At 36.1% G+C, this 57,671-nt stretch carries 48 protein-coding genes and 6 tRNA genes (1 of these 54 running past the window's edge); 21 read left to right on the forward strand and 33 right to left on the reverse strand.

Annotated features, from left to right (window positions below; genetic code table 11):
• Window positions 1-132: 132 nt before the first annotated feature.
• The 18 genes from H6W52_RS13140 to H6W52_RS13225 form a co-directional block, all read right to left on the reverse strand.
• Window positions 133-747, reverse strand: coding sequence for a hypothetical protein (locus H6W52_RS13140; RefSeq protein ID WP_116096367.1), 615 nt, complete (start codon window positions 745-747; stop codon window positions 133-135).
• Between the two features lie 9 nt (window positions 748-756).
• Window positions 757-1,413 (reverse strand): hypothetical protein, encoded by a 657-nt coding sequence (locus H6W52_RS13145; protein WP_116096365.1) that lies wholly within the window; start codon window positions 1,411-1,413, stop codon window positions 757-759.
• 5 nt (window positions 1,414-1,418) lie between these two features.
• Window positions 1,419-2,153 carry a protein phosphatase 2C domain-containing protein gene (locus tag H6W52_RS13150; RefSeq protein ID WP_116096363.1) on the reverse strand — a complete coding sequence of 245 codons (735 nt, stop codon included), beginning with the start codon at window positions 2,151-2,153 and terminating at the stop codon, window positions 1,419-1,421.
• Window positions 2,154-2,189: 36 nt separating this feature from the next.
• On the reverse strand, window positions 2,190-2,585 hold the full coding sequence (locus tag H6W52_RS13155) for an immunity 22 family protein (RefSeq protein ID WP_116096361.1): 396 nt from the start codon (window positions 2,583-2,585) through the stop codon (window positions 2,190-2,192).
• Between the two features lie 49 nt (window positions 2,586-2,634).
• A complete protein-coding gene (locus H6W52_RS13160; protein WP_116096359.1) occupies window positions 2,635-3,384 on the reverse strand; it encodes a DUF6000 family protein in 750 nt (249 codons plus the stop codon).
• 20 nt (window positions 3,385-3,404) lie between these two features.
• Window positions 3,405-3,848, reverse strand: a complete 444-nt coding sequence (locus H6W52_RS13165; RefSeq protein WP_185216747.1) for a hypothetical protein — start codon at window positions 3,846-3,848, stop codon at window positions 3,405-3,407.
• A gap of 246 nt (window positions 3,849-4,094) precedes the next feature.
• Window positions 4,095-4,502 (reverse strand): hypothetical protein, encoded by a 408-nt coding sequence (locus H6W52_RS13170; protein ID WP_116096355.1) that lies wholly within the window; start codon window positions 4,500-4,502, stop codon window positions 4,095-4,097.
• 104 nt (window positions 4,503-4,606) lie between these two features.
• Window positions 4,607-5,275, reverse strand: a complete 669-nt coding sequence (locus H6W52_RS13175; RefSeq protein ID WP_116096353.1) for a hypothetical protein — start codon at window positions 5,273-5,275, stop codon at window positions 4,607-4,609.
• A gap of 1 nt (window position 5,276) precedes the next feature.
• Window positions 5,277-5,750 (reverse strand): hypothetical protein, encoded by a 474-nt coding sequence (locus H6W52_RS13180; protein ID WP_116096351.1) that lies wholly within the window; start codon window positions 5,748-5,750, stop codon window positions 5,277-5,279.
• Between the two features lie 17 nt (window positions 5,751-5,767).
• Window positions 5,768-6,406, reverse strand: a complete 639-nt coding sequence (locus H6W52_RS13185) for a zeta toxin family protein (protein WP_116096349.1) — start codon at window positions 6,404-6,406, stop codon at window positions 5,768-5,770.
• Window positions 6,406-6,651 carry a hypothetical protein gene (locus H6W52_RS13190; protein ID WP_116096347.1) on the reverse strand — a complete coding sequence of 82 codons (246 nt, stop codon included), beginning with the start codon at window positions 6,649-6,651 and terminating at the stop codon, window positions 6,406-6,408. Before H6W52_RS13190 ends, H6W52_RS13185 begins: the two co-directional genes overlap by 1 nt.
• Window positions 6,652-6,670: 19 nt before the next feature.
• Complete coding sequence (locus H6W52_RS13195) at window positions 6,671-8,386, reverse strand: ATP-binding protein (RefSeq protein ID WP_185216749.1); 1,716 nt, start codon at window positions 8,384-8,386, stop codon at window positions 6,671-6,673.
• 6 nt (window positions 8,387-8,392) lie between these two features.
• Window positions 8,393-9,505 (reverse strand): histidine kinase, encoded by a 1,113-nt coding sequence (locus tag H6W52_RS13200; RefSeq protein ID WP_087706811.1) that lies wholly within the window; start codon window positions 9,503-9,505, stop codon window positions 8,393-8,395.
• A 115-nt stretch (window positions 9,506-9,620) separates the two neighbouring features.
• Entirely contained in the window at window positions 9,621-10,706 is a 1,086-nt protein-coding gene (locus tag H6W52_RS13205) for a porin (RefSeq protein ID WP_116096345.1), read from the reverse strand.
• Between the two features lie 11 nt (window positions 10,707-10,717).
• A complete protein-coding gene (kdpC, locus tag H6W52_RS13210) occupies window positions 10,718-11,266 on the reverse strand; it encodes a K(+)-transporting ATPase subunit C (RefSeq protein ID WP_116096343.1) in 549 nt (182 codons plus the stop codon).
• Between the two features lie 94 nt (window positions 11,267-11,360).
• Window positions 11,361-13,400, reverse strand: a complete 2,040-nt coding sequence (kdpB, locus tag H6W52_RS13215; protein ID WP_116096341.1) for a potassium-transporting ATPase subunit KdpB — start codon at window positions 13,398-13,400, stop codon at window positions 11,361-11,363.
• A 306-nt stretch (window positions 13,401-13,706) separates the two neighbouring features.
• The gene (gene kdpA / locus H6W52_RS13220; RefSeq protein WP_116096339.1) at window positions 13,707-15,401 is read right to left on the reverse strand and encodes a potassium-transporting ATPase subunit KdpA; all 1,695 of its coding nucleotides are present in this window, start codon (window positions 15,399-15,401) and stop codon (window positions 13,707-13,709) included.
• Between the two features lie 685 nt (window positions 15,402-16,086).
• A complete protein-coding gene (locus H6W52_RS13225; RefSeq protein ID WP_116096337.1) occupies window positions 16,087-17,412 on the reverse strand; it encodes a sigma-54-dependent transcriptional regulator in 1,326 nt (441 codons plus the stop codon).
• Between the two features lie 146 nt (window positions 17,413-17,558).
• Between H6W52_RS13225 and H6W52_RS13230 the strand changes: the two genes are divergently transcribed.
• Complete coding sequence (locus H6W52_RS13230) at window positions 17,559-20,426, forward strand: M16 family metallopeptidase (RefSeq protein WP_116096335.1); 2,868 nt, start codon at window positions 17,559-17,561, stop codon at window positions 20,424-20,426.
• Between the two features lie 30 nt (window positions 20,427-20,456).
• Here the strand turns inward: H6W52_RS13230 and H6W52_RS13235 are convergent, their stop codons facing one another.
• From H6W52_RS13235 to H6W52_RS13245, 3 genes are all read right to left on the reverse strand, one after another.
• Complete coding sequence (locus H6W52_RS13235) at window positions 20,457-21,536, reverse strand: GNAT family N-acetyltransferase (protein ID WP_116096333.1); 1,080 nt, start codon at window positions 21,534-21,536, stop codon at window positions 20,457-20,459.
• Window positions 21,533-22,519 carry a polysaccharide deacetylase family protein gene (locus H6W52_RS13240; RefSeq protein WP_116096331.1) on the reverse strand — a complete coding sequence of 329 codons (987 nt, stop codon included), beginning with the start codon at window positions 22,517-22,519 and terminating at the stop codon, window positions 21,533-21,535. The genes H6W52_RS13235 and H6W52_RS13240 overlap by 4 nt, the downstream gene beginning before the upstream one ends.
• A 78-nt stretch (window positions 22,520-22,597) precedes the next feature.
• On the reverse strand, window positions 22,598-24,736 hold the full coding sequence (locus tag H6W52_RS13245) for a S46 family peptidase (protein ID WP_116096329.1): 2,139 nt from the start codon (window positions 24,734-24,736) through the stop codon (window positions 22,598-22,600).
• 315 nt (window positions 24,737-25,051) lie between these two features.
• On the opposite strand from H6W52_RS13245, the gene H6W52_RS13250 reads away from it, so the two are divergent.
• Complete coding sequence (locus H6W52_RS13250; protein WP_116096327.1) at window positions 25,052-25,534, forward strand: copper resistance protein NlpE; 483 nt, start codon at window positions 25,052-25,054, stop codon at window positions 25,532-25,534.
• Between the two features lie 56 nt (window positions 25,535-25,590).
• Here the strand turns inward: H6W52_RS13250 and H6W52_RS13255 are convergent, their stop codons facing one another.
• Entirely contained in the window at window positions 25,591-26,238 is a 648-nt protein-coding gene (locus H6W52_RS13255) for an MgtC/SapB family protein (RefSeq protein ID WP_116096325.1), read from the reverse strand.
• A gap of 85 nt (window positions 26,239-26,323) precedes the next feature.
• On the opposite strand from H6W52_RS13255, the gene H6W52_RS13260 reads away from it, so the two are divergent.
• Complete coding sequence (locus tag H6W52_RS13260; RefSeq protein WP_116096323.1) at window positions 26,324-27,025, forward strand: hypothetical protein; 702 nt, start codon at window positions 26,324-26,326, stop codon at window positions 27,023-27,025.
• Window positions 27,026-27,077: 52 nt separating this feature from the next.
• Here H6W52_RS13260 and ligA read toward each other — a convergent pair whose 3' ends face one another.
• Window positions 27,078-29,081 carry an NAD-dependent DNA ligase LigA gene (gene ligA, locus H6W52_RS13265; RefSeq protein ID WP_116096321.1) on the reverse strand — a complete coding sequence of 668 codons (2,004 nt, stop codon included), beginning with the start codon at window positions 29,079-29,081 and terminating at the stop codon, window positions 27,078-27,080.
• 242 nt (window positions 29,082-29,323) lie between these two features.
• On the opposite strand from ligA, the gene H6W52_RS13270 reads away from it, so the two are divergent.
• The 8 genes from H6W52_RS13270 (at window position 29,324) to H6W52_RS13305 (ending at window position 43,901) form a co-directional block, all read left to right on the forward strand.
• Complete coding sequence (locus tag H6W52_RS13270) at window positions 29,324-32,431, forward strand: TonB-dependent receptor (RefSeq protein WP_116096319.1); 3,108 nt, start codon at window positions 29,324-29,326, stop codon at window positions 32,429-32,431.
• 371 nt (window positions 32,432-32,802) lie between these two features.
• Window positions 32,803-33,546 carry a glycerophosphodiester phosphodiesterase family protein gene (locus tag H6W52_RS13275; protein WP_116096317.1) on the forward strand — a complete coding sequence of 248 codons (744 nt, stop codon included), beginning with the start codon at window positions 32,803-32,805 and terminating at the stop codon, window positions 33,544-33,546.
• Window positions 33,547-33,858: 312 nt separating this feature from the next.
• Entirely contained in the window at window positions 33,859-36,822 is a 2,964-nt protein-coding gene (locus H6W52_RS13280; RefSeq protein WP_116096315.1) for a SusC/RagA family TonB-linked outer membrane protein, read from the forward strand.
• 10 nt (window positions 36,823-36,832) lie between these two features.
• Window positions 36,833-38,284 carry a SusD/RagB family nutrient-binding outer membrane lipoprotein gene (locus tag H6W52_RS13285; protein ID WP_116096313.1) on the forward strand — a complete coding sequence of 484 codons (1,452 nt, stop codon included), beginning with the start codon at window positions 36,833-36,835 and terminating at the stop codon, window positions 38,282-38,284.
• A gap of 88 nt (window positions 38,285-38,372) precedes the next feature.
• Window positions 38,373-39,956, forward strand: a complete 1,584-nt coding sequence (locus H6W52_RS13290; RefSeq protein WP_116096311.1) for a calcineurin-like phosphoesterase C-terminal domain-containing protein — start codon at window positions 38,373-38,375, stop codon at window positions 39,954-39,956.
• 157 nt (window positions 39,957-40,113) lie between these two features.
• A complete protein-coding gene (locus tag H6W52_RS13295; RefSeq protein ID WP_116096309.1) occupies window positions 40,114-40,827 on the forward strand; it encodes a 3-ketoacyl-ACP reductase in 714 nt (237 codons plus the stop codon).
• Window positions 40,828-42,158: 1,331 nt separating this feature from the next.
• Window positions 42,159-42,986 carry a 50S ribosomal protein L11 methyltransferase gene (gene prmA, locus H6W52_RS13300; RefSeq protein WP_116096307.1) on the forward strand — a complete coding sequence of 276 codons (828 nt, stop codon included), beginning with the start codon at window positions 42,159-42,161 and terminating at the stop codon, window positions 42,984-42,986.
• A 72-nt stretch (window positions 42,987-43,058) separates the two neighbouring features.
• Complete coding sequence (locus H6W52_RS13305) at window positions 43,059-43,901, forward strand: SH3 domain-containing protein (RefSeq protein WP_116096305.1); 843 nt, start codon at window positions 43,059-43,061, stop codon at window positions 43,899-43,901.
• Window positions 43,902-44,057: 156 nt separating this feature from the next.
• On the opposite strand, the gene H6W52_RS13310 is transcribed toward H6W52_RS13305, so the two are convergent.
• Genes H6W52_RS13310 through H6W52_RS13320 form a run of 3 tightly spaced genes read right to left on the reverse strand, consistent with a single transcriptional unit; the run spans window position 44,058 to window position 45,052 of the window.
• Window positions 44,058-44,387 carry a helix-turn-helix domain-containing protein gene (locus H6W52_RS13310; RefSeq protein WP_116096303.1) on the reverse strand — a complete coding sequence of 110 codons (330 nt, stop codon included), beginning with the start codon at window positions 44,385-44,387 and terminating at the stop codon, window positions 44,058-44,060.
• Window positions 44,359-44,610: a hypothetical protein gene (locus tag H6W52_RS13315; protein WP_116096301.1), complete on the reverse strand. Its 252-nt coding sequence runs from the start codon at window positions 44,608-44,610 to the stop codon at window positions 44,359-44,361. Before H6W52_RS13315 ends, H6W52_RS13310 begins: the two co-directional genes overlap by 29 nt.
• Complete coding sequence (locus H6W52_RS13320; RefSeq protein ID WP_087706857.1) at window positions 44,591-45,052, reverse strand: transposase; 462 nt, start codon at window positions 45,050-45,052, stop codon at window positions 44,591-44,593. Before H6W52_RS13320 ends, H6W52_RS13315 begins: the two co-directional genes overlap by 20 nt.
• 503 nt (window positions 45,053-45,555) lie before the next feature.
• On the opposite strand from H6W52_RS13320, the gene H6W52_RS13325 reads away from it, so the two are divergent.
• The 4 genes from H6W52_RS13325 (at window position 45,556) to H6W52_RS13340 (ending at window position 51,860) form a co-directional block, all read left to right on the forward strand.
• Window positions 45,556-47,733 carry a beta strand repeat-containing protein gene (locus H6W52_RS13325; RefSeq protein ID WP_087706859.1) on the forward strand — a complete coding sequence of 726 codons (2,178 nt, stop codon included), beginning with the start codon at window positions 45,556-45,558 and terminating at the stop codon, window positions 47,731-47,733.
• A gap of 117 nt (window positions 47,734-47,850) precedes the next feature.
• On the forward strand, window positions 47,851-48,846 hold the full coding sequence (locus H6W52_RS13330) for a T9SS type A sorting domain-containing protein (protein ID WP_116098905.1): 996 nt from the start codon (window positions 47,851-47,853) through the stop codon (window positions 48,844-48,846).
• Window positions 48,847-48,865: 19 nt separating this feature from the next.
• Window positions 48,866-49,750, forward strand: coding sequence for a hypothetical protein (locus H6W52_RS13335; RefSeq protein WP_123891989.1), 885 nt, complete (start codon window positions 48,866-48,868; stop codon window positions 49,748-49,750).
• A 400-nt stretch (window positions 49,751-50,150) separates the two neighbouring features.
• Window positions 50,151-51,860 (forward strand): helix-turn-helix transcriptional regulator, encoded by a 1,710-nt coding sequence (locus H6W52_RS13340; RefSeq protein WP_185216751.1) that lies wholly within the window; start codon window positions 50,151-50,153, stop codon window positions 51,858-51,860.
• A gap of 55 nt (window positions 51,861-51,915) precedes the next feature.
• Here H6W52_RS13340 and H6W52_RS13345 read toward each other — a convergent pair.
• The 4 genes from H6W52_RS13345 to H6W52_RS13360 all read right to left on the reverse strand — a co-directional run bounded on the left by H6W52_RS13345 (window position 51,916) and on the right by H6W52_RS13360 (window position 52,426).
• Window positions 51,916-51,985, reverse strand: a tRNA-Thr gene (locus H6W52_RS13345).
• The gene (locus H6W52_RS13350) at window positions 51,968-52,222 is read right to left on the reverse strand and encodes a GIY-YIG nuclease family protein (protein WP_116098954.1); all 255 of its coding nucleotides are present in this window, start codon (window positions 52,220-52,222) and stop codon (window positions 51,968-51,970) included. Before H6W52_RS13350 ends, H6W52_RS13345 begins: the two co-directional genes overlap by 18 nt.
• A 47-nt stretch (window positions 52,223-52,269) precedes the next feature.
• A tRNA-Arg gene (locus H6W52_RS13355) sits at window positions 52,270-52,343 on the reverse strand.
• Between the two features lie 8 nt (window positions 52,344-52,351).
• Window positions 52,352-52,426 (reverse strand) — tRNA-Pro (locus H6W52_RS13360).
• 168 nt (window positions 52,427-52,594) lie between these two features.
• Between H6W52_RS13360 and H6W52_RS13365 the strand changes: the two genes are divergently transcribed.
• Together H6W52_RS13365 and H6W52_RS13370 are read left to right on the forward strand one after the other, a co-directional pair.
• Window positions 52,595-52,960 (forward strand): hypothetical protein, encoded by a 366-nt coding sequence (locus H6W52_RS13365; protein WP_116098955.1) that lies wholly within the window; start codon window positions 52,595-52,597, stop codon window positions 52,958-52,960.
• A 57-nt stretch (window positions 52,961-53,017) separates the two neighbouring features.
• Window positions 53,018-53,401, forward strand: a complete 384-nt coding sequence (locus H6W52_RS13370; protein WP_116098956.1) for a hypothetical protein — start codon at window positions 53,018-53,020, stop codon at window positions 53,399-53,401.
• Window positions 53,402-53,478: 77 nt separating this feature from the next.
• Here H6W52_RS13370 and H6W52_RS13375 read toward each other — a convergent pair.
• The 3 genes from H6W52_RS13375 to H6W52_RS13385 form a co-directional block, all read right to left on the reverse strand.
• Window positions 53,479-53,552, reverse strand: a tRNA-Arg gene (locus H6W52_RS13375).
• A gap of 50 nt (window positions 53,553-53,602) precedes the next feature.
• A tRNA-Pro gene (locus H6W52_RS13380) sits at window positions 53,603-53,677 on the reverse strand.
• 18 nt (window positions 53,678-53,695) lie between these two features.
• Window positions 53,696-53,780: transfer RNA gene (locus H6W52_RS13385), tRNA-Ser, on the reverse strand.
• Window positions 53,781-53,916: 136 nt separating this feature from the next.
• Here H6W52_RS13385 and H6W52_RS13390 point away from each other — a divergent pair.
• The 4 genes from H6W52_RS13390 to H6W52_RS13405 all read left to right on the forward strand — a co-directional run.
• A complete protein-coding gene (locus tag H6W52_RS13390; protein ID WP_116098957.1) occupies window positions 53,917-54,945 on the forward strand; it encodes an N-acetylmuramoyl-L-alanine amidase in 1,029 nt (342 codons plus the stop codon).
• Between the two features lie 71 nt (window positions 54,946-55,016).
• Window positions 55,017-56,417, forward strand: a complete 1,401-nt coding sequence (aspA, locus tag H6W52_RS13395) for an aspartate ammonia-lyase (RefSeq protein ID WP_116098958.1) — start codon at window positions 55,017-55,019, stop codon at window positions 56,415-56,417.
• An 82-nt stretch (window positions 56,418-56,499) separates the two neighbouring features.
• Complete coding sequence (locus H6W52_RS13400) at window positions 56,500-57,354, forward strand: glycosyltransferase family 2 protein (RefSeq protein WP_116098959.1); 855 nt, start codon at window positions 56,500-56,502, stop codon at window positions 57,352-57,354.
• Window positions 57,355-57,603: 249 nt separating this feature from the next.
• Window positions 57,604-57,671: the beginning of a hypothetical protein gene (locus tag H6W52_RS13405; protein WP_116098960.1), read on the forward strand. 1,000 nt of this gene lie beyond the right edge of the window; 68 of the gene's 1,068 nt are visible here — the first part of the coding sequence; the start codon lies at window positions 57,604-57,606; the stop codon falls past the right edge of the window.

Here is a 57,671-nt window from a genome sequence, read left to right on the forward strand (position 1 = left end):
AATTTTTTGAGCTTTGAGGGCTCAAAATTTTTCAGAATAACTTTTCTACTTACACAGTTAGTAGGACACTACCAATTACACATAAAATTTTTGTGTCTTTATTTTAACAAACAATGTTTTATTGGATAAAATTTACCGTAGTTTTTCGATTTCATTCTTCATTTTACTTTCCCAGCCTTTTCCATTCCTTTTTTCTAAATACGGCTTTACTGTTTCGATATATTTTTCCTGAGCTTTAGTATCAATTTCGTCTATAATGCAACCTGTATTTTGGTTTCGGACTCCATATTTTTGTTGAATGCTGTCAATTTTTACATCCATTTTACGGTCATTGTTTGGTAATTCAAATCCTCCGGTAAATCTAAAAGTAACCTGATCATTTTTAATATCTTCTTTTGCCTGTTGAATGTATTCATTTTCACTTTTCGTAATCACTTTTCGGGTATTAAAGAAAGTGCTTAAATTATAATAACCTATCCATAAAAGCATTATTCCGCACAAAATGGTGAAAGTCAGAAGAAATCTGTTTTTAGGGCTTAAATTCTTAATTCTGACATGGCTTATCAACCATGAAATAAGAACAAAAAAAGCAATAATAAAAAGAAGGTAATGAGGCTGACTTTCCGAAATAACGGTCAGGAAATCAAACTTCATCGGATAAAGGATAAGATAATTTCCTAAAGTATGAACGACGATAAGCAGGAATAAAACAGCTATAGTAATACGAAGTAACTTTTTAGAAATCATCTTATTAAGTTATGATAAAGCAAATGTAAGGAAAGCGGTAAACATAATTCCGCTGATCAGTAAGATAAAAATGGCTGATTTTTTTATATCGTCCAGTGTTCTACCTTCTTTTAAAATCAGTTTTCGGAAATCTCCTGAAATTAAGGTGAGTAAAGCTGTGGTAAAAAGTAATCCCAATGCTGTACAGACTCCCGTACCAAAAGGTTTTCCCTCTTTATTCCCCCAAAAAAACGGAATAAAATCATACAAAAAAAGCGGATACCAAATTATTGTAAAAATGATTTTCACAAAAGGTTTTAATGGAAATCCGCCCTGTTTTTGCTGCTGAACGATCGTTAAATCTTTTTCGGTTGAAGGAAAATTAGTTTTCTCCAAAAATCCGGTCTTTTTAATTTCGCTGATTACAAATTTAGGATCTGTCATTGTCCAGAACACAACGTGCTGATTGTAGTTTTCAACTCTGTGCAGAATTTTGATACCTTTTCCAATGAAGGGAACCGAAGAATAGTGTTTTATCGAAATAATATCCTGCGGCTGAAAGATAAGATTTCCTACCAGTGAGGCATTTATTTTCAGGGTATTTTCGTCTACGTATAAATTTGCAAAAGGGTAGGTTGCATTGGCTCTGCCGATTCTGGCACCGCCTGTAAGGGTGAATGTTTTCATTTGTGTTATTTTATAATTCTTATGATGGCAAGATCATCAGTTGGTTTCATCCCGTAATGATGTTCCAGTTTTTTTAATTTCAGAGAAAGCATTTCTTCAGATTCAACATTGCTTTTATCATAGAGAAGATAGTCTGCCGTATTGATTTTTTCGCTGTGATCTGTCTTTTTAATAGGGATGAAAGATGAAATTCCATCTGTAGCAATAGAAACATCTTCAAGCTTACTGAATCGTATTTTCTGCGTCTGATTAAAGTAAAATTCTTCGAAATTTTCTTTTAAATGATACGCAAGATAATGCGGTTTGTTGTCCCTTTCAAATTCTGTGGCTTTTCCATTTACGGAAATAAAACCATCTCCGATGCACATGATAATTCCTTCGTCTTTTTTGGTGTCGTAAAGAAGAATAATCAATGTCGTAAGAAGTTCTTTTTCATCAAGCAGTAAATAATTTTTGACGGTTGTAATTTCTTTAAACAGCTCTTGTAAAACAGCTTTTAAATCTTCTTCAGGATCAGAATTTTTCTCTGTTTCGTATAATTCTTTATAACCTTTTTCAATGCATATTTTACGCAGGATCTTCCCAAATAGTGCAGAAGCAAACTGACTTTCCATAGCAGTTGAACATCCATCCATTACAGCACAAAGAATCTTATTGCTCCCTATTTTCTTTGTGATGAGAAAATCTTCGCAATGATTAATGTGGTAATCGCCAATCTGAAGAACAGAATAAATGTTCATTAATAATTTGAAAAAGGTTATAAGTTTTTAAATATTTTACGCAGAATATTCAATTCCTCCGATGTAAACCAAAGAGAAAAAATCTGTTTCTACGGAAGTCGGTTTCGGAATCTGTTTATTCAGGAAAATAATGGAATTGATATCAAAATCAAGATTCAGTCCGTTGAGCCTGTTGATTAAAATTGGGAGCCACTGTTCGGCAAAAGAATAATCTGCAAATTTTTCGTAAATGGTTCCGTTTCCGTTTTCATAGCCGTATTCTACAAAATCGTGATCCAGCCAAATCGTATCCTGAGATTCTGCAAATTTTGAAATAAAAACATCATCAGAATCTTCTTCAAGATAAAAGTTTTCATCTTCTTCCACAAATTCATAAAAATCTTCCTCGCTTTTGAAATTTCCTACCCAAAAGTCTAATGTGTCTGTAGTCATTTGCTTTTATAATTTTAAACGTAATAAAGATCAAAGGTAAAACATTATTCTAAGTGAAGAAATCTTTTAAGCGATTTAAAAAGTCAATTTGTTCTGCTATTCGCTTTGTGTTTAATTCTGGATTGATAATGATATGATTAAGACTGTTTAAGAATTTTTGTGATCTGTGTGCTCCTTCCTGCTCCTCAATAATTTTTGCAATCTGGATATTTCTGACTTTGGAAATTTCTCCTCTGTTTTCAAGCATTGTATTCCATTGCTTAATATGTTTTGAAAGATTATTCGTATTGTTAACCATATCGAGATAAGCAATAGCTTCAAGAACGCTTTCCTGATCGAAGTAGAGTTCAGGTTTTTGAAGATAATAATCTAAATAGGTATTAAGATATTCAATAGTCTTTGGAGTATTATAGTAAGCCAGAACCATAGCATAAAGATCTCCTGCATAGCAAACTTCACTTTTAAGTAAATGAATACCAATAATATCTATTTGATCTTCATAGTTTTTCAATGCAGAAAGATAAGCTCCGATAGTTCTTGTTCGCCAATTGAAATCGCCCAAAAGAGTCAGCGTAACTTCTTCTGTAATTTCGTCCTTAAATTGTTTAAGATATTCCACCCATTCATTATCATTTGTATTCCTGATTTTCATGTACAAAGGAATCACCCATTTATTAATAAATTCCTGGGTTAGCTCAAAATCATTTTTATGTGTTTCCAAATGATTAAAAATAGAAGCGTGTCTTACCGTTGCTCCTGCAGAATGTAAGTTTATTTCATTTTGTAGATCGTTATCCATTGTTATAATGATTTAAATTTTTAGAAATAATCAATTGATAAAATAAGCATACTTAAAAAATAGTATAATATTGTTGAGCTCAGAACTAAAATACCAAATATAACATTGAAAGTAAAATAGCCACGAATAATCGGAATGTTTTCCAAGAGACTGTTGATCCCGAAAAGCATTAAGAGATATCCGGGAACAGCAAAGTTAATCATCACCAGAAACAAGCAGTTTTCCAAACCTTTATATTCAAAGAAATGTGGAGTAACAATAATGATATACAAACTTGCCAAAATGGTAATCATGAAAAGTACCGTTAAATATATTTTCAGCTTCATCTGCTTATTTTCCCTCCTGAAAAAGAGGAAATAGTGGACATTTGAAATTGCCAGTAAAGCGGTAAAAAAGATTAAAGTTTCCGGCATATTGAAAGGGGTATCAGTATTTAATTCAAGTGTGTAATTATTATTAGTCAAGTTTCTGAAAGTCTGATTGTAGCTTTTCGGAAATCAAATTCTCATGAATTAAATACTTTTTCATCATTTTCAAGAATCTCTTTGACTTTTTGAGAAATTCCTTTTCAAAATGCTCTTCACCGGTTTCTTTAAGATTAAAATATGCGCGATGAATGAAACGTCCTGAACCTTCATAATTTTTACTTGTAAATAAAGTTCCTACTAAAGAAAGGTAAGAAACAAAATTATACTGAAGGTGATTTCTTTTCAGATAATCTGTTGGAAGATTGGCGAATACATGTGAAAACTCTTTAATAATATCAATTCCGCCAATTTGTTTTCTCTTTCTATTACAAAATAATCGTCTGTGATTTCTCCTTCAAAATCGGCTTCTAAAACATAGTAACCTACAGGATCCCAATAACTAGCTTCAACATCCGCTGAATCGTAAAAAATTATTTTGGTATTAATGGTACTTGTATAAAAATGATGGTGAATATTAAATTGATGTCCTCCAAAAAAGATCTTCATTTCCTCTTTCTTGTAACCTTTAAGAAAATCAGGGTCATTTTCATTTTCTATATGAAATAATTTTTCAAAGCTATCGAATGCTTTTTCTTTAAGATGGTGCTTTTTACAAATTTCGACTAACTGTAAAGCAATATTATTTTTCATCTCTTGTATTAACAGTTAAAAATAATTATTTTTCTGATTTTATGATATTAGTAATAATTCCGGCGGAAGCGAAGCTTCCGCCGGAATTATTACAGTTTTTATATTTAGTCATCAATTCCATAAATTAAGATCTTATCAATTTCAGGAATATTCAAGTTTTCTTTTTTATTAATTCTGATGAGCTGCTCAGCAAAATATTGAAGTTCTTTTTTTACATTTTTAATTGCTGTTCTTAATGATTCTTTATCTACTTCAATCTGATCCTCCGAAAAAGGATAAGCATAACTTTCCTGAGGCATAGAATGTAAAAAATCGAAAATGATCTTATGTTCCTGTATTTTAACTTTCGGAGAGGGATGTCCTGTATAAAAACAATGATTCCCTTCGTCGGAAACAAGATCTTCCCATTCAGTAATGTGTTTAAGCCTTCCACAACATTGTGGAAAATAGGTGTCAACATCATTAATCTTTAAAATGTAACCGCCGTCCATAGAACACACCAAATCATCAATTCCGCGATTTTCTTCAGTCTGCTGTATTTCAATTTCTCTGTAAATGATTTTCAACAGATCTGCATCAGAAATTTCACTTATTCTGTAAAAAGAAGAACTTTTAAAATAAGCTTTGAAACTTTCGGAAAAACCCGCCTTTGCGTTAACAGAAATTTTATATTTTTCCCACTCATCCGTAAATTCCAAATAGGAACCGGAAGGCATTTCCAGATCCTCATCGTAATTTGAAACTTCTATAACAGGTATAAGTTCTATTTTCATATTAATAAAATCTGCGGCTTTTGCCTTCTAATGTTTTTTCTAAAATGGAAAGCTGTTCTGGATTAAGATTTTTCAAAGTTATTTTTTTCGATCCGAGTATGTGGTCGGGATAATAGACCAATACGGCATTCTTCTCATCAATTTTATATTCTCTTAAAAGAATAGGATGTCGTGTATTTTTTCTGTTTTTATTTGAAAATAAAAGATTGATAACCTGTAAAGGGATGAAGCTGAAACTTAAAGCGAACAGAAAGATAGAATTTTCATTGATGAAAAGAGTAAAAGTACATAATTCCAATCTGTTCTTATTTCCACTGTCCGTAAATATTGTACCGTTTATATTTTTTATTTCAATAGAATCTGAATTTTTACAGGTTGTAAGAACTTTCTTTTTTTCAATAAAATAGTAAATGGTTTTTCCGATAGCAAATAAGCAAAATCCGATTACAAAAACCAGAAAAAAAATATTATTCATTTTAAAAGAAATTACAATCACTCAAAACTTTTATTTTCGGTTAATAGCGAAATATTGGGAAGATATTCTGTAAACCAATCAGGTAATTGTGATGAACTGATACATGATGAAATATTTCCGTTTTCAATTTTAGCTAAAGGGATGTGTTCAATTCCGGAGGTATCGTAAATCTCAACAGAATCGAAAATTTTAAAGTAAATATCAAGTTTCTCTAAATTACCATAAAAATTGGTAGCCAATGTGAAAGGATCAACATGATGTCCTCCTTCTTTTGTTCTGTAAAGTACCCTCAGCTCAGATAAATCGGTGTTGGTAAGTCCAAAAAAAATTAAATGGATTTTATAGCCTGCATTTTTAAACTTTTGTGGGATCGACCATGTTTCGTGATTGGTAAAATGCCCCTCATAAGCAAAATCTAAGCTGTTGCCTAAAGATGTTTCTACGAGCTTATCAAAAGTATCTTCAACAATTTTCGCAGCTAATTTTGTACATTCTTTTGATGATCGGATTCCTTTTTTCCAAAATTCACTTTTCTTCACCATTAATAATTTGTCACCGTCAAAAATAGAATCACTTAGAGCGGCAGGAACATAATGAGGACCGAGTGATGATTTTCCTGCTCCGTTAGAGCCTGTTATAATATATAATTCAGGCATTAAAAATCTGAAAAATTTAATCTTTTTCGTAAATGATGAGCTTCGGATTTAGTTAATTCCCGAATAACAGAAAAATCTTTTTTATTCTCCTGAATAACAACAAGCTTTATACTTCCATCGGGATATTCCAAATAGCATTCATTTGGATTAACCTCTTTTGTATTAATCATAAAAGGCTGTCCGTTATGCAATTTTTGATTGCGAAGCTGTCGCACAATATTAGGAAATATCTTTGTTGATTTCATAATCAAATATACAAAAAAATTAAACCATCGGCAACACAAAATAAAAAGTACTTCCCTGATTTAAAGAACTTTTAACTCCGATTTCTCCGTTTTGTTTCTCAATGAAATTTTTAGAAATTGCAAGTCCTAAACCGGTTCCGTTCTGATGTTCTCCCGGAACCTGAAAATAGCGGTCGAAAATCTGTCGCTGGTATTTCTCTTCAATCCCTTTTCCGGTATCGGTAATGCTGAATTTAATTCCCGAATGTTCTTTTTCAACCAAAATCAGGATATTTTCGTCCTGAAAAGAATGTTTAATCGCATTGCTCAGGAAATTATTCATGACCCATACTGTTTTATCAAAATCAGCCAAAACAAAGTCCTTTTCATCCGTCAGAAACTGCGTCTGTATCGAAATGTTTTTCTGTTCTGCCAGTTTTTCCACATTTTTTACAGCAGTCTGTACCATTTCTTTTGGAGCGCAGCTTTCGATATTCAGGCGGATATTTCCGGTTTCCACCTGGGATAAATTCAGCAGTTCTCCCGTAATATCAAGCAGTCTTTGTCCGTCTTCATTAATGCTTTTTAATAACTCTTTCTGCTGATCATTCAGTTCCCCGAATTTTTGATTTTCCAAAAGCTGAACGCCCATTTTTATGGCAGAAATAGGAGTTTTTAATTCATGGGAAATAGTTGCAATAAAGTTGGTTTTTGCAAAATCCAGTTCTTTGAAAGGAGTTATGTTTCTCAGCAGAATAACCTTTCCGATATATTTTTTTTCCTTTTCTCCCGTTTTTGTAATATTGATCGGGATTACATCCTGCTCAAAATAATTTTCTTTATTATCGGTTACAATTTTAATAGGATCTTTCTGCGGATGATTGATGTTTTTCAGAAGTTCCCTTATGAGATCATTGTTTACAGCCACTTCATGAACCGTTTTCCCGATAATTTCATCTTTATTGAGATTCGTGATTTTAAGAGCCTCATCATTAATCATATAAATAAAATGATTTTCGTCCAGACCGATTACAGCATCGTGCATATTATTCACCAGTGTTTCAATCCGTTTTTTATCCATAAGCTGTTCAGACAAAGTACTGCTTTCATATTCCTGAAGTTTTTCTGCCATGATGTTGAAAGAATTGGCAAGATCGTTAAATTCTTCACTTCCCCTGAAATGAACCCTTTCGTTATAATTTTTATTCGCGATCTGACGGATGCTGAACGTAAGCTGACTGATGGGTTCCGCAATCGTCTGAGGAAGATTAAAAACAAGCGTGATCGCAATTAAAAAGCAGATGGTTCCGAGACAGGCGATCCAGAACGTTGCATTTTTTGCTGTAATGATGGCAATATCGCTTTTTCGCTCAATTCCTTTCATATTGAGCGACATGATTTTCACCAGATCTTCACGAATCAGCTTTTCCTTTTCCGGTGAAGGATCATGGATGTAGCTGTTGAAATGAAGATTAAGATTCTGGGTAGCTTCCTTCTCTCCGAATTCCGTTAAATTTCTTTCCTGAAGAAGATTATTTTTCTTAAAATCTTTAATGGCAACGGCGCTGTCGGTTTTCATTTTATCCAGTGCGAGAAGCATATTCTGGGAAAATTCCAGACTGTTGTAATTGGCGATAAGAATTTTTTCTGTGTCAGATTTCAGTTTATTGATGTAAAAAGACCCGATAACCGATAGCAGAACAATCAGCACAAATAAAAGACCTACTCCGAGGGTGAGTTTCGTTTTTAGTTTCATTGCATTCTAAGATAAAATAATAATGTCGATCTGTCTTTCATTCAGTCGGTTCATTAACGTGTAGATCCAGCTATAGCCGAAAATTCTCTGCAAAAGATGAGCGTGCGGTTTTCCGATGCATACGGTGGTGATGTTATGCGCAATCACATAGTCCAGAATCCCTTTATGAATACTGCTTTCCTTCTGCCGGATCACTTTGGCTCCCAATTCCTGAGCTAAATTAAAATTATTAATCAGAAATCGCTGCTTGTTCAGTGCAATTTTTTCAGGATTCTCTGAAGGTTTCTGGATGTAAAGAACGGTCCACGGACTGTTGTAATAACTTGCCAGTCTTGCCGTTTTCCGGATGATATTTTTGGCTATTTTCTCGTTGCTGCTGATGCACGCCAGAAATTTTATGGGTTTAAAATTTTCAGTTTTGATCTCCGTTTCTACCTTTCTTTCAACATGGGTTGCCACTTCTTTTAAAGCCAGTTCCCGAAGCTGCAAAATATGTCCGCTCTGAAAAAAATTGCTTAAAGCCGTTTGGATTTTCTCTTTTTTGTAAATTTTTCCTTCTTTCAGGCGCGTAAGAAGTTCGTCGGCGGTTAAATCGATGTTCACAACCTCATCCGCCAAAGCCAGAATTTTATCGGGAACCCGTTCCGAGACTTCTATTCCGGTGATCTTTTTTACTTCTTCATTCAGGCTTTCAATATGCTGAATATTCATCGCACTGATGACGTTGATTCCATTATCCAGAATTTCCAGAACATCCTGCCATCTTTTTTTATTTTTGGAACCTTCAATGTTTGTGTGAGCCAGTTCGTCCACCAAAACAACTTCGGGATGGGTATTAATAATAGTCTGAAGATCCATTTCTTCCAGATTTTTACCTTTATAAAAAGAAGACCGTCTCGGTATTTCTGGGATTCCGTCTGTTAAAGCGACAGTTTCTTCTCTTCCGTGGGTTTCGATGTAGCCGATTTTTACATCAATTCCGTTTCGCAAAAGAGCATGCGCTTCCTGAAGCATACGGAAGGTTTTTCCTACTCCTGCGCTCATTCCGATGTAGATTTTAAATTTCCCTTTTCTGGATTTCTGGATGAGTTCTAAAAAATCTTTTGCTGAAGAAGACATGGCTTTTATTGTTTTAATTTTATTTTAAAGGATTATCATCGTTATCAAAGTCATTACAAACCTCACAGGTTTTTAAAACCTGTGAGGTTTCCTGCTTTAGACTTAATAATTTCTCTTAAAACCAGGCAGCTAAACTGGTGGTGATGAAAAAATTTCCCTGTCTTAAATTGTCATTTTTTACAAAAATGGCATCTTTAGAAGTAAATCCTCTGGCTTCTGTACGGAAAACCACATTTTTCAGGATCTGATAATCGACATTCAGAGAATATCCGAAAGTCTGAAATCCATTAGGCGTTTCTGTAGCGATGATAACCCCGTTTTTGTCGCTGAAATATTCCACACGTCCCGCAAGACTCCATTGATCATCAAGCTGATACTTCATCAATACGTTTGGAGAATACCAAAGGTTGTAGCTTTCACTTCCTTTTTCTTTCTGTTCGGCTCCGACATCAAAACCTAACGTCGTTGAGAAATGATCCGTCAACTGAAAATTTCCGTACAGATCATGGAAGTAACGCATTCTTTTATCATCTTGCGGTTTATCGTTTCCTATAAACGAACTGCTGTTCAGTGTAATCTTATCATTGGGTTTAAAAGTAATCTGATGCCCGAAAGAAAGACTTTTATTTCCTTCAGCTTTTGCAATTCTCTGCCATCCGTTTAAAACAAGACCGCTCAGAAACCATTTTCCATTATCCGAAGTGTAAGAAACTTTGGCTCCGGTCTCGAAATAGGGAGAATTTTCTGCCGCGAGACTTCTGGTAAGATTAACGTTATCTTTCCCGATTGCGCTTTCCCAGCCAATGTGCGACGGCATAATTCCTGCATCAATCCACAGATTTTTTGTTTTGGAAATTTTAATTCCGATATTCGCTTCATTTACATATTTCAGAGCGTCCTGTTCCGCAGCCAGATTATCCTGTGCATAAGTTCCCGCCATCAGAGCGAGATTGGCGCGCATCCTGTCGTTTTCATAGTTGGCTTTAATGAATCCTAAATTGAGGTTAACTTCATTGTGCCTGTTGTAGCTGTACAAAAAGTTCTGGCGGTTTCCTCCGGAAGGTTCATTGAAATCATAGGTGTAAAAAAGTTCAGCATAAGCAGAGATTTTCAGCTTGGCATCGGTTTTTGCAGAGTCTGTGTTTTGTGCCTTTGGTAAGAAAAATCCTGCAAGTAAGAATGCCGCAATATATTTTTTCATAAAATTTTACTTTATTTAAGCTGATCCAGAGCAATGTTAAGTTTCAATACATTTACTTTTGACGGACCGAAAATAGATGTTTCTGTTTGATTTTTGATAAGTTGTTCCAGTTTTTCTGAACTGATATTTCTGTTTATTGCCACTCTTTTAACCTGATAAAAAGCGCCTTCCGGAGAAATGTCCGGATCAAGTCCGCTTCCGCTTGCCGTTACCAGTTCTACAGGCACTTTTGCATTCTGCATTTCGGGATTCATCATTTTTAAAGTGTCAATTCTTTTCTGTACGGTCTGAAGATATTCCTCATTGCTTGGTCCTTTATTACTTCCCGCACTTCCTGCCGCATTGTAATCTACCGCAGAAGGACGACCGTGAAAATATTTCGGAGACGTAAAATTCTGTCCGATATTGGCGTAAAATTTCTGTCCTTTAAAATTAATAATTTCTGCATTTCCCTGAGTCGGTAAAACTTTAGAACCTGCGTAAACAATTCCTAAATATATTCCGACAATTACAAGCATTACCAATGTAAGTCTGGATGCTGATAAAATATGATTTTTCATTTGAATTAAATTTTTGAGTTGAGTAGAAGGAAGATTGAAGAAGAGTGACGGAAGTTAAAATATTACGTTCCATTTCCAGCTTCAAACTTCCAGTCTAATAAAAAAGACTTATAACTAAATCGATGAGCTTTATTCCGAAAAATGGGGCAATAATTCCGCCCAGTCCGTAGATTAAGAGATTTCTTCTCAATAACGCGCTGGCTCCGATTGGTTTGTAAGCAACACCTTTCAAAGCTAAAGGAATAAGGATCGGGATGATGATGGCGTTAAAAATAATCGCAGATAAAATCGCAGATTCTGGGCTGTGGAGATTCATAATATTCAGCTTTTGAAGCGCCGGAATAAACGTGATGAACAATGCCGGAATAATCGCAAAATACTTAGCAACATCATTCGCAATACTGAAAGTCGTTAACGTTCCGCGTGTCATCAGTAACTGTTTCCCGATTTCCACGATTTCAATAAGTTTCGTAGGATCATTATCTAGATCCACCATATTTCCTGCTTCTTTCGCTGCCTGTGTTCCGCTGTTCATTGCTACGCCCACATCGGCTTGTGCAAGTGCGGGAGCATCGTTGGTTCCGTCTCCCATCATAGCAACCAATTTTCCTTCCTGCTGTTCTTTTTTAATGTAGTTCATCTTATCTTCCGGTTTCGCTTCGGCGATAAAATCGTCAACTCCGGCTTTTTCAGCGATAAATTTTGCCGTTAAAGGGTTATCTCCGGTTACCATTACGGTTTTCACGCCCATTTTTCTTAATCTCTGAAAACGCTCCTGAATTCCGGTCTTGATGATGTCCTGAAGCTCGATAACACCCCAGACTTTTTCATTAACAGAAACAACCAAAGGAGTTCCTCCGTTTTCGGAAATTCTGGTAACGGCTTCCTGTGTTTCGGAAGGGAAAATATTTCCCGCTTTTTCTGTCAGTTTTTTAATGGTGTCATAAGCTCCTTTTCGGATTCTTGTGTTTTCAAAATCGATTCCTGAAGTTCGGGTTTCAGCCGTAAAATCGATATAAACCGGATTGGGAACAAGTAAATCTTCGGATTTTAACTGGCTTAATTCGATGATCGATTTTCCTTCAGGTGTTTCATCCGCAACGGAACTCAGTGCCGAAGCTTTGATGAATTCATCAAGCTGAATTCCATTTGAAGGATGAAATTGGGTTGCTTTACGGTTTCCGATGGTAATGGTTCCTGTTTTATCCAGAAGCAGTACATCAATATCTCCCGCAGTTTCAACGGCTTTACCACTTTTGGTGATCACGTTGGCTCTCAAAGCTCTGTCCATTCCCGCGATTCCGATTGCAGAAAGCAGACCGCCAATCGTTGTGGGAATCAAACAAACGAAAAGTGAGATAAATGCCGCAATGGTAATCGGTGTCTGCGCGTAGTCTGCAAAAGGTTTCAGGGTAACGGTTACGATAATAAAGGTAAGCGTAAAACCTGCTAAAAGTATGGTTAATGCGATTTCGTTGGGTGTTTTCTGTCGGGAAGCACCTTCCACAAGAGCAATCATTTTATCTAAGAAAGATTCTCCGGGTTTGGTGGTTACTTTTACTTTTATTCTGTCGGAAAGGACTTTTGTACCGCCTGTTACGGAACTTTTGTCTCCTCCTGCTTCACGGATAACGGGTGCGCTTTCTCCGGTGATGGCAGATTCGTCGATGGTTGCAAGACCTTCGATAATTTCTCCGTCCATCGGAATCTGATCTCCGGCTTCGCAAAGGAAAATATCGCCCATTTTCATTTCGGCAGATTTTTTCATTACGGTTTCTACCTGAAATCCCTGTTTGTTGCTTACGACAACTTTTGCAGGAGTTTCCTCACGGGTTTTTCGTAAAGTATCCGCTTGCGCTTTTCCTCTCGCTTCGGCAATGGCTTCGGCAAAATTGGCGAATAAAACCGTAAAAAATAAGATGATGAATACTAAAAAATTATAGCTGAAACTGCCTTGAGACTTGTCTCCGGTAAGGCTGAACAGGCTTACAATAAGCATGACAACCGTTCCGATCTCTACGAGAAACATGACAGGATTTTTAAACATGATTTTCGGATTCAGTTTTACGAAAGACTGTTTGATGGCTTCGTTTACCAAATCTTTTTGAAACAATGTCTGAGATTGATTTTTCATTTTGTTTTGAAAGTGTTATATCATTGGAAACCAAAATCAACCATTAAAGCAAATTAATATTAAAGAATAAAAATGGATAATATTAGTTGGGTATGGATGAAAATTGAGACTAGTTTTCTTTATATAATCTGCTTAATGGTTTGAATTGATTTTGAATTAAATTTTTCTTTTTTGAAGCATTAAGATTTATGTAAGGAATGAAGTTTAATTAAGAAAATATGTTTTGAATATTTAAAACTTAATAATTTGACTGACTTAATCTTCTTAACTTCTTAAATTCCTTTAACGGTTCAAATTAATTTTTAATTATTTAGAAAAATACTGAAGCTGTTCTGCAATCGGACCCAAAGTAAGGGCAGGGAAGAAGGACAGCGCTGCGATCAGAAGAATAACGGCTAATGTCATAAATCCGAAAGTGGCAGTATCTGTCTTCAGCGTTCCCGAGCTCTCAGGAATGTATTTTTTCTGTGCCAGTAATCCTGCGATTGCTACCGGACCGATAATCGGGATAAATCTTGATAATAAAAGCACAATTCCTGTGGAAATGTTCCACCACGGAGTATTGTCTCCCAAACCTTCAAAACCGGAACCGTTGTTTGCAGATGATGAGGTAAATTCGTACAGCATTTCACTAAAGCCGTGGAAACCGGGATTATTCAGCGTTTTGGCTCCGAATTCAGGCAGATAAGCTGTTAGAGCTGTTCCTACCAAGATCAGAAAAGGATGGAATAAAGCCACAATCATCGCGATCTTCATTTCTTTAGCTTCAATTTTTTTGCCTAAAAATTCAGGCGTTCTTCCCACCATTAATCCGCTGATGAATACGGCAAGAATAATGAAAATGAAATAGTTGAGAATTCCGACTCCGCATCCTCCGTAGAAACAGTTGATCATCATGGCAAGAAGTTCATTCATTCCCGAAAGCGGCATCGTACTGTCATGCATCGCGTTTACAGATCCTGTTGAAATAACGGTTGTAGCAATGCTCCAGTACGCTGAAGCAGCACTTCCGAAACGTATTTCTTTACCTTCCATCGCTCCAAGATTAGAATCAGCTCCCATTTGGGTAATCAGAGGATTCCCATTGGTTTCGTTAATAACATTTGGAATGGTTAAAGCCAGAAAACCAATCGTCATGACGGCAAAAATCGTCCATGAAAGTTTTCTTTTCTTCAGATAAAATCCTAAAGCAAAAACCAGTGCAAAAGGAATAATCATCTGAACAATCATTTCCGTCATATTGGTCGTGTAGTTCGGGTTTTCTAACGGATGCGCCGAGTTAGCTCCGAAAAATCCGCCTCCGTTTGTTCCCAGATGTTTGATGGCAACAAAAGCGGCAACCGGACCTCGCGAAACATCCATTTTGGCTCCTTCCAGAGTGGTAATATGGTCTTTTCCTTCGAAAGTCATCGGACTTCCGTTGGATGAAAGGATGAAAGCAACCACAATGCTTAAAGGCAATAAAATACGGATCACAGATTTGGTGAAGAAATCGTAAAAATTCCCCAGTTCTGTTGTCGTTTTATCTCTGAAAGCTTTGAATAGAACTGCCATTGCAGCCATTCCTGTCGCAGCAGAGACAAACTGTAAGAACATTAAATACAACTGACTGAAATAGCTGACTCCCGTTTCTCCAGAATAGTGCTGCAAATTACAGTTGACTAAAAAAGAGATAGCGGTATTGAAGGCTAAATCCGGCGACATATCCGGATTTCCGTCCGGATTCAAAGGAAGCCAAGATTGATTCAGCAGAATAAAAAAGGCAAGAATAAACCATACAAAATTGATGGTCAACATCGCAAACATATTCTGTTTCCAGGTCATTTGACGGTTCGGATTGATGCCTGAGATTTTATAGATCAGATTTTCAGCGGGCTGAAAAATTTTGTCTAAAAAGGTTTTTTTGTAGCCGTATACATTAGCAATATATTTTCCGAGAAAAATACCAATCACTAAGGTAATCGTGAACATGGCAATAATGCCTAAAATTTCTGTGTTCATTATTTTTGGTTAAAATTTTTCAGGTTTTATTAATACATAGCAGATGTACACAAAGGCGATAACGGATAGGAAAAATAAACTCCACATAATTTTTATATTTTATCAAAAAATTCAACGGATTTGTAAGAGATCCAGAATAATAAGGCGCTGAGAAGAATTAAAACTATCAACATCATACGGCAGCAATTAAGGTTAATAAAGTAAATACTACGTAAGATACCATCAGCAGACTCAGTTTTGAGCGCTCCCGTTCTCTGAACGTTTTTCTTGAAATTGTCATTTTATAAATATTTTATTCAGACTGACAATGCCAAAAGAAGTTCCATTGTTGTTTAGATTAATTTAATTAATTGAAAATGAGCGTTTTGTTTATATTTCATCATGTGCCAAAATACAGAAAAGCCTATCAAAATGATAGGCTCGTTATTAAAATGATAGGTTTTATTTTTTTAACCAATTAAGTTCTTTCTTAAAAAAAAAAGACTAAAACTATGTTCCTTTATATTTTTGAAGGCATTTTTTAGCTTAAAGCGAAGCTTCTCTTATATAATCTTAACTTCTAAACTGAAAACTTAATGGTTTAATTCTCAATGTATTTAAAATTAGTTATAATTAAATGATAATCAATTGTTTATTGTTTTAAATAGAATACTCCAGTATCTACAGCGTAGATTTTAATTAACATTTATCTCAAATGATATTCTTCCAGTTTGCGGTATAAGGTAGCAATCCCGATTTCCAGTAATCTCGCTGCTTCTGCCTTGTTTCCTTTGGTGTATTGAAGCACTTTCTGAATGTGCTCCTTTTCCAGAGATTTCATGCTGAAAGAATCGTTTTCAGAAGAAACTTTTTCAGAATAACGCGGAAGACTTTCTGCATCAAGGATATGATTGTTCATTAGGATTAAACTCCTTTCGACGGTATTTCGCAGTTCCCGTATGTTTCCTTTCCAGTCGTTTTTTTCCAATGTTTTATAGTATTCCGGAGAGATTTCAATATTGGAGATATGAAGTTTTTGAGAAAAAACATTCACAAAATTTTTAGCCAGAGCTTTCAGATCCTCTTTTCTCTCGCGAAGCGACGGAAGCCTGATTTCAAAGATATTCAGCCGGAAATAAAGATCCTCACGGAAGTTTCCCTGCTTTATTTCTTCCTCCAGATCACGGTTTGTCGCGGCAATCAGCCGGAAATCCGATCTGGCAACCTTCGTTTCTCCCATTTTGATAAATTCTTTGGTTTCCAGTACGCGAAGCAGTTTTGCCTGAAGCTCAATCGGCATTTCTCCGATTTCATCCAGAAATAAAGTTCCGCCATTGGCTTCTTCCACCAGTCCTTTTTTATCTTTTACTGCTCCGGTGAAAGCACCGGCTTTATGCCCGAAAAGTTCGCTTTCCAGAATTTCTTTGCTGAAAGCCGAACAGTTGATGGCGACAAAATTATTTTTCTTTCTGTCGCTGCTTTCATGAATGGCATTCGCAAAAACTTCCTTTCCGGTTCCTGTTTCACCCGTCAGAAGAACGGTTGCATCGGTTAACGCTACTTTTTCAGCCAGTTTTTTTGCCTGAATAATGGAAGGCGAATTTCCGATAATTGTTTCAAAACCTTTTGAAGAAGAACTCTTCTGAATGATTTTCGATTTGTTATCTTTCGCTTTTTCCAGAGATTTATAAACCAGCGGAATAATTTTATCATTATCATCACCTTTCACCAAATAATCGTAGGCGCCGTTTTTCATTGCCTGAACTGCGTCCGTAATATTTCCGAAAGCCGTCATCAGAATAATTTCCAGATGAGGATATTTGGTTTTGATGGATTTTACTAAATCTACTCCGAAAGCATCGGGAAGCCTTACGTCACTCAGCACGACATCAAATTCATACTGTTCGAGCATCGTCATCGCAGAACGTGCGGTGGAAGCTTCTTTTACGTTAAAATTTTCTTGGGAAAGGATCATTCCTAATAGTTTCAGGAGCTTGATCTCGTCATCGATGATGAGGATGTTTCCTTGCATGGTGTTGTAATTTGGAAAACTGATGCAAACTTAAATATAAAATGCGAATCTTAATCATAGATTTTAATATTTATAAAATGGAAGGATTCTTTTTTGATTGCTTACATTTGTATTCATTCTATTTTTAAGGGTGAAAAATGAAGTTTATGATTGATAAAAAATTCAGGGAAGAAATTCATACAGATAAAAATAACTACGAATATATCACGGTCTCCAATGACGAAAATGGAGTAAGAATTTACACTTTAAAAAATGGCTTAAAGGTTTTTCTTGCCCAAAATTCCGATGCTCCGAGAATCCAGACCTATATTCCTGTGAGAACCGGAAGCAATAACGATCCTTCTGATAATACAGGTTTAGCACATTATCTGGAACACATGATGTTTAAAGGAACCTCTAAATTAGGAACTCAAAACTGGGAAAAGGAAAGTGAATTATTAGATCAGATTTCAGATTTATACGAACAGCATAAAGCGGAGAATGATCCTGAAAAAAAGAAAGAAATTTACCGCAAAATAGATGAAGTTTCTCAGGAAGCCAGTCAGTATGCCATTGCGAATGAATATGATAAGGCAACTTCTTCTTTAGGCGCAAGCGGAACCAACGCGCATACATGGTTCGATGAAACGGTTTACAAAAATAATGTTCCGAACAATGAGCTTGAAAAATGGCTGAAAATCGAGAAAGAACGTTTTTCTGAACTGGCCTTAAGGCTTTTTCATACCGAATTGGAATCTGTTTATGAAGAATTCAACAGAGCACAGGACAACGATTCGCGTCTGGTGAATTATGAACTGATGGACGCACTTTTTCCTACGCATCCCAACGGTCAGCAAACGACTTTAGGAAAGGCAGAACATCTGAAAAATCCTTCCATGAAGGCGATTCATAAATATTTTGATGAATATTATGTTCCGAACAATTATGCTATGGTTTTGGTGGGAGATCTTGATTTTGAAGATACGATTCAGCTTGTTGACCAATATTTTGGAACCATTCCGTACAGAGAGCTTCCGAAAAAAACTCCTATTATCGAAAAACCGATTACGGAAATTATAAAACGAACGGTAAAAAGTCCCACAACGCCGAGAGTGCAGTTGGCATGGAGAACGGAAAGTTACGGCACAAAAGAAGCGATGTTGGCGGATGTAGTGGTAAATATTCTGAGCAATAGAGGAGAAGCAGGATTGCTGGATCTGAATATCAATCAGACTCAAAAATTATTGTGGGGACAGGCGTATTCAGTAGGTCTGAAACAGTACGGATATTTTTCCATCGTTGCCGTTCCGAAGGAATCGCAGACTTTAGATGAAGCCCGAGATTTGGTTCTGGAGCAGATCGAACTGGTTAAAAAAGGAGAATTTCCGGACTGGATGCTTCCTGCCATCATCAACGATTTTAAAATTCAGAGGATGAAGGCGCTGGAAACAGCAGACGGATTGGCAACGAATCTTTATGATACATACATCAAAGGAAGAACGTGGGAACAGGAACTGAATGAAATGGATCATTATGAAAAACTGACTAAAGAAGAGGTTATCGCCTTTGCCAATGAGTTTTTCAGAGATAATTATGTGATCGTTTACAAAGAAAAAGGAGTAAACGAAAAATTGATCCGCGTAGAAAATCCGGGAATTACTCCTGTGAAAATAAACCGTGAAGCCCAGTCTGAATTTTTACAACAGATTCTGGAAGAAAAAACAGAAGATATTCAGCCGGAATTTGTGGATTATGAAAAGGAAATTCAGAAAGATATCGTGAAAGGAAAAACCATAAGTTTCGTTAAAAATAAATACAACGATATTGCGCAGGTTCATTTTATTTTTCCATTCGGAAGCGATCATGACCGCGATCTTGCGATTTCGACACAGGTTCTTCAGTATCTGGGAACTGAAAAATTCTCTCCGGAAGATCTGAAAAAAGAATTCTTCAAAATCGGCGTTACCAATGATTTTAAAACCACCAACGATCAGCTGATTATTTCGCTGAACGGTCTGGAAGAAAACATTGAAAAAGGAATAAATCTTCTGCAGCATTGGCTGTATGAAGTAAAGCCGGATCAGGAAATTTACAGACAGTTTACAGAAACTATTCTGGAAAACCGTGCTGCGATGAAGAAGGATAAAGGCAGAATTATGACGGCTCTTACGAATTATACCAAATTGGGATCTTTCTCACGGTTTACGGATGTTATTTCAAAAGAAGAGCTGGAAAGTAGCAATGTGGAAGTTTTTACAGACCGGATGAAAAAACTGTTCAGATATCCGTATCAGATATTTTTCTACGGAAGGAATTTTGAAAATTTCACTTCATACATCGGAAAATATACTGAAAATGAAAATTTTGTCATTCCGGAGCCTAAAAATTATCCGGAACCGGAAACCGATGGAAATGTATATTTTACAGATTACGACATGGTTCAGATGGAAATGAGTAAGGTAGGAAGAGGTCGAAACGTAAACACGGAAAATTTTGGTAAAATCAATGTTTTTAATGAATATTTCGGACGTGGTTTGTCATCCATTGTTTTTCAGGAAATCCGCGAAAGCAAAAGTTTAGCGTATTCTGCATACGTTTCTTACGCAGCGAATTCAGAGCTGGATCATCCGGATTACATTACCACCTACATCGGAACGCAGCCTGACAAATTGCAGATTGCAGTAGATACGATGACTGAACTGATGACTGAGCTTCCTGAAGTGAAAGTACAGTTTGAAAATGCAAAAAATTCTGCTTTGAAACAGATTGCTTCGCAACGGATAACGAGAACGAATATTTTCTTCAATACGTTAAGATTAAGAAAACTGAATATTCATCATGATTTCAGGAAAGATATCTATCAGCAGATTGAAAGCCTGAAATTTGAAGATCTGAAAGATTTTTACGACCATTACATAAAATCCGTTCACTTCAACACCGCCATTATCGGGAAAAAAGAAAACCTGAACAGGGAAGCGGTTGATAAGATGGGAACCTTCAGGGAAGTAAGTTTAAAAGATATTTTCGGACATTAAAAAAGAGGCTTGAAAAAGCCTCTTTCCGTTTTATGTCATTGCACAATCTCCGTCTCCATCCTGAAAATCCGGATCAAAATCTTTCGGCAGATTAGCAAGTAAATTTTTATGGAACATATACCTTCTTTCAAAATCTTTCTGATAAATTTTCTGAAACTGCTTTGAAGAAGCGATATTTTCATTAAGTTCAATATGATAATTCGTTAGAACCTTCACTTTATTTTTCACAATGAAATCATTCAGAAATACAACAAATTTCTTTAATTCTGTTTTTGAAAATGAATATAAAACTTTAAGCGTTCCGTCTCTTAGAAGCAGAAGCGAACAGGTTTCCAAATTGTTATTTTCATCATAAATTTTTATCCAAAAATATCTGAACTGTTTGGAATAGGCTGAAAAAAGGTAATCTTTTTCGGTATTTTCGTTTTCCAGAACCCATGGATTTTCAATAAACCAGTTGATTTCATCAGGCGTTCTGTTGCTTTTAAACGCCGACAAAAATGCTGAACTTTCCGCATCAATTTTATCTGAAATTTCAAACTTAAAATCCGGTTTTTGGGTAAAAATTTTTCTAAACGATAAAAGCGTATTAATAAAACTATCTGCAATTTTAAAAATCGGCTGAAAAGATTTTAAACCAGGCTTTTTTGCTGGAATGATCGTTGCAAAATCTGCTTTGAAATAATATCTCTTTCCTCTTTTAGGCTGAATGTACCGGAAAAGTCCAATTTTATTATACAGACTTTCTGCTTCTTTTGTAAATTCTGTGATGGCAATATTTCCGTCGTATTCTTCAAAGGCTGTATTTAATAAAGTCTGTGCAATTTTCTTTCCGCGAAACTCATTGCTGATGAAAAGGGTACTGAGCCATGCATACTTAAAAGGTTTTCCATCGATGATAAAATGATCGGGAAGACACCCTAAATAACCTGCCAACTGATCGTTATGAAAGGCCAGAATCAATAAAATGTCTTCGTCGCCAGCTTTCGGATTTCTGAGATGGGAAATAGCGCGATGTTTCGTGATGGGAAGGAAATCATACTTTTTATAATTGCCGGATGATATGAATTCTTCAAGTTTTTTTCGGTTTAAAGTTTTCAGATCAATCATCTTCTCGCAATTTTATTTTTGTTAAAAATCTTCTTCAATTTAAAATAAGCCATTTCTTTTTTTAATGTAATTTCAGCCGTTTCGCCTGTCTCAAAAGGAATTCTCTGAAAATTTTGAGGAACACTGTCGAGCTTAATTCCTGCGCTTCCAAAGCTGCAAAATAATTCGGGATTTCTAAATAACTGATCAAAAAAAGCTTTTTCTACCCCAAAATCGGTGAATGGAAAAGCAAAACTTTGATATAAAAAATCATTCTGCTTCAGATAGTCAAAAGTTCGGCTGCAGGATTCAAGTTGCTGATTAATAGTTAATTCATTGTATAAAGGATGATCCCAACTGTGAGAGGAGATTCCGAATCCTTTCTCCGTAACACTTTTTAACTGATCCAAAGTCATGTAGGGTTTCTGCTGATTTAAAAATGAATTGAAATCAATTTCCAGAATTTCTGCAAGCTGGTCTAAAAGATTTTGTTGTAAATAGCTGATTTTTAAAATTTCAGAAATAGTATTTTCTTTTGTTTTAAGAATGCTGAAAATTTGAGGGTTTAAATTGCTTTTCTTCTTGACAGTCTCAATCAAAAGACTTGCTTTACAGCGAAACATCAGGTTTTTATTGTCAACAAATTCAGGATTGATAAAGTTCACCGCATAAATTCCTTTTCTTTCCAAAACAGGCAGTACAACGTCATAAAACTCACGCAACCCATCATCAAAAGTCAGCAAAGCAATCTTCTTTTTCGGTTTAAAATTTCCTTTGATAAAATCTTTGAATTCCTGCCAGTTGACAAACTGAAAATATTTCAGAAAATAATCTAAATCCTGCTCGAACTGTTTTACATTTTTATACTGAATGATATTTTGAAGATGAGGCAGATTTTCATCGGAAACACAATGATAAACGGGTAAAAAGTAAGACAGGGGAAATGATTTTTCGACATTCCCATTTTCAAATTCTGACAAAAAATTAATGATTTTTCTTTTCATTGATCTGTCAAAAATAAAAAGAATCTATTTAAATCCGTTGAAAAATTTAAATAGACTCTTTTAAATATGTTTTAAAAATTATTTTACAATCTTCATCTCATCAATCAGCCATTTGGAATCTGCAAATTTATCGATGATGAAAAGAATATACTTCGTATCCACCATGATATTTCTGCTGAAACGAGGGTCATAATTAATGTCGCTCATTGTTCCTTCCCATTGTCTGTCGAAATTCAGTCCTACCAGATTTCCGTTGGCATCAAGAGCCGGACTTCCGGAGTTTCCTCCCGTTGTGTGGTTGGTTGCAGTAAATCCTACAGGAACATCGCCGGTTTTATCTTTGTACACTCCGAAATCTTTTTTGCTGTAAAGATCAATCAGCTTTTTCGGAACGTCAAATTCATAATCTCCCGGAACATATTTTTCCATTACTCCCGCCAAATGCGTCTGATAATTGTAAGAAACAGCATCTCTCGGAGAAGAACCTTTCACTTTTCCGTACGTTACACGAAGCGTAGAGTTTGCATCCGGAAAGAATTTTCTGTCTTTATCCGTTGCCATTTGCTGCGCCATATAAGTCTTCTGTAAAGCATCAATTTTCGTCTGCATCGATGTAAACTGAGGATCAGCTTTTGTGATGTAGGTGTCTCTCATGGATAAGTAAGTCTGATAAACAGGATCTTTTTTCAATGTCTTGATCAGTTTATCCTGATTGGAGAATGCTTTTTCGATATCTTTACTAAGAAAAGCTCCGTTTACTTCAGTTCTTCCTGTGATGATGGAGTTTTTAGAGTCATCTTCAATCGTCTGAAGATTTTGTGCTTCATTTTTATATTTTTCAAATCCTGCAGGTAAAAATTCCGGAGCCGTTTTATTGGCATAAAGAGCCAGTAATTTTGCAGTAACTTTTGCATCAAGTTCTGCATTGTAATCTTTGTAGAAAGAAGTCAGCCTGTTTTTAAAGGAAGTTGTTCCTTTTTCGTCTATTCTTCCGGCTTCAACCGCAGTAATGTAGTTGTAGAAAAGATTGGCAAGCGTTAACGTTTCTGCATTTCTGATGGTTTCAGAATAATATGCGTTGTTTAATGCATAAGGAGCCTGATCGTTGTACAGTTTATTCAGCTGATCTAAAGTCGTTTTAATATCTTTATTTTTAGCGATCAGAGAATTTTCATACTGTACTTTTTTCTCTACCGCGTTAGATTTTTTCAGACCTTCTACTTCGCCGATCCATTTTTTCCAGTAATTGGCTACCGAAGCGTATTTTGAAGCATACTGAATTCTTGTGGCATCATCGGTACGCATTTTTTCGTCCAGTGTTTTCAAAGCAACATCTCTCACTGCAATTCTCGCAGGATCGGTATCTTTCATGATCTTTTCAACTGCAATCGCAGGAAGATATTCTGTGGTTCTTCCCGGAAATCCGAATACAAAAGTAAAATCATTCTCGTTTTTATCTTTAATGGAAACCGGAAGATAATGTTTCGGAACGTAAGGAACGTTATCTTTAGAATATTCAGCAGGTTTGTTATTTTTATCAGCATAAATTCTGAACATGGAGAAATCTCCTGTATGTCTTGGCCAAACCCAGTTGTCTGTATCTGAACCAAATTTTCCGATGCTTTGAGGCGGCGCTCCTACCAAACGAATATCTTTGAATGTTTCGATAGTGAAAGCATAGAATTTATTCCCATAATACATGGATCTTACAGAAATCGACTGATAAGGTTCTGTTTTCTGAGAATTTTTGTAAATCTCAATATTTTTGGCAATCTGTTTAGAAAGTTCGGGTTCCTGAAGTTTATCGGTTCCTTCTAAAATCTGAGAAGTCACTTCTTTGATATCAACAATAAAGTCTACCGTTACTCCCGGATTGGGAAGTTCTCCCTGAGGATTTTTTGCCCAGAAACCATTCGATAAAAGGTCATTCTGTACGGTTGAATGAGACTGAATCTGTCCGTATCCACAGTGATGGTTGGTAAGCAATAACCCTTTTGGCGAGATAATTTCCGCGGTACAGCCTCCGTTGAACTGTACTACCGCATCTTTTATGCTTGCTTTTTGCGGATTGAAAATATCTTTGGCAGAGATTTTCATTCCCAAATCTTTCATTTCCTTTTCATTAAGCTCCGTTGGAATCCACATTCCGCCGTATTGCTGTGCAAACGTCATTACAGCCGGCAAAAGAAATACAGATAGAAGTATCTTTTTTGTCATAATCAAAATTTTGCCCCAATTTACAAAGAAAAAGGGAGATTTGGGTTAAAATTGGCTGATAGTTGATTGTTTTTTTAAATGCTGTTCAAATTTAATACTTTATGATTCTTTTATTTTTAAAAGCAAAATTTTAATTCAGCATAACGATTATTCTAGAAAAGTAAAAACAAGTAAAATTTTTGTATCAGGATTGATGATAAGGTTTAATCTTTAATCAGTTCGATCTATCAACCATCAACAAGAAACCATCAACGAGAAACTTTCAGGCGGCTTAATTTTTGTTGCTGAAAAAGCATTCACGCTAAATCATTTATTATGAAAAATTCAATTCAGATTCTGGGAATCGCTCTTGTATCGCTTGTGGTTTCCTGTACGCAAAAAGACAAAAATCCTGAAGTGGAGATGAACCCTAAAACAGATCCGATGGCGATTCAGGCTCCGGTGGACAGTACAAAAATGAATTCCGTTGCGGGATCTGATAATTCAGAAAATTCTTTGGACTGGGACGGAACGTATGAAGCCACAGTTCCATGCGCGGACTGTCCCGGAATTAAAACTATCCTTGTTTTAAGTAAGGACAAAGCTTTTAAAATTACAGAAGAATATCTGGAAAGAAATTCTAAAAATGAAGATACAGGAACTTTTGAATGGGATTCTTCCGGAAGCATTATTACCTTAAACGGAAAAACTTCAAAATACAAATATAAAGTCAGGGAAAATACACTTACACAGCTTGATATCGAAGGAAAACCGATTGATGGTTCCAATAAAACCCTGTATATTTTTAAAAAGAAATAATAGTATAACTTCCAAAATCCCTCATCTGAAGGGGTTTTTTATTGACATCGATGATATTAAAACTGATAGGCAATTATTTTATCATCTTCCATCAGGTTTTTCATTAAAATTTCATGATTGGTATTATTGCCTGTAACCATCCATGTTGTCGATAAATTTCCCTGTGTGTATTGCTGTTTTGCGAGGGTAAATTTCAGATGGTTTCTCTTAAAAAGCTCTTCACAATGTTGAATATCATGGTAATTGACGACTGCAATTTTATATTCCCGGATTTTATGGTGTCTGTCTATAAATTTTTCAAAATTGGTTAAATAATTTAAAACTACCAAAATAAGAAGCGTTCCGAGGAGAGAAAGATAAACATATCCGGATCCGACTGCCATTCCGATGGAAGCGGTTGCAAAAATGGTTGTGGCAGTGGTAATTCCGTCGATTTTATTATCCCCTTTAAAAATAACTCCTGCTCCTAAAAAGCCGATTCCGGTAATGATATTGGCAGCAAGACGATCCGGATTGGCGACCCCGATTTTAATGGAAAGTATTGTAAACAGGCAGGATCCGAAACAGACCAGAATAAAAGTACGCAAACCTGCCGATTTATTTCTATATTCCCGCTCCGTTCCGATGAAAATGCCGAGAAGAACGGAGATAAAAATCAGCAGAAGCTCATTCTGGATGACGTAATGATCTTTTAAAAATTCCATTTTGAAGATTTTACTAAATAAAATTACAATAATTCTTTTGATAAAAATCCAAATGAGGTATATTGTATCGTAAAATATTAAACCATTGAATGAAAGTCTGAAAAAGTCGATTGAAAACTTATATTCTGTTTTTTCAAAATATGAAATTCGGTCTTTTATAGAGGGATGCCCCTGTTGCGTTTCGGATCGTGACAAAGAGAAAATTCATAGTAAGGAACTCAGAGAACTCGAAGAAGAGGATCTTTCACGATATGCTTTCAAAGCAATGACAACGTGGGGAAATGTGGATGATTTTAAACATTTCCTGCCGAGAATACTGGAACTTTGCATTGATCATGATCTTGGAATTCAGCCGTTTGGTATTTTCGGAAAACTGAAATACGGAAAATGGGAAATCTGGAATTATGTTGAAAAAGAAGCGGTTATCACTTTTCTTTTAGAATGGTGGAAGTATTTCTTAGAAAACAGGACTTTTTTTGATGATGATCTGTTTTTCGGGATCTATAATGCGACGGGTGAAATGGAAAAATTATTAGACTGCTGGAAAGTGGATATTGCCCAAAACAGCTTTATGATTTATGTGGATTTTATCCGGTATTATTATCAGGATTTTGTCAACGAAAATCTGAAAAATAAAAGTTTCGATGAATCAGATCATGAAAAATTTCTGAAGTGGATCAAAGAAAATTCAAAAAGTCTTGAAGAAGGTTTCTACTATTTCGAAAAGAGGGATGAAAGATTTGCAAGCGAAATTTCGGACGCTCTGTATATTTTGGAACACAGCTAAAAAAAGACTGCCTTTGAAAGACAGTCTTTGGTAATAGTATATTATTTTTTTACTATTTTTCTACCAAATCCAAAAACTGCTGTTCATCCAGAATTTCAATTGTTCCGATGTCCTGTGCTTTTTTCAGTTTGCTTCCGGCTTTTTCGCCCACCACAAGGAAATTCAGGTTTTTGGATACTGCCGAAATATTTTTTCCGCCGTGTTTTTCCACCATTTCTTCTGCTGCTTCTCTGGTAAATAATGATAATTTCCCAGTAAAAAGGAATGTTTTTCCTTCCAGAACATTCGACAGGACTTCGTTCGTACTTTCGCCTTTTTCAAGCTGTACTCCGTAAGATTTTAACCTTTCGATCATCAAAATATTTTCGGAATTTGCAAAAAACTCCACGATGCTTACCGCGATTTTGGTTCCGATATCTTCCACTTGGCAAAGCTCTTCCACGGTTGCATTTTTCAGATCTTCGATGGTCGGGAAATTTTTAACCAGTTTTTTGGCAACCGTTTCTCCGACGTGTTTTATCCCGATTCCGTACAGTACTTTTTCAAACGGAATTTCTTTGGATTTTTCGATTCCTGAAATGATGTTCTGTGCCGATTTTTCTGCCATTCTTTCCAACGGAAGAAGCTGTTCTTTTGTTAAAACATAGAAATCTGCCGGATTTTCAATCAGTTGTTCCCTGTAAAGCTGCTCAATCGTCTCACTTCCCAGATTATCAATATTTAAAGCTTTTCTCGAAACATAATGAATCATTCTTCCTACAACCTGTGGCGGACAGTGAAGGTCATTCGGACAGAAATGAATCGCCTGATCTTCAATTTTTACAAGCTCAGTGCCGCATTCCGGACAATTTTTGATGTATTCAATTTCTTTGCTTTCTACAGCTCTTTTTTCGGTATTGACGCCGACAATTTTCGGGATAATTTCACCTCCTTTTTCTACATACACGAAATCGTTTTCATGAAGATCCAGCTTTTTAATAATATCTTCATTGTGAAGTGAGGCTCTTTTCACAATTGTTCCGGCTAATAAAACAGGCTTCAGATTCGCAACCGGAGTGATGGCTCCTGTTCTTCCGACCTGATAAGAAACGCTTTGCAGCTTGGTTTCCACTTTTTCAGCCTTAAATTTATAAGCCATTGCCCAGCGTGGAGATTTTGCAGTATATCCAAGCTGTCTCTGCTGTTTTAAAGAGTTGACTTTTAAAACGATACCATCAATTTCAAACGGTAAATTATGTCTTTCAACATCCCAGAAATTGATAAATTCCTTCACCTCATCCAAAGTCGTACACAATTTTGCCTGCTGAGAAGTTTTGAAACCCCAGCTTTGTGCTTTCTGAAGCAGTTCCCAATGCGATGCTGCAGGAATATCTTCTGAAATAAACTGATAAAGAACCGATGAAAGCCCGCGTTTTCTCACTTCGCCGCTGTCCTGCATTTTTAGACTTCCACTTGCTGTATTTCGGGGATTCATGAATGGATCGAGACCTTCTTCCTCACGCTGTTTGTTGATTTTGTCGAAATTTTTCCGGGTTAAATAAATTTCTCCGCGCATAAAGAAATGTTCCGGAAAATCACCTTTCAGTTTCAGAGGAATATCCGAAATGGTACGAACGTTTGCCGTTATTTCATCACCCTGAAATCCGTCGCCGCGAGTTACTGCCTGAACCAGTTTTCCGTTTTCATACAAAATGGAGATCGAAGCACCGTCGTATTTCAGTTCGGCAACAAATTCCACCGGTTCGTCAATCGTTTTAATAATTCTTTTTTCCCAGTCTTCAAGATCATCAAAATCATAAGAATTATCCAGAGAATACATTCTGAATTTATGCTGAACCGTCGGGAAAACTTTGGTAATTCCTCCGCCGACACGAACGGTAGGAGAGTTTTCGTCATAAAATTCGGGATATCGGGCTTCCAGATCGCGAAGCTCTTCCAGCAGCATATCAAAATCATAATCCGAAATCGTCGGAGTATCAAGGAGATAATAATTTTCGTTGTGCTGATGAAGTTCTTTTCGCAGATCTTCTATTTTCTGTTGTATGTTTTCGGACATTGGGTTTTTATCTTTTCAGCAAAAATAAATAAAAGAAATTCCAATTTAAAAAATAAGGGAATTAAATATTCTGCGAAAATTAAAAAGTTGTAACATATTTAAACCCACTGATTATCCACCAGATAAAATCGGGGTTAAAATTCAGGTAACATAAGGTTCCCATATAATTTAAAAAATGTTAAAACTCCCTTAAACAGAGGATCCTGAAAGTCAAAATACATTTGCAAAGCTAATTTGTAGATATGAGAAAAGTAAAGATTGTATTGGGACTATTGTTCCTGAGTTTTGGAACGCTTGCGTATGCGCAGACCACTCAGGCTTCTATTGTAGGAAAAGTTACCGGAACCGGAAAAGCTCCGCAGGAAAAGGTAAAAGTAACCATTGTAAATGAATCCACAGGGTTTAAAACGGAAACGGAAACCAATTCGAAAGGGGAATATATTTTCAAAGAAATTCCTTTGGGCGGACCTTACACGGTATTCGTAAATGATGAAAAAAGGGAAGGCTACAACGTAAATTTTGGAGATCAGGTAACGGTAAACGTAGATCTGGGAAGCGAGAAAAGCATTGAAGAAGTGGTTGTTACCGGAAATTTAAAAAACAAGATCGGGAATTTAGGTGCGGCAACAGCCATCACAACCAAAAATATCGGAATTTTACCTGTAAACGGAAGAAACTTCAACAACCTTGCTGAACTTTCGCCGTTGAGCGGTAAAAACGGAAGTATTTCCGGACAGTTGGGTTCTTCCACGAATTTTACCATCGACGGAATGACGGCTAAAAATCCTACTTCTGCAGGTTCTACCACAAGCAGAAGTAATGCTCCCTTTTCTATTTCCATCGAAGCGGTTCGTGAATTTAAAGTAACCACCAATCAATATGATGTAACATTAGGAAGAAGCGGAGGCGGAACCGTGAGTGCGGTTACAAAATCTGGAACGAATAAATTTTCAGGAAGTGCATGGGAATATTTAAGAACAAACTGGCTTTCGAGCAAATATGACATCAGAGGAAATAAAATCAACAACGATTTTTCTACTTCCCAGTTTGGGTTCTCTTTAGGCGGGCCGATCATCAAAAACAAACTGCATTTCTTCGTTGCATGGGATCATCAGTTGGATTCAAGACCATTGCAGATTGCCGATATCAAATCTCATGACGACGAATTGAGGTTAAATATCACAACAGCTACTTTAAATAAATTCCTTGACATTGCCAGAGCAAAATATGGCGTTGGAAATACACCGCAGTTCGGAAGTTTTGATAAAGTGAGAAATTCTGATGCCGGATTTTTGCGTTTAGACTGGCAGATTAACGATAAAAACTTATTGACTTTAAGAAATAACTTCACCTATGATCTGAACAAAAACGGTTTGGGAGACAACACAGCGATCAATGCTTTTGAATCCTATGGAAATGATAAAAATCTGGATAACAGTTTATTGTTGACTTTAAGATCCAACTTAAAACCGAATATGACGAACGAACTGAAGGCGCAGTATCTTTACACGTTTCAGGACAGTTATCAGAACGATCAGCTTGGTCATCCCGTTCCGAGAGCTATTGTCGAAAATATCGTAACCAGCATCGACGGAAAAGACAAGGCAACCAATATTCAGATCGGAGGACACCGTTTTGCGCAGGAAAGTTTCAGGAATAATGTTTTCCAGATCGTAGACAATTTATACTACAATACGGATAAAATCAAATATACCTTCGGAGCAGATTTAATGTACACGATGGCAAAATCGGTGTACGGAAGTGAAGTGAACGGAAGATTCCACTTCAGGGAAAATCCTACTGTGAACGGAGGAGATAATTTATTTAATTTTAATAATCTTGTGGCGTACAGATTTTACAGAGAAGTTCCTTTGATGGAAGATCCTTCTGTAAAGTCCAATATTTATAACTTGGGAGTTTACGGACAGATTCAGACAAAAATTGCAAAAGGTCTGGATTTAATGGCGGGTTTAAGATTGGATTACGGTGGTTATCCGAAAGCAGGATTCAACCAGAAATTGTATGATGAAATGGGAATCCGGACAGATAATCAGATCAAATCATTCATCATTCAGCCGAGATTCCAGTTCGATTGGAATATTAATGAAGGAAATAAAGACTTCCTGAAATTCGGAGCCGGAATTTTCTCTTCAGACATCAATAATTATATGATTATCAATAATCTGGTGTTTGACGGAAGACATTTGGCAACAGTGGATGTAAATCCTTCACAGATTGGTCTTAAGCCGGATTTCATAAGTTACAGAAACGATTACGGAACGGTTCCTACTTTAGCTCAGTACCAACTTCCTACCATTAACTACACAGGAAAAGATGCAAAAATTCCGGTGGTTTACAAAGCCAATGTTTCTTATACGCATTTCTTCAACGAGAGATTCAGAGCGGGAGTTGCGGGTTACATGACACTGGGAAGAAACAACTATTTCTACTACGACAGAAATATGGTGGCAAATCCTTATTTTACGCTGGATAATGAAGGAGGAAGAGGAGTTTTTGTTCCTGCAGCAACGATCGCAGCCAACGGAACGCTGAACTGGAAAGATGGAAGAATCAACAAAAATTTCGGAAGAGTTCTGGAATTGGTAAGTGATGGAAAAGTCAATCAGTTTTCATTCGTCTTAGACACAAGTTACCGTTACTGGAAAGACGGAGAAATTACAGCAAGTTACACCTGGGCAGATATCAAAGACAATACTTCTTACAACGGAAACGTAGCGAACTCTGCAACCTTGTCTACCATGGTCTCAGGAGATCCGAGAAACTTAAGAATGACGTATTCGGATAACCAGTTCAGAAACAAAGTCGTTATCTACGGGAACTCTCCAACGATTGCAGGATTTACTTTAGGAATCCGTTATGCGGGAATCGGCGGAACCCGTTTCTCTGTAACGGCAGGAGGAAATGTAAACGGAGATTTCGTAGACACGAACGATTTAGCTTACATTTTCCCGAATCTTACGCAGACTTTAATTGATAATCCTGAAGTGGGACAGGCTTTGAAGAACTACATTACAGATTACAACAACAAAGTTGCAGAAAGAAACGGCGGAAAGAACGGTTTCTACGGAGTTTGGGACGTTCGTGTAGCGAAGAAAATCAAATTTGAAAAAATCGGAGCCTTTGAACTTTCAGTGGATATTTTCAACGTTGCCAATTTGCTCAACAAAGAATGGGGCGTTAATAAATCCTACGGAAATACGGCGCTGTACAGAATTACAGGATTTGATCAGGCAACAAAACAGTTTAAATACAGCCTGAATACAAGCGGACTGGAGCCACTTTCAGGAAATCCTTACCAAATCCAGATCGGAGCGAAATATTCTTTTTAATTTAAAAATAGAATGTTTAAACTAGTTTTAAATTCAACCGCAAAAGAGACAAAAGACTTTGTTGGATTTATTTAAAGTATTTCAAAAGTCTGCAAGAGAAAAATCTTTGATTTTTTTAACTTATGTGCTCTTTTTTTACATTTAAGTACTCAACTTAAATAACTAAAGTGTTACAATCTTTTGCGGTAAAAAAGTTTAGACAAGTTTAATGTAAAAAATGTAAATGGTCAATTTTGCTTTGCAAGTCAATTGTTAATATTAAATGATTGAGAATTGACAGCGAAGGACGCACGATTGACTATTCACTTAAATAAATTTATATACCTTTATCTGAAAGTTGAAAGACTTTCGAATACTATTCAAATTATATTATGAAAAATTTTATCTTAGGGTTCGCAGTTTTAAGCACAGTTGGAATGAAGGCACAAACCCAGATCGTAGCACACAGAGGATATTGGCAGACGCAGCCGCCCACGACAGAGAATTCTCTGAAATCGTTGGAAAATGCACAGAATTTAAAGATTTACGGATCTGAATTCGATGTGAGAATGACAAAAGACGGAGTTTTGGTGGTAAACCATGACGAACATCACGCCAAAATGGAAATTTCTGAAACTGATTTTAAAGAACTGGAAAAAGTAAAATTATCCAACGGTGAAGATTTTCCCACTCTGAAAGACTATTTAAAACAAGGGAAGAAAGATAAATCGCTAAAACTGGTGGTTGAAATAAAGCCTGACAAAACGAAGGAAAAAGAAGACGAACTGACGGCAAAAACCATCAAAATGATTAAGGATATGAAGCTTGGAGCACAATGCGATTTCATTTCTTTCAGCTTAAATATCTGTAAGGAAATTAAAAGGCTGGAACCCACTTTTAAAGTTCAGTATCTGAAAGGAGAGCTTTCTCCGCAGCAGATCAAGGACGAAGGTTTGGATGGGATCGATTACCATTACAGCATTTTCCAGAAAAATCCTACATGGATTGCAGACGCAAAAGCTTTGGGATTGATCACCAATGCATGGACGGTAAATGACGTTGCCATTGCCGATGAATTAAAAAAGCAGGGAATTGGTTTCATTACTACCAATATTCCGGATCAGCTTAAAAAATAAGATCATGCCATCTTTATACAGAAAGTCTGTCTCTTTTGAGGCGGACTTTTTTTGTTTTAAAAACTTCCTTTAAAATTCAGTCAACTTTGTGGTATCCCTTATTTACTCAGGAAAAGACAATAAAATTAGGGAAATAAATCAGCTTTAAAATATTAAAAATTATTCATTCGTTTAACCTCTTGTTAACCAGTTGGCTGTGTAATGTTATTAAGGTTTAATTAATATGACGTTTAATAATTCTTTAATAAATGTTAAAATAGTATTAAAATCCTACTCATAATATCGTTTTAGTTTTGCGCAAACAAAAAGGATATGCGTAAAGAGACACAAAAAGTACTCATTTTATCATTACTAGGACTTGTCAGTGTAAATCTGGCAGCTCAGCAAAAAGTGAAAAGAGATACCATTAAGAACATCGACGAAGTTGTGGTAACCGCTTTGGGAATCAAGAGACAAGACAAATCTTTAGGATATGTTGCCGAAAAAGTAAATTCAGGCACTTTTGAAGAAACTCAGAACAACAACTGGGCTCAGTCTATGGAAGGAAAAGTTGCCGGACTGAAAGTTCAGACGGCAGGAGCGGGACCGCTTGCCAGTTCCAGAATTACTTTAAGAGGCGAAAAGTCGATGGTATTGGATAATAATTACGCATTAATTGTTGTAGACGGAATTCCTTTGGGAAATTCCACCACAGGAACCGGAACTCCGGCTTACGGAGCGGGTTCCGGAGGGGATGTTCCGATTGATTTAGGAAACGGACTGAACAGCATCAATCCCGATGATATTGAATCGGTAACCGTTCTGAAAGGAGCTTCTGCAGCCGCATTATACGGATCCCGCGCTGCGAACGGAGCTTTGATGATCACCACAAAATCCGGAAAAAGCAAAAACGGAAAAATTCAGGTAACCTTCAATTCCTATTCAAGTTATGATACGGTTCTGAAATGGCCGGATTGGCAGTACGAATACGGACAGGGAACTTTGGCTAAAAATACAGCAGGACAATTCTATTATTCTTACGGCGCTTCTGCAGACGGCGTAAGTACAGGAGGTACGAGCAGTGCTTTCGGACCGAAATTCGCAGGACAGTATTATTTTCAGTATGATCCTACCGTTGGCGGACAGAGTAAGGAAAGACAGCTTTGGAGAGCTTATGAAGACAACATCAAAGGATTCTGGAGAACAGGTTCTACGTATTCCAACAGTCTTTCGGTGGAAAGTTCCAATGATAAAACCAATTTCAGAACATCGCTTACCTATCTTAATAACGAATGGATGATGCCGAATACAGGTTTCGACCGACTGAATTTTGCTTTGTCGTTCGCGCATCAGTTAACCAAAAAATTAAAAGTATCCACCAAATTTACTTTCAATAAAACATCAAGTGACAATCTTCCGGCAACGGGATACAACAACCAGTCGATTTCCTATTTCATGATCTTCCAGAATCCGAATGTGGATCTTGCTTGGTACCAACCGATCTGGAAACCGGGACAGGTTCAGATCGATCAGATTCACCCTTTCAGTACATTTATCGATAATCCTTATCTCATCGCTTATGAAATGCTGAACGGAGTGGATAAAAAAACGATTTTCGGAAACATTACGGCAGATTATCAGTTCAATAAAAATTTCAGCCTCATGTTGAGGTCCGGACTGGAAGTTCTGAACGAAAAAAGAACAACGAAGCGTCCGTGGAGTTCCGCTAATTATGCAAAAGGATTCTACAGAGAACAGTACATCAAAAATCACGAATACAACAACGATGTTCTATTCTCGTACAAACAGAGCTTTAATAAATTCAATATTTCTGCATCTGCCGGAGGAAGCATCCGTTACAATCAGTATGTGATGAATGATTATCAGGCAAACGGATTGAAAATTGCCGGAGAATACAATCTTACCAATGCGCTTGGAATTGATGTAAAATATCCGAGACCGGGTGACGAGCAGGTAAACAGTGTCTATGGTTTGGTAACATTGGGATACGACAATAAATTCTTTGTGGATGTTACCGGAAGAAACGACTGGAGTTCCACACTTCCGAAATCCAACAGATCATTCTTTTATCCTTCCGTAAGTACGAGTTTCATCCTTTCAGAAATTTTTAAATTGAAAAGCGACCGTTTCAATTACTGGAAACTGAGAGCTTCGTGGGCAAAAGTAGGAATCGACGGTTCTCCTTACCAGTTAGATACCTACTACGATACCAGTTCCATCACAGGAAGTGTGATAGCGAGAAATATCTTCAATAATCCTAATCTTAAGCCTGAAAAAAATGCCAACGTAGAAGCGGGGATGGATTTCAGCGTATTAAAAAACAGATTGAATTTTAATTTCACGCTGTATCAGAACATGAGTGAAAACCAGATCATTCCGGTTTCCCTTCCTTATGAAAGCGGTTATTCCCAAAGAATCATCAACGCAGGGAAAATCCGAAACAGAGGTATGGAATTATCTTTAAATACAACACCTTTTAAAACCAAAAGCTTCTCCTGGATGATCGGAGCCAACTGGTCTGCCAACGAAAACAGAGTACTTACCACGTCCGAAGGTTTCGACGGAATTATTTCAACCGTGGGAGGAGTGGTTTTTTATAAAGCAGTTGTAGGAGGTTCTTTGGGCGATATGTATGGTTTTAAACTGGTAAAAAACAGTCAGGGACAGGTTGTTTATGACAACGCAGGATTGCCTTTAAGACCTGCGGAAATAGAAAAAGTAGGAAACGCATTCCCGAAATGGAGAGCCGGTTTACAGAATGATTTTAAAATTAAAAATTTCACCGTAAGCTTCTCATTCGACGGTCAGTACGGTGGTGTTGCGTATTCGCAGTCGCATCACAAAATGTCGGAACAGGGAAAACTGAAATCTACACTTCCGGGAAGAGACAATCCGAACGGAATGATCGTAGGAGAAGGAGTTGTACAGAATCCGGACGGTTCTTACAGCCCGAATACAAAAGCGGTTACCGTATCTGCTTATTATGCAGAATACTACAGAAGAGCGAACGTGGAAACGAATACATTCAGCACAGATTTTATCAAACTGAGAGATGCAAGAATTGCCTATTCTTTCCCGAAAGAAACCATAAAATCTTTAGGACTGCAGGATCTTACCTTAGCTATTTTCGGAAAAAATCTATGGATGTGGACGAAGTTCCCGATGTTTGATCCTGAAGTAGCCACTTTAGATAACGCCACCATTACTCCCGGAGTGGAAATGGGGCAGCTTCCAACCGCCAGAACCGTTGGATTTCAGTTAAATCTTAAATTTTAAATCTTAAAAAATGAAAAAATTATTCATCAACATAGCTTTGGTTGCTTCACTTTTTATTTTCAATTCTTGCGACAGAAATTTTGAAGAAATCAACACAGATACCAGTAAAATTCTCAATCCGTCTGTAGGAAGCCTTCTGGCTCCCATTCAGTACGAAATGGCAAACTACGGATACAGCAGAGCTAATGATTTTACTTTCGATATCATGCAGATCGGTCTGGATTTTCCGAATGAAGGAAATACGTACAGCAGATATTACATGACGGAAGGAAGCGGAAACGGTGTCTGGAATACCTCTTACAAATGGCTGAAGCAGGTGAATGACCTGAGAACTTTTGCCAAAAAAGAGCAGAACAACAATTATCTGGCGATTTCCATGGTTTTGAATGCGTGGATCTACTCCAATCTTACCGATGCTTTCGGAGATGTGCCTTTTTCTGAAGCCGTAAAGATCGATCAGGGAATCATTACCCCGAAATACGACAGCCAGAAAGAGATTTATGTTCAGCTTTTAAATGATCTTAAAACAGCAAACAGCTTATTCGATACGACGAAAACATTAACGGAAACCGATCTTTTCTATAATGCCAATAATAATGTGACGGGAATCGTTAACTGGAAAAAGTTCTGTAATTCTTTATCATTAAGATTATTAACGAGAATTCTGAAAAGAAACGGAGAAGTAAATGTTCATGAAAGAATTCAGGAAATTGTAAGCAATCCTGCCACATATCCTATTTTCCAGAACAATACAGACAGCGCTTTATTAACCATTTCAGGAATTTCACCCTATCTTCCGCCGATCGCAAGACCGCAGGATTTTACAGCATACCGAGCAGCAGGAGAATTTTTTGTGAATGCCATGAAAAACAATAATGATCCGAGAATGAGCATGTTCTTCACACAGGCAAAAGATCTGGCAACGAATGCGAACATCGGTTACAAAGGCGCTCCTTCAGGATATGCTTTGGGAAGTTCTTTTAATTATCAGCCTTCGAATTTTAACCAGAATCTGGCAAAAGCGCCGTTGAAAGATTTAATCATGACGTATTCTGAGGTTCAGTTTATCCTTGCAGAGCTTTCTTTCAAAGGAATTATTACAGGAAATACCCAGACTTATTATGAAAACGGAGTAAAATCGATTATTGAACAATGGGGAGCAACCGTTCCAGCCAATTATTTTGCGAATACTAATGTGGCTTACAACGGAACTTTCGAAAGAATTATGCTTCAGAAATACATTTCCTTGTTCTTTGTAGACCATCAGCAATGGTACGAATACAGAAGAACAGGATTCCCGGTTTTACCAAACAACGGCGGACTTCAGAACAACGGACAGATGCCGGTAAGATTTATGTATCCTACCCAGACCAAAGTAATGAACACAGCTAATTACAATGCAGCAGTTCAGGCAATGGGTGGAGACAATATCAATGTTAAAATGTGGTGGAATAAACCATAAACTTATCCTTAGGATCGGGCTTTAGCCCGATTTTCAGAAAAATAATCAGATTGGCTTCAGCCAAAACTTAAATGTAAATATCAATACAATGAACATAAAATTTTTAATGCCTTGTCTTTTAATTTCAGCAATGGCATTTTCACAGACTTCTGTTTCGGGATATGTGTACGAAGACAGCAACAAAAACCTGAAGAAGGAAAACAAAGAAAAAGGAATTGAAGGAGTGGCGGTTTCCAACGGAGCTCAGGTTGTGTTAACCGATAAAAACGGAAGATACAGTCTGCCTGTTCAGGACGGACAGACCATTTTTGTTATCAAACCTTCCGGCTATATGACTCCTCTAAATGCAAACAATCTTCCTCAATATTATTATCAGTACAAACCCAAAGGTTCTCCCACAGATTTTAAATACAAAGGTTCTGCGCCTACAGGTGAGCTTCCGAAAGAAATTAATTTTGCCTTAAATAAACAGAACGAAAGCAAAAATTTTGATATTCTGGTTTTCGGAGATCCGCAGCCTTACACGGAAAAACAATTGGATTACTTCAGAAGAGCCATTGTAAACGAAGTAAAAAGCACGAAGAAAAATGCGGTGTTAGGAATCAGTCTCGGAGATTTGGTAGGAGATAATTTAAGCCTGCAAAAACCTTATGCAGACGTGATGAAAGAAATCGGGCTTCCTTGGTATAACGTGATGGGAAATCATGACATGAACTACGAAGCGAAAGAAGATATGCTTTCTGATGAGACTTTTGAATCCAATTTCGGACCTGCAAATTATTCCTTCAATTATGGAAATGTGCATTTTATTATCTTGGATGATATTTTGTACCCCGATCCGCGCGACGGAAAAGGATATTGGGGCGGTTTCCGTGAAGATCAGATGCAGTTTATCGAAAACGATCTGAAACTGGTAGATAAAAATAAACTGATTGTTGTTTCTTTCCATATTCCTCTTGAGCATAAAAATGAAGACAACTTCAGAAACGCAGACCGCCAGAAATTATTTGATAACATTGCTCCGTTTAAAAATGCTTTGTTGCTTTCGGCGCATACTCACGTTCAGCAGCAGCTTTTTTACGGGAAAAAAGCAGGATGGAACGGTTCAAAAGATCTTCATGAATACAATGTAGGAACAACCTGCGGCGATTGGTGGTCCGGAACTTCTGATGATTTGGGATTGCCTACTTCTACAATGAGAGACGGAACAGCAAAAGGATATTCTTTCATCAGCTTTAACGATAACGAATACAAAGTAAAATACAAAACTGCCGGAAAACCGGAAGATTATCAGATCAATTTATATGTTCCGAAAGTAGTTCCTTTCCCTTCAAAAACGTCTGCTAAAGTTCTGGCAAACTTCTTCATAGGAAGTAAAAAAGACAAAGTAGAATACAGAATAGACGGCGAAAAATGGGAAGAAATGCAGTATGACGAAACCGTAGATCCGAGTTTTGCGATGTCGGTTTTCAAATGGGATACTACGCAGAATATTTTCCCCGGAAGAAGGCCTTCTAATCCGGAATCTTCAAAACACATCTGGACCGGAGATTTCCCGAAAAAACTTTCTTTAGGAAAGCATAAAGTTGAGGTAAGAGCAACGGATATGTATGGAAACCAGTTCTCTGCCACAGAAGAATTTGAGGTACAGAACCAGATTATTATTCCTTAATTTTCATTTATTACTATACTTTCAAAGAAACCGGCTCTACTTTGGAGTCGGTTTTGCTTTAAACATAAGCGGTTATTTATAAATTAATCATAATACGGATTTTTAGCTCGGCTAATGTTTCGTAAATTTGCATCAACGAATAAAAAATTCTTTAAAAATGAATATAAACGGAAAAAATGCCATCGTTACAGGAGGTGGAAGAGGATTGGGAAAAGCAGTAGCTTTAGCTTTGGCAAATGAAGGAGTAAACGTAGCCATTACGGGAAGAAATGAAGAAAACCTTAAAATGGTAGTCGATGAAATCCAGAAACTGGGAGTAAAATCGGCTTATGCGGTTTTCAGTATTGATAATGAAATTCATGTAAAAGCAGGGATCGAATCCATTGCGGAGCAGTTAGGTGGTATTGATATTTTAATTAACAACGCAGGGATCGGAGATTTCGGTTCTATCGAAGAAATGCCTTCCGAAACCTGGGAACAGGTGATTAAAACCAATCTTTTCGGAGTATATTATGCAGCAAAAGCAGTTTATCCTTTCATGAAAGAAAAAGGAGAGGGAGATATTGTAAACGTTGCGTCTACTGCAGGTCTGAAAGGCGGACCGAATATGTCGGCTTATGCAGCCTCAAAAGCAGCAGTTGTTTCCCTGTCTCAATCAATGATGGCAGAATGGAGAAAACAGAATATCCGTGTGATTACCTTAACACCGAGCACGATTGCCTCAGATATGTCGATTCAGGGCGGTTTAACAGACGGAAATCCTGATAAAGTTCTTCAGCCGGAAGATTTTGCAGAATGGGTAAGAGATATTTTAAAAATGAACAGAAGAGCATTGATCGCAAACGGTTCTATTTTCTCTACAAATCCTTAACTGGTTTAAAGTTTAAAGTTTAAAGTTTAAAATTGAAAGTTTAATGTTTTGAGTTCTGGATTTTTTCGGACTCAAGATATGAAACTATTGTAAAAAGCGGACTTCGGTTCGCTTTTTTTCTGCGGGAAATCTGTCATTCTGAACGGGAACGAAGTGGGAGTGAAGAATCTCTAATCAATAAACAACAGATTTTTCTTCCGTCAGAAGTCGAGATTCTTCCTTCATCAGAATGACAAAGTAAGCGTGTCGCCTTCGCTGAGTGAAACGCCCTTGCGAATGAAGAATGTTTTCAATAATTTCAAAGAAGCTTTGCACCTATTACTTTTAAAAAAGAAAACCATTAAAAACATTTAAGCAGTTAAGAAGAATTAAGAATTTGCAGGCAAACTGAAGGATAAGCTTAAAAATAATTAGAATGTAATAAAAATTTCTCTGTGTGCTTATTTAAGTGAAACGCCTTAGCGAACTTAAAAATATCCAGTAAGTTTTGAAAGAAAAATCTTCGCGGACTTTGCGTTAAAAACAAAACTAATCGAAACCAGCAATATTCCAGAAATAAAAAATAGAGATTCTTCCTTCGTCAGAATGACAAAGAAAACCATTAAGAGAATTTAAGCAGTTAAGAAGAATTAAGAATTTGCAGGCAAACTGAAGGATAAGTTAAAAAAATGCTTTGCGTGCTTATTTAAGTGAAACGCCTTTGTGAACTTAAAAATATGCAGTAAGTTTTTAAAAGAAAATCTTCGCGGACTTTGCGTTAAAAACAAGAACAGCAATATTCCAGAAATAAAAAATAGAGATTCTTCCTTCATCAGAATGACAAAGTAAACGTGTCACCTTTGCTAAGTGAAACGCCCTTGCGAACGAAAAATGTTTTCAATAATTTCAAATTAACCTTTGCGCTTATTGCGTTTAAAAAGAAAACCATTAAGAACAGTTAAGCAGTTAAGAAGGATTAAGAACTTGTAGGCAAACTGAAGGATAAGTTTAAAAAAATGCTTTGCGTGCTTATTTAAGTGAAACGCCTTAGCGAACTTAAAAATAAGCAGTAAGGTTTTAAAAGAAAAATCTTCGCGCTCTTTGTGTTAAAAACAAGATCAGCAATGTTTTAGTAAATAAAAAAGATAGATTCTTCCTTCGTCAGAATGACAAAGTAAACGTGTCACCTTTGCTGAGTGAAACGCCTTTGCGAACGAAGAATATGCAGTACATTATTAAAAAAAATCTTCGCGGACTTTGTGTTAAAAACAAAACTGATCGCTTTAAAAACAAAACCAGCAATATTCCAATAAATCAAAAAAGTAGTTTTATTTTTGCAACAAATTATTCACATGCAAAATTATTTAGAATTCGATTTCAAAATTACACCGCTTCAGCCGTGGAACGAAATATTAATGGCAGAACTTATTGAGATAGGTTTCGACAGTTTTACGGAAGAAATCAATGGTATTTTAGGATATATTCAGAAAGATTTATTTATTGAAGAAGAGCTGAAAACGTTGCCGCTTTTTCAGAATGATGAGGTAAAAATTGAATACACTTTTAAGGAAATGCCGAACATCAACTGGAATGAAGAGTGGGAAAAGAACTTTGAGCCTATTAATATTGATGATAAAGTCTTGATCAGAGCAGAGTTCCATGAATCAGTTCCGGGAATGCACGAAATTGTTATTCAGCCGAAAATGTCTTTCGGAACAGGTCATCATCCGACAACGCATCTGATGATTCAGCAGATGATGGATATTGATTTTAAAGGTAAAAAAGTTCTGGATATGGGTTGTGGAACGTCGGTTCTGGCAATTTATGCAAAACAGATCGGAGCCGGAGAAACCAAAGCGATTGATATTGATGAATGGTCGGTGGAAAACTCCAAAGAAAATGCAGTAAGAAATAATGTGGAACTGGATATTGAGCTGGGAACTGCAGAAAATTTAGGCAAAGAACATTACGATATTATTTTGGCAAACATCAACAGAAATATTTTAATTTCAGATATTCCAACGTATGTTTCTGTACTAAATGAAGGTGGGAAATTACTGCTTTCCGGATTGTGTTTCTTCGATGTGGATGATATTCTTGAAGTGTGTAAAGAAAACGGTTTAACGCTTACAAAAAAACTTCAGAGAGAAGAGTGGGTAAGTTTGCTGCTTGAAAAATAAATAATCACATTTTTCACTTAGCCTAAACCTCAATCTTAGCCTTAATCTTAACCTCAGTTTTAACCAAATCTTATGAAAACCTTTTTCACCATTCTGCTTGTATTCGTTGTTCAGATTTTCTCTGCGCAGGAAGACGATTACGTGTACGCAAACGGAGTTTTCGATTTTGAAGAAAATAAAACACAGAAAATATTCACGGATTGGACGAGAATAAGACAGTCTCCGAATATTAGTTCTCCAATTTTAGATTCTTTGCAGAGCAATCAGCAGATTTTAATTATTAAAAAAGACGAAACGATCCTGAAATTAGGTGAAAGAAGAGCGAACTGGTTTAAAATTTCTTATCAGAAAGGCGATTCAACTTCAGAAGGCTACGTTTGGGGCGGAAATCTTTGTGTAGGATATAGAAATAAGAATGGCTACGATTTTCTTTTCGGTCTCACCAAAACATTAGCGAAGAAAAATCCTGATTTTGACGGAAGCATTCAGCAGAATTACGCTTCTGTAAAAGTTATGGAAGGGAATACGCTGATTGATGAGGTTTCTTTTGAAACAGGTTCGGGAGAAAGTTTAAGCTACGGAAGTTTTGCAACGGAAAGCAATCATAAGCTGAAAAATGTTGAACTGACTTTAAAAGCCACTGTTTCAGGTGAGGCTTGTGGAATTCCAAGTTATGATCAATATATTTTGTTTAAAGATAAAAAACTGATTGCTTTACCACAATTAATGAATGTTGGTGATGCCGATGTTTATTACCATTCTGAAGAATTTGTCTTCCCGAATGACAAAGGCGGAATTCCCAATGCTTTCATCTTTAAAATGGAAGAAATGGAAAAGGATGAAAAAGATCGTGAAAAGAAGAAAAAGGCTACTAAAGTGTATAGTTGGGACGGAAATTCTTACAAACTGGAATAAAAGAAATCAATGATTGTGTATTGATTTACAGTGTATAAATTAAAAGAGGACTGATCCATTTCAGTCCTCTTTTGGTTTTTAATTGCAACTTTGAGGTTGAATTAATTTGTCCTGCTGTTTCAGAAATCATGTATTGGTCAACAAATCAGGACGCTGTTATATATGAAGTGTTTTTTTTATTTTTTTCCATTTTGTAACGGTATTTCTGCTCATTTTAAAATGAGAGGCAAGCTGGCTATTGTTGAGGTTATTCTTTTTTTGATATTCAAGAATCTCAGATATTGTTTTTTTGTCGTAGGAACGGTATTGCTGATTAAAAGCTTCATTGTTCTTACCGAATATAAGCTCATTCAGTCTTATAATGTCTACAAAAGACAGATGTTTTTTGGAAAGCAGCTTTGTGCATTTTTCCTTTTTTTCGGGATATTTTTCAGACAACAGATCATTGTAAATTCTTTTATAATTCGGTTTTTTTAATTCTTTCATACCAATAATAATATCTTTCTACTGTAAAACTTACCTTTTCATTTTCAAAATACACATACAGAACTTTCTTCATTATTTTTTTTCTTTCCACATAAATCCACAGATCTTCTTCAGAATGGGCTAAATTTTTTTCTCCTAAAAGATGAATGATTTCCTGTTTGCTTTTTTCTTTAAGCTGACGCCGCGTAATATGGTCTGCATTTTTATGTGATTGATGTTTCATTTTGCCTGATGAGACTTTTATCATGTTTGTAAATCCATTTATATAAGGTGGTTTTAGGAATATTATACTGATCCATAATTTCATTTTTAGACATTTTTCCGTTATTTACCTTTTCCAGAATAAACTCAATAATCTCTTTGGTATAGATGTTTTTCCGGAATTGTGGTAAAGACGAGGTTTTCCCAGAAGATCTTTTGTTATAATTTACATTTCTCTGGGGCGCATGCAAAATCAGGTGCTGCGAGTAAATCCTGAAAAAATCATATTCTAACAGCTTAGACCATTTCAGCAGATCTTCGCATCGGATGTCTTTACTCTCAAAATGTTTTTGAATTTGCTCTTCACAGCACTTAAAAAAATGTGTAATTCTCTTCATATCCATATTGCTCTCTTTTACCCTCTGATGTATGAGTGTGCCAATGTGAATAGATTTATAAGCCATAATTTGTGTTTTTTTAATAATAAAGAATCAGAAGTTCAGTAAAAAAACTTCTGATTTTTTTCTTCTGAGAACCTTGGAAATTCTCATCATAATGTTAAATGATCTTTTTTGATTAACTCTGAAATTACTTTAAATAGTTTAATAAAAAGAGTGAGCTTTTAACCGAAGCAAATTTCTTTAAAAAGATTAATTCTTAAAAAAAAATGTATTCCATTAATTCGGATTTTATGGAATATTCTGAAATTTTCAGGTCTTTTTTACTCCGAAAATACATGGAGAATAAAAAATTATATTGATGGGTTTAAGTTGTTGATTTTCAATTTTTTGATGTTGTTTTTTTATTATATAAAATCGTAATTTGTTGAATCATTCGTTTATTTTGAAGAACGATAAATGATAATTTTGCCCAACTTTTAATTCTTCTACATCCTCTCAGCTTACTTGTTGATACTATCGGATCTCAATCAAATTATTTGAATTAAATAAGGAAATCATAAAAAAACATGAATAGAAAAATTGTACTCGTAATGGTATTATCCATGACCGGAATTTTAACAAATGCACAGACATCTCCCGGAAAAGTAGGGATCAATACCACATCCCCCAATGCAACATTGGATGTTGCTGGAAATCCAACAGACGTAAATGCTGCAGATGGAATTCTTGCTCCACGTCTTACAGGAGATGAATTGAAAGCAAAAGATGCTTTGTATGATACTCCACAAATAGGAACTTTGGTGTATGCAACAGCAGCAGCAAATCCTACTACGACAAAAACAATAAACGTAACCTCAGAAGGATATTACTATTTCGATAGCAATAAGGTTTGGCAGAAAGTAGTCAATGGAACTGGTGTTGCCAATGGAAATTTCTGGGCACTTACTGGGAATTCTGGAACCAATCCTGTTCCTTCTGGAACTCAATTTTTAGGAACCACAGATGCTCAAGATTTTCAGGTTAAAGTAAATAACAGCGAGATTATGCGTGTAAAGAACAGCAATGGTCACGTACATTATGGAAATATCCTAGACAGATCTGCATCGCCCAATGTTCAAGATGCTGATAGAAACTGGACTGGAGGAACAGCTACACTTTCGACTAGTTATCAAAACCTTCCAAGCAGTTTTGCCGTTGGGAACGAAATTACCAGTATTCCAGCTGGAAATTCAGGAACGGCAAATGTACGCTTCAACTCGGTTGTAACAGGAGCTGTCAATAACAATTATTTTGGAACGTATTTGTTTGACGTCCTTCGTGGTGGAGGAACAGCTCCCATAAGAGGTCTTTTTCAAAATTTATTTTTAGATAATGGAGCTACATACAGCGGACAAACCATTAGTGGTAATGCAAGTACAGTTACTATTCGTACAACAACTACTACTGCAACTCCAGGTCTTTTTACCGCTGCTTATGATGGAACTTTTAATAACGCAGGAACTGTATCTGGATCAGGCTATGTTGCGGGATTAAAAGCACAAGTTGGGGGGGCAGGAAATTTTTCTGTTCCCAATATTTATGGAGTAAGAGGTCTGCTTACTGGAGGTAATATCTCTGGCAATGGAATTGGTGTAGAGGGTTTTATTTCATCGGGGACTTATGGTACAGGTACTCAATCCATAGGGTTGCGTTCGGAAGTTTCTGCTTCTCAGGTTAAGAATGGTTACGGTTTGTACATTGGTACTATAAACGGTACAGATTCTCAATATGGTATTTATCAATCAGATGCAGACAACAACATTTTATTTGGGAATACCAGAATTGGGAATACTACAAACCCTGTAGCTACATTAGATGTTGCGGGTACAGCAAGGGTATCCAATACTACGGCAAGTACTGCTACAAAAGTCTTGGGAGCAGATGCAAACGGGCAATTGAATGATATTACACTGGGATCAGGATTGGGATTATCTGCCGGAACATTATCAAATACAGGTGTTACGGGTTTATCTGCAACAGCTCCCATCACAGTAAGTGCTTCTACAGGAACAGCCACAATCGCTATCACCAGAAATGATCTTAATACAGGTACAAGCTCTTCCACGGCTACAAATCCGGTAACCATTACTAACGGAACAAGTGCTGTTGTAAACGGAGCAAATACTTCGGTTACGGTAAATAATACGGCTCCTTTATGGAATGCCAATCAGTTGCAGGGAGCCAATGTAAGTACAGCCGTACCCACAGATAAACAATACCTCAAATATAATGGTACAACTTCGCAATGGGAACCTACAACAGTGGATAAATCCGGAGCATCGGCAACCAATACAGGAACACAGAGTTTTGTGATTACTGCCGGAACTTCTTCTACCACACAGATTGCTTTAAACAATAAAACATTCGGTGGAAAGGTGGCAGATAATTTAAATGAATTTGATATTTCAACAGGGAAATTTACAGCAAAAGGCGACGGAGTAAGAGTTTTTTCTATTGCGTATAATTTTACGAGAAGCGGAACGGGAGCTACACCGGTTATCAGTTTTGCCATAAACGGAGTTTCAGGATCATCACAGTCTATCAATACTTCGGGAACCACAATTACCGGAACCTATATTTTCGCAGCCTATTTAACGAACGGCAGTACGTATTATCCGGAAATTAATATTACACTGGGCGGATCTACCAATCAGACCTATACTTTTACCCCAAACAGTAACTTTTTTGTAGTAACACAGCCTTGATTTTTCTGATGTTTTGAAACTTTCTGAATTTAAAACAGAAACAGAATAATCTGTAAAAAAATGTAACATTCTTGATTTTAAGAAATTATAAAACAGAATTTTTTTAAAATAATTTTTATGAACAAAAAATATGTATTCGTACTTTTAGTATGTTCTTCACTAGGGTTTGCCCAGCAGACACTGAAAACAGAAAATTACGAAAAGTACGCCACTACAAAAACAACGAGTGGCAAGATCGCTAAAAGCATAAACGAAGGGCTTTTTGCGGAAAACCTGATGGCATATCCGGGTTATGGAACTACGCAAAAACACTTTGTAATAGGGGAATTGGGAGCTTTACAAAACATTTATACCAACGTTTCCAAAGAAGAAAATACCTTGCTGGTTTCTTTTATCCTTAACCTTTCGAAAATTGATGAAAAAAAAGAATTTCATCTTCTGGATCTGAAAGTACCAACTTCCATGTATAAAGGAAACAGCTTTGTACAACTGGCGGTAAAAAATGTGGGAAAACAATTTGTATTTACTTTAGCAGACAGCAATAATCCTGAAAACAAAGCATATCCTGCAAATACTTTTAATTATAATGAAGATCATTTGGTAGTATTAAAAATAAGCAATTTTAACACGACAAAAGCTGCCTGCGAATTATTTACCGATGAAGACATTACGAATTTAAAAGGAAGTATTGCAAAACTGCAGGAACTTAAATTACCTGCGAATAAAGAGCATGAAAACGGTAATGGAATTTTGTTTACCGCAGTACTACATCAAAGTAATAAAACATCTTCAACTGAAGGAAAAGTTGGTCTTCTGAAAATAAGCAGAGGAAAAGAGAAAGATATTCAGGATTTGGTAAATACAGAAACTACCAAATTAGCAGCTTCACAGGCAAAGCAGGGGATTCTCCAGCTCTCTTCAAGAGAGTCTTACAAAAATGCTGAGATAAAAATTTATAACGCAGCAGGAAATGTAGTTCAGCTTCTTTCAAACATTAATACTGTCGGTAGAGGAGTACAGGAAATCAGAATCAATCCTTTGAATCAGGGATTATACATTTTTACAATTAAGGATGCTCAAAACCAGTATCAAACCAAGTTTATCGTTAAATAAAATAAAAATCAAACAAAAAATGAAGAAATTATTTATCATTGCAGGTGCATTTGCACTATCATCAGTATCTCATGTAGAAGCTCAGTCGGGAATAGCTGTGGAAAAAATTGCAATAGGTACAGAAGCAGTATACAACAGTGGACTGGATGATACTAAAATTGCCTATTTTCAAAATCAGCCTTCAACCGGCAATGGTACTTTTATCCATAACAGCGGATCTGTTACCATCGGAGATAAAAATACAGAAAACAGCAAAGCGCTTTTAGAATTATCTGCTACAGATAAAGGTTTTTTACCTACAAGACTTACCTCGGCACAAATCAATGCTTTGGGAGCATCTGCTTCAGAGCGCGGCATGATTGTGTATGATACTACCAAAAAATGTCTTTCCCTGTTTGATGGTTCAGCATGGAACTGTGTAGGAGGTTCAGGATCAGGAGCTGTTTTTGTGGATTATAAGATTGTGGGTGCAGGAGGAACATTTAATGCCAATAATAATCAGGCAGGTTCCTCTCCATATATCGTTAAATCTGATGATTATCTGATAGAATGGCAGGCTAAATCTACCAATGCGCTTGGTTTTAATGTTTCCATAGGAAATTCAACGCCTTACACACTTCCTTTAGGAATCAATGCAGCAGCTAATTTCATCTTGCCGGATCCTGCTACATGCAAAGGAAGACAACTGAAAATTTACAACAATTCTTATGAAGCGAATTATCCTTCCGGAGCATATACTTATATCTGGACAAATTATCCGATTTATAATACAGCCAACAGCGGACAGTTTGCTTACGGATTACCGGCAGTTACCAACTATCAGATAGCTTGGGGAGCGAATCTTAATAAAGTTACCATTACAAGCAACGGAACGTATTGGGTGTCGGATAATTACAATAATTAATACAAGATCTTTACTAATTAATCAGAAAAGATTATGGATTTCATCCTATATCTAAGAGCGAAATTTGGGAAAAGAATGTTTTTTAAATTCTGAACAAATTTCGATAACAATAAACGGGTTGTTTTTAAAAATATTATTCCGCGAAATAAAATGTTGGAAAGTATCTTAATCGTTTTATTTTCGCTGATGTCAGAAAGGCAAAAAGTCAATATTTAATTTTAGACAGCCTCGTTTTTTAGAAATAATTTTGATTAGCACCTCAGATTAATTTGAGGTGCTTTTTATTTATGTTTGATATAATTTAAAAAGAATATTGATAAAACATATCATATCAGTATTTTAAATCATAGAAAATAAGCATACTATACAACTGAAATGTTATTTTTGTATAAACCTAAGAATGATGAAAAGCTTCTTCCGTAAAAAAATATTCATATTATTTCTATACTGTATTTCTGTGCATGCCATAGCGGGACAAAAAAATATTCAGAAGAATGCAGATTCTTTACAAAAATATTCTTTGGGTGATCTCATCAGAAAATCTTATTCTGAAAAAAATCCTAAAATCTATTGTGATGAGATGGCAAAAAGAAATTTGTCCGACAAAGATAAAATGAAATATTATAGAATCTGTGGAGAAAAGTATTATCTGGAAATAATGAATAACTTCGATAAATCACTACAGTTTATAAAAATTTCTAATTTTTACGCACAAAAAGAAGAGGATTTTACAATGTATGCCAACAATTTGAATATGATAGCGTTAATATATGCTCTTCAAAATAAGAATGATTTGGCATTGTTCTGCCTGAAAAAAAAGAGAATGTACGAATCCAAGGATAAGTCTAACATTCAGGAATTGATTTTTGGAGGTGATGAAGGTTTGGTGTATGGAGTAATAGGTGATTTTGACAAGAAAATAAAAGGCTACATAAAAGCAGTAAAAGATTTGGATGATTATCTGGCTAATCAAAAAAAAATCGCACCGGAAATCTTTCTAGAAATAAATCGTGCTAAGCGGGAAAAATATAACAGTATTGTAGACGCCTATCTGCTGCAGAAAAAATTAGATTCTGCAGCTTTTTATCTAAAAAAAATCAAAAGTTTACCTTTGTCTTTAAGTGATTTGGATAGCGAAGGAGTACGTGATAGTGAAATTCATTACGCTATTTTATCGGGAAATCTCGATGATGCTATTGAAAAGGCAAATAAAGATTTAAATGAGTTTAGAGATGACAAAGTAACAGTTTTTTACGACTCTTACTATTTAGCACAGGCTTATCTTCTCAAAAAAAAATATAAAACCTCATTGGCTTACTGTGAACAGGCACTTAAATCCAAACAAATAAGTTTTGGATTTATCAACTACGAGCTTGAACTTTATAAAATCGCAATGCAGGCAACTGATAAAATGGGAGATGAAAAAGCATATCTTAAATATTCCCGGCTTTATGAGAAGGCAAATCAAAAGTTTGATTACAATTCAAAGGCAGATTTCATTGCCAAACTCTATAATTTAGACCAAATACAACCTCTTGAATATGAATTGAACCATACAAAAAGCTTTATGAGTTATCTATGGATAGCTGTTTTAGTGTTAGGATTGCTTACTGCTTATTTAGTCCATCGTTTTTTTACGCTAAAAAAATATAAAAAAAGATTTATGGAAATTAATGCACATTTAGAAAAGCAAATTCCAGCCCCGATAAAAGATGAAAACAATACCAAGTCTAATAAAAATAATCTTTCTGATGAAAAGGAAAACGAAATTCTGGATAAACTGAATAAGTTTGAACAAAAGAAACAGTTTTTATCCCCTTCGATGTCTTTAAGCGTCCTTTCTGCGCAGATAGGAACGAACACGAATTATCTTTCATCCATTATTAAAAAGCATAAACAAAGCAATTTTAATAGCTATCTGAACCAGTTAAGAATCGACTATATTGTTATGAAGTTAAAACAGAATCCTGAATATCTGAACTATAAGATCAGCTATCTTGCAGAAGAATGCGGATTTTCTTCTCACACCGTTTTCAGTAGAATTTTTATCGAAAAAATGGGGATTCCTCCTTCAAAGTTTATTGAATATTTAAAAAAGGAAAGAGGGTAATATCTTTGGGTTATTATAAACAAAAAACCTCATAACAAAAGCTATGAAGTTTAAGTGAGCGCGAAAGGATTCGAACCTTTGACCGTCCCGATTACAATCGGGATGCTCTATCTGGCTGAACTCTCAATTAGCTTTTGGATTTTGGAACTGCTTTTCCATGACTTTATTTCCCTTTCTCTTTTATAAGCTTCAATTTTAGAATCAAAACTTTCTGAATAAACAATCATCCAGTCTTTAGCTTTCGAAGTAAAGCCATTATGATCCGATAAATGTTTCCTTAATCTTTCCTGTAAAATTTCACAGGAATGTCCGACATAATATTTATTTAAAGATTTAGAAAAAAGAATATAGCAGTAGCACATACATTAATGTAAACAAAAAACCTCATAACAAAGTTATGAGGCTTAAGTGAGCGCGAAAGGATTCGAACCTTTGACCGTCTGCTTAGAAGGCAGATGCTCTATCCAGCTGAGCTACGCACCCTAAAATTGTCGGGGCGGCAGGATTCGAACCTGCGACCTCCTGGTCCCAAACCAGGCGCGATGACCGGACTACGCTACGCCCCGATTGAGGTCATCTTTTTAACAAGAATTACCTTGTTTTTTGTGGTTGCAAATGTATAAACTTTTTTTGAATTATGAAAGTAAAATTGAAATAATTTTTGGTTTATTTTTTGAACGTCTGTTTTTGTTATCTTTACCTGTTTAATAACCATTATTTTAGATGAAATTTAAATGAAAAATAAAATTTTGTTTTTATTCATTCTTTTGCTTGTGATTTCGTTTATTTATAATTTCTATTTGGAACGAAGGCTATGCGTGACTATTTCAAAAATACAAACTGAAAACATCAGAAGTTTAGAACACCATTCCAATAAAAATTTCTATCAATACGGAATTGAAAATATAGGTGAAAATTTACAGCAGGAATTGTTAGAAATGAAAATTGATCAATGCAGGCTGAACGTTAGAAAAGATTTATTTTACATATTTCAGGATAAAGTTGTTTATATCGGAAATGGTAAAAAAAGCTTAATGATAAAGGTTGGTTATCATTTTTATGGGACTGTGTTTTATATCAAAGGATTTCAGAACATCTAAATTCATAATTCTGCGGAGCAAAATATAATGTAAGAGTTAAAAGCTAAACTAAAACAAATGACCATTACTAATTTACATATAATTGATTGGTATGACGATGTTATTACATCAGTAGTTTCGTTTGAAAAGGAGGTGTATTTATTTCATTGTATTGACAAGAACTTTAAAACTCATGAGAAGACATACTATTGCGTGAAGATCGATGAAATATCATTCTTGCGGATTGAATCAATTCTGGTAAACCTTAAGAGGTTTAAGAGAAAAGAGTGGAATGTTATTAATGACATTTTTAGAAGTAATAATAAAAAAGAGAATGCTTTTTTAGTAAAATCAACATCTTTATCAATGGGTGAAAATATTGTTTTTCATGAATTAGAAGCCTCGGATTTGTTAAGGGAAATTAAATTTCCATTTGATGTTTCTGTTCTGTATGAAGTTTGAGTGATGTAGATTGATGGATAAAAAATATAAAGTTAATATAAACAAAAAACCTCATAACAAGAGCTATGAGGTTTCTGTGAGCGCGAAAGGATTCGAACCTTTGACCGTCTGCTTAGAAGGCAGATGCTCTATCCAGCTGAGCTACGCACCCATTATAAAGTTGATTCCCGCTTAGTTAGTAAATAAGCGCGTTAAAAAAAGTCGGGGCGGCAGGATTCGAACCTGCGACCTCCTGGTCCCAAACCAGGCGCGATGACCGGACTACGCTACGCCCCGAAAAGATATATAGAAAAGCGGAGGGTAAGGGATTCGAACCCTTGCGACACTTTCGCGTCGACAGTTTAGCAAACTGCTCCGTTAACCACTCCGGCAACCCTCCTGTTTATCTTATTTTTTAATGATCGTTGTTCCTTTATTGCGAGTGCAAATATAGAACAGATTTCTTTATTTACCAAATATTTTTCAAGAAAAATTTGTGTATTTTTGAGGTAATAAACAACAAAAAAAGTAAACAAATGCGTAATACATTATATATCATCGGATTAAGTTCTTTGATTTTTTCCTGCACTTCTCAGCAAAATGCTAAAAAAAAACAGTACATCCCCAGGACTCCCGCGGTACAGCCGAAAACTGCTACTCAGACTTCGGGTAATGATAAGCCAAAACCTAAAATTACTTCCGATCACGGAGTAGAATTTTTTACAACCAATATTGCAGATATTACTAAAAATGACAACACCGCAAGTTATGGTTCTATTGTTTCTGCAAAACCCGCAGGTTATAAAGTGGTGAAAACTTACTTTCCGGCAATTGCACAGAATTTCAGACAACGATATTTAATTTTGCATTATACGGCTTTACCGGATGATAAATCCATTACCGTATTATCTCAGCAGGCGGTAAGTGCGCATTATCTGGTAAATAATACAGGAGATAACGAAATTTATCAGTTGGTGGATGAAAATAAACGTTCGTATCACGCCGGAGTAAGTGCGTGGAGAGCCGATAAAAACCTTAATGATACTTCCATCGGGATTGAGATCGTAAATTCAGGCTTTACCACAGATGCTTCTGGAAAGAGAATTTTCATGCCTTTTGATGATGCTCAGGTGAAAAAAGTAGCTGCTTTAGTGAAAGATATTGTGGCGAGATATAATATTCCGGCAACCAATATTCTGGCGCATTCAGATATTGCTCCTACAAGAAAACAGGATCCGGGACCTTTATTTCCATGGAAAAAATTATACGACGAATACCAAATCGGAATGTGGTATGATGATGCCGTGAAGCAAAGTTTCTATGATCTGGCAACATCTACGGATTTCCAGTCAAAATACAACGATCCGACGTTTATTTTTAATGTACAGACACAACTTCAGAAATTCGGGTATGCCTTGGATCTGAGCGGTAAATGGGATGATGCTACGAAAAAAACAATAGAAGCATTCCAGTATCACTTCAGACCGCAGAATTACGACGGAATAATGGACGCGGAAACCTTCTCCATATTGCAGGCTTTAAACGTAAAATATCCTACAAAATAAATAAGGAAAGCGCATCGGTTTCGGTGCGTTTTTGCTATCTTTAAAGTCTCAAAATAATTAAAAAATCTGTAATGGAAAATTTCAGGAAAGAAAGCGATTTGCTGGGAGAATTAGAAGTTCCGGTGAATGCTTATTATGGAGTACAGACGCAAAGAGCGATTAATAATTTTAAAATTTCAGGACAGCTTTTATCTTCATATCCGGAGTTTATCAAAGGGTTGGCTTTTGTAAAAAAAGCGGCAGCCAAAACCAATTATGAGCTGGGTCTGCTGGATGAAAATTTATATTTTACCATTGCTGAAGTTTGTGATGAATTAATTGGCGGAGAACTGCACGATCAGTTTCCGGTGGATATGATTCAGGGTGGGGCAGGAACTTCCATTAATATGAATGCCAATGAAGTAATTGCCAACCGTGTTCTGGAAAAACTCGGGAAAAATAAAGGACAGTACGAATTCTGTTCACCCAACGATCATATCAATCTTTCCCAGTCTACCAACGATGCGTATCCTACGGCAATTAAAATGGGACTGCTTCAGATGAACATTTCTCTTGTAGAAAAACTGGAGAAAATCGTTGAAGCTTTCAGAGCAAAAGGAAAAGAATTTCAGGATGTTATCAAAATGGGAAGAACGCAGCTTCAGGATGCGGTTCCAATGACTTTGGGACAGGAATTTGAAGCCTTTGCCGCTACTTTGGAAGAAGATATTTCTAAATTAAATAACAATGCCAATCTTTTCGTAGAAGTAAATATGGGTGCCACTGCGATCGGGACAGGAATTAATGCTCCGGTTGGATATGCAACACTCTGTGCGAAAAATTTAGCGCAGTTAACAGGTTTTCCTGTTGTTTCAGCGCCGGATCTGGTGGAAGCTACACCGGATACAGGTTCTTATGTGATCTATTCATCCGCAATGAAGCGTCTTGCTGTGAAACTATCAAAAATCTGCAACGATTTAAGATTGCTTGCTTCAGGACCGAGAGCCGGATTGTCGGAAATCAATTTACCTCCGATGCAGCCGGGATCATCTATTATGCCGGGAAAAGTAAATCCTGTGATTCCGGAAGTGGTTAATCAGGTTTGTTTTAAGGTGTTCGGAAATGATCTTACGGTAACTTTTGCAGCAGAAGCAGGACAACTACAGCTCAATGTAATGGAACCTGTACTTTCTCACGCGATCATGGAAAATATTCACTTTTTAAGCAATGCTCTGGATACGCTTCGCGAAAAATGTATCGTCGGAATTACAGCAAATAAAGAAGTCTGCCTGAATATGGTGAAACACAGCATCGGAATCGTAACCGCCTTAAATCCTTACATCGGCTACAAACAATCCACAGCGATTGCCAAAGAAGCTTTGGAAACTGGAAAAAGTGTCTACAATTTAGTATTGGAAAAAGGACTTCTTTCTCAGGAGAAACTGGATGAGATCCTTGATCCTAAAAATATGCTGAAACCCCACAACAAATAATAGTAACGGTAAGCGATAAATGATTAAAATCTAACCCGATTTTATCAGTTATCGCTTATTATTCATCATTTATATTTTTCTTTTGAGATTTTTAATCATCATTCCTGCACATAACGAAGAAAACAATCTTCCTTTTACATTAGATTCTTTACAACGGCAGAGTTTTAAGGATTTTAAAGTGGTGGTCGTTAATGACGGTTCTACAGACGGAACTTCGGAAGTCATCAGAAAATATACAGATCATGATTCAAGATTTGAAACGATTGATCTTCAGAAATCTGCGCACCAACCCGGTTCAAAAGTAGTCAATGCTTTTAAAAATGGCTTGAATACTCAGAATATAGAGGATTTTGAAATCATCTGTAAATTTGATGCGGATATCATTTTATCGGAAGATTATCTTGAAACGGTAGAAAATGCATTCAGAAATAATCCGAAATACGGATTGGTTGGTGGTTTACTGTATGTTGAAAAAGACGGAGAATGGATTTACGAAGGAAATTCCAACAAACATCATGTTCGAGGTCCGATGAAAGCATACCGAAAAGAAAGTTTTATCAGGATGAAAGGCATTCGTGAAACTTTGGGATGGGACAATATCGATGCCATTTTACTGGAAAATCTGGGCTGGAAAGAAATTGTTCTTCCGGAACTTCATGTGAAATTAATTAAAGTAAAAGGAGCTGATTATACCATAAAACCGGCAGATTACTACGGAAGATATTTTTATTTTTTAGGGCTGAACCGGTTTTTAGCCTACATTGCTTCCTCAAAAGAAGCCGCGAAAAGCAAATCGGCTGCGTTTTTCTTTTCAATCATTAAATCGTATGAAAACTGCCGTTCTCAGAAATTGGAACTGAAAATTTCAAAAGAGGAACAGAGAGTCATCAACAATCAGCGCTGGAATATGCTGAAGAAAAAATGGCTGAAAATGTAATTAATTAAATAAAATGTGGTTGTCCGCAATTCGTCATTATTAAAAAAACTTTGGGTTCTCTGCTGAGTGAAACGCCTTTGCGAGCTTAAAAGCGGTTAATATTTAAAAACTCTTGCGAACTTTGCGTTAAAATTAAGCATTATGATTAATTAAGTATAAGCAAAAATAAAATCTATTCAATAGAAACGGATTTTAGTACGTTTAACGAAATATAAAAAACAATTTGGCTTTAGCCCAAACTTTAGAATTTTGAAAAAAATAGCCTACATAGAAATTGATACCCACGCCGAAATTGCTCAGGATTTTATCAATGTAAT

The sequence above is a fragment of the Chryseobacterium sp. C2(2020) genome (assembly GCF_014218915.1).
Taxonomy (GTDB): domain Bacteria; phylum Bacteroidota; class Bacteroidia; order Flavobacteriales; family Weeksellaceae; genus Chryseobacterium; species Chryseobacterium mucoviscidosis.

What these genes read in the sequence shown, in the direction of transcription:
- H6W52_RS13140 (WP_116096367.1), bottom strand. Translation starts at nt 747, where the DNA reads ATGATTTCTAAAAAGTTACTTCGTATTACTATAGCTGTTTTATTCCTG.
- kdpC (WP_116096343.1), bottom strand. Translation starts at nt 11,266, where the DNA reads ATGAAAAATCATATTTTATCAGCATCCAGACTTACATTGGTAATGCTT.
- H6W52_RS13225 (WP_116096337.1), bottom strand. Translation starts at nt 17,412, where the DNA reads ATGCAAGGAAACATCCTCATCATCGATGACGAGATCAAGCTCCTGAAA.
- H6W52_RS13185 (WP_116096349.1), bottom strand. Translation starts at nt 6,406, where the DNA reads ATGCCTGAATTATATATTATAACAGGCTCTAACGGAGCAGGAAAATCA.
- H6W52_RS13250 (WP_116096327.1), top strand. Translation starts at nt 25,052, where the DNA reads ATGAAAAATTCAATTCAGATTCTGGGAATCGCTCTTGTATCGCTTGTG.
- H6W52_RS13370 (WP_116098956.1), top strand. Translation starts at nt 53,018, where the DNA reads ATGACCATTACTAATTTACATATAATTGATTGGTATGACGATGTTATT.
- H6W52_RS13240 (WP_116096331.1), bottom strand. Translation starts at nt 22,519, where the DNA reads ATGAAAAGAAAAATCATTAATTTTTTGTCAGAATTTGAAAATGGGAAT.
- H6W52_RS13255 (WP_116096325.1), bottom strand. Translation starts at nt 26,238, where the DNA reads ATGGAATTTTTAAAAGATCATTACGTCATCCAGAATGAGCTTCTGCTG.
- H6W52_RS13340 (WP_185216751.1), top strand. Translation starts at nt 50,151, where the DNA reads ATGATGAAAAGCTTCTTCCGTAAAAAAATATTCATATTATTTCTATAC.
- H6W52_RS13320 (WP_087706857.1), bottom strand. Translation starts at nt 45,052, where the DNA reads ATGGCTTATAAATCTATTCACATTGGCACACTCATACATCAGAGGGTA.
- aspA (WP_116098958.1), top strand. Translation starts at nt 55,017, where the DNA reads ATGGAAAATTTCAGGAAAGAAAGCGATTTGCTGGGAGAATTAGAAGTT.
- H6W52_RS13170 (WP_116096355.1), bottom strand. Translation starts at nt 4,502, where the DNA reads ATGAAAAATAATATTGCTTTACAGTTAGTCGAAATTTGTAAAAAGCAC.
- H6W52_RS13175 (WP_116096353.1), bottom strand. Translation starts at nt 5,275, where the DNA reads ATGAAAATAGAACTTATACCTGTTATAGAAGTTTCAAATTACGATGAG.
- H6W52_RS13190 (WP_116096347.1), bottom strand. Translation starts at nt 6,651, where the DNA reads ATGAAATCAACAAAGATATTTCCTAATATTGTGCGACAGCTTCGCAAT.
- H6W52_RS13275 (WP_116096317.1), top strand. Translation starts at nt 32,803, where the DNA reads ATGAAAAATTTTATCTTAGGGTTCGCAGTTTTAAGCACAGTTGGAATG.
- kdpB (WP_116096341.1), bottom strand. Translation starts at nt 13,400, where the DNA reads ATGAAAAATCAATCTCAGACATTGTTTCAAAAAGATTTGGTAAACGAA.
- H6W52_RS13290 (WP_116096311.1), top strand. Translation starts at nt 38,373, where the DNA reads ATGAACATAAAATTTTTAATGCCTTGTCTTTTAATTTCAGCAATGGCA.
- H6W52_RS13350 (WP_116098954.1), bottom strand. Translation starts at nt 52,222, where the DNA reads ATGTGCTACTGCTATATTCTTTTTTCTAAATCTTTAAATAAATATTAT.
- H6W52_RS13335 (WP_123891989.1), top strand. Translation starts at nt 48,866, where the DNA reads ATGAAGAAATTATTTATCATTGCAGGTGCATTTGCACTATCATCAGTA.
- H6W52_RS13150 (WP_116096363.1), bottom strand. Translation starts at nt 2,153, where the DNA reads ATGAACATTTATTCTGTTCTTCAGATTGGCGATTACCACATTAATCAT.
- H6W52_RS13160 (WP_116096359.1), bottom strand. Translation starts at nt 3,384, where the DNA reads ATGGATAACGATCTACAAAATGAAATAAACTTACATTCTGCAGGAGCA.
- H6W52_RS13200 (WP_087706811.1), bottom strand. Translation starts at nt 9,505, where the DNA reads ATGTCTTCTTCAGCAAAAGATTTTTTAGAACTCATCCAGAAATCCAGA.
- H6W52_RS13270 (WP_116096319.1), top strand. Translation starts at nt 29,324, where the DNA reads ATGAGAAAAGTAAAGATTGTATTGGGACTATTGTTCCTGAGTTTTGGA.
- H6W52_RS13295 (WP_116096309.1), top strand. Translation starts at nt 40,114, where the DNA reads ATGAATATAAACGGAAAAAATGCCATCGTTACAGGAGGTGGAAGAGGA.
- H6W52_RS13330 (WP_116098905.1), top strand. Translation starts at nt 47,851, where the DNA reads ATGAACAAAAAATATGTATTCGTACTTTTAGTATGTTCTTCACTAGGG.
- H6W52_RS13180 (WP_116096351.1), bottom strand. Translation starts at nt 5,750, where the DNA reads ATGAATAATATTTTTTTTCTGGTTTTTGTAATCGGATTTTGCTTATTT.
- H6W52_RS13285 (WP_116096313.1), top strand. Translation starts at nt 36,833, where the DNA reads ATGAAAAAATTATTCATCAACATAGCTTTGGTTGCTTCACTTTTTATT.
- H6W52_RS13305 (WP_116096305.1), top strand. Translation starts at nt 43,059, where the DNA reads ATGAAAACCTTTTTCACCATTCTGCTTGTATTCGTTGTTCAGATTTTC.
- H6W52_RS13280 (WP_116096315.1), top strand. Translation starts at nt 33,859, where the DNA reads ATGCGTAAAGAGACACAAAAAGTACTCATTTTATCATTACTAGGACTT.
- H6W52_RS13315 (WP_116096301.1), bottom strand. Translation starts at nt 44,610, where the DNA reads ATGAAACATCAATCACATAAAAATGCAGACCATATTACGCGGCGTCAG.
- H6W52_RS13235 (WP_116096333.1), bottom strand. Translation starts at nt 21,536, where the DNA reads ATGATTGATCTGAAAACTTTAAACCGAAAAAAACTTGAAGAATTCATA.
- H6W52_RS13390 (WP_116098957.1), top strand. Translation starts at nt 53,917, where the DNA reads ATGCGTAATACATTATATATCATCGGATTAAGTTCTTTGATTTTTTCC.
- kdpA (WP_116096339.1), bottom strand. Translation starts at nt 15,401, where the DNA reads ATGAACACAGAAATTTTAGGCATTATTGCCATGTTCACGATTACCTTA.
- H6W52_RS13205 (WP_116096345.1), bottom strand. Translation starts at nt 10,706, where the DNA reads ATGAAAAAATATATTGCGGCATTCTTACTTGCAGGATTTTTCTTACCA.
- H6W52_RS13365 (WP_116098955.1), top strand. Translation starts at nt 52,595, where the DNA reads ATGAAAAATAAAATTTTGTTTTTATTCATTCTTTTGCTTGTGATTTCG.
- prmA (WP_116096307.1), top strand. Translation starts at nt 42,159, where the DNA reads ATGCAAAATTATTTAGAATTCGATTTCAAAATTACACCGCTTCAGCCG.
- H6W52_RS13310 (WP_116096303.1), bottom strand. Translation starts at nt 44,387, where the DNA reads ATGAAAGAATTAAAAAAACCGAATTATAAAAGAATTTACAATGATCTG.
- H6W52_RS13325 (WP_087706859.1), top strand. Translation starts at nt 45,556, where the DNA reads ATGAATAGAAAAATTGTACTCGTAATGGTATTATCCATGACCGGAATT.
- H6W52_RS13155 (WP_116096361.1), bottom strand. Translation starts at nt 2,585, where the DNA reads ATGACTACAGACACATTAGACTTTTGGGTAGGAAATTTCAAAAGCGAG.
- ligA (WP_116096321.1), bottom strand. Translation starts at nt 29,081, where the DNA reads ATGTCCGAAAACATACAACAGAAAATAGAAGATCTGCGAAAAGAACTT.
- H6W52_RS13245 (WP_116096329.1), bottom strand. Translation starts at nt 24,736, where the DNA reads ATGACAAAAAAGATACTTCTATCTGTATTTCTTTTGCCGGCTGTAATG.
- H6W52_RS13195 (WP_185216749.1), bottom strand. Translation starts at nt 8,386, where the DNA reads ATGAAACTAAAAACGAAACTCACCCTCGGAGTAGGTCTTTTATTTGTG.
- H6W52_RS13145 (WP_116096365.1), bottom strand. Translation starts at nt 1,413, where the DNA reads ATGAAAACATTCACCCTTACAGGCGGTGCCAGAATCGGCAGAGCCAAT.
- H6W52_RS13230 (WP_116096335.1), top strand. Translation starts at nt 17,559, where the DNA reads ATGATTGATAAAAAATTCAGGGAAGAAATTCATACAGATAAAAATAAC.